Origin of the sequence: Thermococcus sp. (genome assembly GCF_027023865.1) — an archaeon.
GTDB lineage: Archaea > Methanobacteriota_B > Thermococci > Thermococcales > Thermococcaceae > Thermococcus.
The window spans coordinates 66,327-122,309 of the sequence record NZ_JALVUC010000003.1 but is presented as its reverse complement, the minus strand read 5'-3'; the positions used below and the strand labels follow the sequence as shown (position 1 = coordinate 122,309).

Genomic DNA, 55,983 nt, shown 5'->3' with positions numbered 1-55,983 from the left:
CTCACGGACTCCCCCATGAAACCCGCCTCGCGGAAAAGAAAAGCGGGACAGGTTCTGTGTTTTATCTTGTTACGCATTTCTGGGTAATAAGACTTTCGGAAAAGAAAATTCGAAATAAAACTTAAACAAACGAAAACCCACTAAATTCGAAGATTCTTCGCCAACTCAACCAGTTTTCTTGCCCTTTCCAAAGAAACTTCGTGTTCAACCCTGCCGTCCCGCTTGATCCACGTGCCAACTATGAAGCCGTCAGCATGCTTCCAGAGTTCTAAAAGGTTGTCGTAGGTCGTTCCCGAGCCAACTATAACCGGGACGGGAGAAATCCGTTTGGCCAGAGCTAACTTTCCCACATCGACGGGCTTTCCGGTGGATTTCCCGCTGATGACAACAGCATCCGCCAAGCCGCGCTCAACTGTGTCCCTCAGCGAGTCCTCGAAGTCCCCAAAGTGGACGGCGTGCTTGACGTGCACATCGGCAAAGACTTGGACCCTTGAGGGGAGGAGCTTTCTGAGCCTCGCAAGCTCGTGGGCGATGCCCTCTATTATCCCCTGGTCAGTGTATGCAACGCCGCTCAGCACGTTCACCCTCATAAAATCCGCTTTTACAGCGTAGGCAATGGAGTAAGCGGCAATACCATCATTGCGGAGGACGTTTATTCCAAGGGGAAGGCTGGTCTCGTCACGGACGGCCTTCGCCACGGCAGTAAAGGCCGCGACGGTGATCTTGTCAGCGTACTTCGGGAAGGGCACGTCACCAAAGTTCTCAACCATCACCGCGTCGAAGCCCGCTTTTTCCAGGGTTTTCGCATCCTTCAGCGCCGCCTCAACGATACCATCAAGATCGCCGTCGTAGAGGTAAGAGCCTGGGAGAGGTTTGAGGTGGATCATTCCTATGAGGAGCTTTTTCTCAAAGTTCATCGTGCACACCAAGGAACGTTTGTCTATGGACGTACTAAAGACTTCCGGCAGGTTAATATACAATGCTGACCAATTAAAAACGGTGGGAACATGGGTGAAGAAGGTGAGAATCTCCCCAAATCCCTCGAAAAGGCCCTCGAACCCGGCGAAAGGATACTCCACTCTGTAAAGAAAAAGGTAAGCCTAGAGAAGCCGAAGTGGGTCATAGTGACTGACAGAAGGATCATCTACCTTGACGAGAAGATACTAGGGAGGTACGAGATAAAGACCATCCCATATCAAAAGCTCGAGAGAATAACCGTGAAGCTCGGAATCATGAGTTCTGACTTTGTCATCAAACAGGAGGACGAGTTCAGACTTAAACTCGGCTGGATGAACAAAGAGCAGGCCAGGGAAACTATAAACGCGATTAAGGACGCCCTCAACGCGATAGCGGTCGAGCCTGTATCGATAGAGGTGCACAAGGGACTGACGAGTGAGGAGTGGACACTTGAGAAGCCGAAGGAACTCGTAACGCGCTTTGCACCCGCGGGAAAGGTGATAGAGCACGAGCCTGCCGCGAAGGAAGACGCGCTTGAAAAGCTCAAAAAGCTCAAGGAACTCTACGACATGGGGGTGGTAAGCCCGGAGGAATACGAGGAAAAGAGGAAGAAGCTTTTGGAGCAGATTTAACCCTCTCTTCTAAAGCCACAGACAAACCCATCGCCGCTCTCACTGCCGTCGTAAAAGTGGTCGACAGCCATCCGGCGGGTCATTACCCGTTAAGAAACCAGATATACATAAGCGGGAGCTGCGGGAAGCGCCAAAGCAAGTAGCGAAGTAATTAAACCCAAAGCCCCGCCGCAGGCTGTATCATCAAGGTGGTGGAAGATATAAACTTCACGGCAGGGGGATTTTGGCACCCATAAGCCCGTCATCTGCGGCCTTTAGAACCCTGCCCACGTAACCATCTCCAGAGCGCTCGATGGAGAGGAGGGTGGTGGATACCTCCCTGAGCAGGTGGTAGTATCCATAGAAGGAGCCACTCTTAACGGCGTCCACGTTGAGAAAAGTAAACGGCCACGCGATCCCTCTTCCCGACGAAGGTTGAGATGTTCCGGATGAGACGTAAAAGCTCTCGGTTTGGTAGGTTGAGGAAGAACTTGTGAAAGCCAAGGACGGGATTGAGGACGAACTCCCGACCGGTGATCTCAGCATAGGCCCTCTCGTAATACTCGGTGCCTAGGGAGTGCTTGTCCACGTCAACACTCCCCACGACGTTCCCCACCTTCCAATTACCACCTATCTTTATAATCGGTATTGAGGATATCCCCTCCACATTTACTGCCCTAAGCTCAAGCCGCGAGAGGTACTGTGGAAACGTATCGAGAACATCGTCCACGACAACGGGAATGCCCCTGTCCTCAGCCCACACCAGGAGCTTCGAGAAGAGAACCTCCGAGGGGAACTCTGATGGATATTCGACCAAGACAGTCTCGCCCGGGTGGAGGCAAGAGAACAGGCTGAAGACATCTTTTACCACCATTTTCCACCACCCATGAATAATTAAACCCCTTTTGGTATAAAAAATTAGCGAGGGTTAGACAATCCTAGCCAGGGCAAGAACGCGGGGAGAGATGAAGCTTCCGATGCGGGTGGGTTCTCTTTCAACCGCTTTCACTGACTTCAAAAGCTCGAAGATGTTTCCGGAGAGCATGTTGTCCCGGAACGGCCTGACATCGTCGTTCTTGACGACGTAACCGAGTCCGACCGTGAGTGAAAAGTCCCCGCTTATCGGATTGGCAGTGTGTTCGCCGAAGACCTCTTTGACCACGACTCCCTCAAAGTCCCTTAGAGAGTCCTTCCCCGATTCAACAACGAGGTTACTCATCCCTATGTGGGGCTTCGTCCTAAAGTCCCTCGCCGCGTTGCCCGTGCTCTCCATGCCGAGGAAAGAGGCGTAGGTGAAGTCAAGGAGGAAAGACTCGAGAACACCATTCTTAATGAGGACAGTTCTCTGACCCGGAATACCCTCACCATCAAAGGGGTAACTCCCTGAACCGCTGGGAAGTGTGGCATCGTCCGCTATCGTCAAAAGCTCACTCCCCACGGTCTCGCCGGGGGATGAAAACCTGCTCCTCTTGAAGTAAACGCTGTCGCCGAAGACGTTCTCGAGGAATATCGAAAGAACAGACTGGAACGCGATAGGTTCGAGGATAACCTCGCCGGAGTAACTTTCAATCGGCCTCGCCCTCACGCTCAGCTCAGCATCGTGGAGGGACTCTTCTATACCTTTTCCAAGCTCTTCCAGCGACTGGAGCGAGCGGTAAGACTGGTAGTAAGAGCCCGTTCCCCTACCGAGGACGGCGTAAACCGAGACACCCATCCCCGTGGAGCGGCCCTCAAGCTCGAGGCCGTTTGAGTTCAAGACGCCGTAGTGGTTGAATCCAAGCGATATTGACCCGGAGAGGGTGGCATCGCCCTTAAGTTCTGTCATCATCGCCGCGAATTCTCTGGATAGGGAATGGGCATCCTCAAAGGGGATCTCCTCAATCCTCCGGTCGTAGATGTTCTCAACGCTGGCGGGCCTTTTCGATTCAGGGAACCCCCTGAAGGGGACCTCGCTAACTCGGGCGAGCTTGACCGTTTTTCTGACGAAGTCCTCAAGGGTTTTTAGGTCGTGGTTAAGTCCGGTGATGTATGAGAATCCCATCCTGCCCCGGTAACCTATCCTAAGGCCCACACCGGAATAGAACTTTCTCTGGGAGCGCTCAAGATTCTCGCGCTCTATCCTGAAGGAACCACCCCGTCCAGCCTCCCAGTAGACCTCCCACTCAACATCCAATCTCTCCAGTAGTCCAACGAGTTTGTTGAGCATGCTCTCACCGGCCGGAGTTCCCGGGATATCTTAAAAGGCATTCGGAAACTGCAAAAGGCTTTAAGGTTACGCCCCAATCTACCCCGGTGAACTGCATGAGAAAGTATACACTGGCATTTCTGCTCGCCTTCGTGGTTCTAGCGGCGGGCTGTATAGGTTCGGGGGGGAATAAAACGGGAACGTCAACCCCTTCTCCAACAGCAACCCAGACGGGGGTAGGGGGAATGAATTTCAGCACCTACGGAAAGGGAGGGGCCCTTGAGGACTGGGCAAAGCTCGCGAACACCTCACTGGTCTATACCAGCAAAGGCTACGAAAACATTGCCAAGCACTACTTCCCCAGCGCCAAGATACTTCCCGCGAGCGATTACAAGGGCGGTGTGGCAATACTCTCGCCGGCCGACGCGAGACCGCTCCTCCGCGGAAAGCCGATAGTTATAACCGTGCGCGACTACTTCGGCTACATCGTTTACAAGATGGGCTTCGAGTTCGTTGGGGCAGACAAGGGTGTAATGGCGGCCTTCAACAAGGACGGGAAGGCCTACTTCGTCTTCACCGGCCTGAGCAAGGCAGGAGCCGGGGCGGCTCTCGACTACGCTATGAAGCTCAAGGACGGGGCTAAGGTTCCAACCGGGGATGTCGTCCGACGCGGTCAGTTTGAGGGCATCATCCTGAAAGTTATCGGGGACACCAACTGGAACGGGGTTCCGGATAAAGGGGAGTACTGGACGATTGAGCCTTTCGCCACGGTTGAACCCTTCATTTACTACTGGCGCGTCGTCGATGGGGAGAACGTGACAGTTAAGGGCGGCTTCATTAGGCTCGTCAACGGCTCCACCGTTCACATTCACGCCCTCGGTTTCAACATGAGCGTTAAGGTTGAGAATCCGAAGAACGTCCCCATTACTTACGTTCTGGAGAACGTCAACCGTTCTGGTTAGTCGTAACTTGCGTAAAGTTTGTAAGCCTCGTTACGACTAACCTTCCAGCCTCCCTTCTTCATCGGCTGGCTTTCGGGGGGAACGGAAACTCCCCACATCTTCAAGGCTTTTAAACGAATATTCCAACTTCCAACCACATCACGGTCGGCCTCAAAACCACACTTTGAACACTTCAAAACCCTATGCCCATTCGGGCTTAGTTTTCCCCCACATACCGGGCACAGGGAAGAAGTGTAAGCAGGATTCACGAAGACAACCCTAACGCCCTTCAGCTTAGCCTTGTACTCGATGATTGACTGGAGTTTGCGAAAACTCCACCTGTGCAAACGACCATTCATTTCAGCCGAATACCTAATCGAATCCCTGATTTCAGTCAAATCCTCCAGAGCAATACCACCATACTTCTCCGCCAGCTCAACGATTTTATTGGCCAGCTTATGATACAAGTCATTCAGCCTGTTTCTTTCCCTTTGCCCATACTTTTCCAGAAGCTCTTTTCTTCGTTTCCCACTCCTCAACTTCCTCTGAATCTTTCTCCTCTTCACGTAATAACCCGTCCTAATCTCCCGCTCGTGAGTGATGATTTGGACAAACTCCCCGTTAGGAAGGCTAAGCGTTACGTTATTCTCGTTTAAATCCACACCGACAAAGGCCTTAGGCTCCCTAACCTCGACTTCTTTTGAGAATACAACGTTCAGGAAGACTCCTTTTGGAGTTCTCACCAGCCAGGCCTGTCCAACCTTCCAGTCCTTAAACCGCTCGTGATACTTGGTCGGGTAAAACTCCAGTTGAATCCTCCCTTTAGGAGTGGAGAGTTTTATTATTCTCGCCTCAAGGTCGAGTTTGAAGAGGTGGTCGTCCAGCATTATGACTTCTTTTTTGAAGACCGGTTTCCCTTTGGCTTTGCCCTTTTTCCTACGCTTCCTAAAGCTTTTGAATATCGCCGTCGCCATCTGGCAGGCCGTGTAAAGATAATGGCTTGGGAGTTCCAGATACTCCTTCCGCAAACTCTTGTAAGTCTCTTTCTTCAGTCGGTAAAAGCTCGTAACCTTGTTCTCGAAAGCGTAAGCGATTAGAAAATTCACGATTTCACGATAAGTCCGGAAAAGCTCGTCTAACCCTCCGGGTGTTTCTTTCAGCTTGAATTTGGCAGTGAGTTTAATCGTCTCTGAGGGCATTCTTTACCGCCTCGACGAGGCGTTTTTTCTTGTGAGAACGCATGCCATAAAGCTTTCCGGCGAAGGAAGTTACGATGGCCAAAAGGTCTTCGACCAACTCCTTCTCTGGAGTTTTGTCCTCCTCGTCAAAAATTACTTCAATTTCAACGCCGTGAGAGTTGAAGTATTGTTCAAGGTATCTGAAGCCGAAGCGAGTAAGTCTGTCCTTGTAAGTTATCACGACTTTGGTTATCTCTCCGCTCTCGACGAGTTTGAAGAGCTGTTTTAATCCCCTCCGGTTCTCGTTTAAGCCTGATGAAATGTCCGTAAGAATTTTAGCCACTTGATAACCTTTGGAGGAGCAGTAGTTCTTGAGGTATTCTACTTGTCTCTCAAGGTCTTCTTTTTGGTCCCGGCTTGGGACTCTGGCGTAAACCACGACTTTATCGGGGATTTTGCCTTCAAGAATCCTCTTGATTTCGCTTTCCGGAACGCGGTATTCTTTGCCAATCCTGTGGGCTTTGAGTTTTCCCGATTTAATCCAGCGGAGGACTGTCATCTTGGAAACTCCGAGTTTCTTTGCGACTTCACCAGTCCGGTAAAGCCTCACCGCTCTCGCCCAAAAGAAGTTAGTGCCAAAAATATTTAAAAGTTTTGTTTGTTATTATTTATGAAACAGCTCAAATTTATGATCCTCCCTTCAAACGCGAGAGTTGTGGGCAACACCACCGTCGAGTTCACAACCGATAAGACGAGTTTCTCCCTAGTTGCGAAGAACGTGAGCAACTACACCGTTCTGGCCTTCGGGGACCACAGGCCGCCAAGCGGGGTTAAACCGCCGGGGGTATTCCTGAAGATACGCAACGACATCAACGAGGATAAGGGCGCCTTCATCATAGACGGCGGTGACCTCGTTTACTCGGGAACCGTTGAACAGTGGGCGGCCCTTCTCAAGGTCTGGAAGTGGAACAAGCCGATATTCGTCGCCCCCGGCAACCACGAGTACCAGGGTGACGGGATAAGCATATTCCACCGCATCTTTGGCCCAAGCAACTACGCCTTCAGCCTCGGGGGGTACCGTTACATCATCATTAACGACGTCGAGGACAACTACGGACTCAACAACGAGACGTTCAAATGGATTGACGGGCAGATGAAGCTCGCTAATGAGAGCGGCCAGAGACCGGTCCTAGTTCTCCACGCCCCGCCGGTAGACCCACGGTCCAACGGCCACCACTCCATGAATCCAAAGGATGGGAAGAGGCTCCTGACCATGATGAAGGCGTACAACGCCTTTGGAATTTTCAGCCACATCCACATATACTGGTACGGCGAGGAGGACGGTGTCCAGATGCTCATAACCGGTGGCGGCGGTGCACCGCTCTACGCTCCACCTGATCAGGGCGGCTTCTACCACTACGTCAGACTAACGATGGAGGCCAACGGAACCATCTCAGTGAAGCCGATGAAGGTTCAGCCTTGACTTCTCCCAATATTTTCTATAGTGCTATATAGAGATGTCAATCAAACTATATTCTACTGCGGCAAGATATTTATAGATTTTTCGTTACCAGTTCCGGTGAACACGATGGACGCATGGTTGCTGATAACGATAGCCCTTGGTTTCTGGATGGCATGGAACATTGGTGCCAATGATGTCGCGAACTCGATGGGAACTGCGGTGGGTGCGAAGGCCATAACTCCCAAGCAGGCCGCGGTCATAGCCGGTCTGATGAACTTCATTGGGGCGTACTTCTTTGGCAAGAGCGTTACCGAGACAATAAGGAAGGGAATACTCGACATCAACATGATACACAATCCCATGGTCATCGTCTACGGCTCTCTTGCGGCACTCCTTGCGGCAAGTATATGGCTCATCTTCGCGACTTACAACGGACTGCCAGTTTCAACAACCCATTCGATAATCGGTGGTGTCGTTGGCTACGGCCTCGTCTATGCAGGAACGGCCATAGTGGACTGGTGGAAGTTAGGACAGGTTGTCCTCAGTTGGATACTCTCCCCAATACTCGGCGCGATCGTTGCGTTCTTCGTGTTTCTGGCGGTGAAGCGGAGCATACTGGCCCGAGAGGACCCGCTCGGAAGTGCCAGGCGCTGGGCGCCTTTCTGGACCGGGCTGGCGTTCGTCGTTATCGGAACGATGTTCTATATCAAAGTTCTCCACGGTTCCAACCTGCTTAAAGGGATGGTTTTTTACGGAATTCCCGTGGGTTTCGCGATTTTCATCCTCAGCTACGCGCTCATAAAGGTCCGCTTCAGGCCGAAGGACCCTTACCTCGGCGTCGAGAGGATATTCAGAAAAGTGCAAGTTGTTACGTCGGCCTATGTTGCCCTCGCCCACGGCTCCAACGATGTCGCCAATGCCGTCGGACCGATAGCGGCCGCATACGCTGTCCTATCGATGGGTTTAAAAGGCATGGAGGTTCCGGTTCCAAGGTGGATACTGGCCCTCGGGGGCCTTGGCATTGCGATTGGGATATTCACCTACGGTTACAAGGTCATGGAAACCGTGGGGAAGAGGATAACAGAGCTGACGAACACGAGAGGCTTTTCAATAGACTTCTCGGCCGCTACGGTTATTCTCGTAGCCAGTTGGCTCGGAATGCCAATCTCCACAACTCACGTTGTCGTCGGCGCCGTCGTCGGCGTTGGGCTGGCCAGGGGCGTCAAGGCGATAAACACTTCAATACTGAAGGATATAATCATCTCGTGGTTCGTTACCGTTCCGGTTGCCGCCGCGATAAGCGCGGTCATATTCAAGGTCTTCCTGTTGGTGGGGTGATAGCATGCAGGTCTGGATGAAACTCTTTGCAAAAAGCCCGTTTAAACCTCTGATAAAACACTCCGAGGCCGTTCTGGAAACGGTTGAAACCCTTGAAAAGGCAATTAACGCCTGGTACAACGGAAATTACGAGGAGATGAGGGATCTGGCTGTTGAGGTGGACCGCCTTGAGGACGTCGCAGACAGAATAAAGGAGGGGATAAGAGACTCACTAAACTCGAAGCTCATGATGGCGGTCTCTCGCGAGGACGTTCTTATCTACCTCCACATGCAGGACAAGGTGGCCGATGCCGCAGAAGACACAGCGAAGTGGCTCCTCGTGAAGAAGCCCGGTGCGGTTCCGGACGAGTTGAAGGCCCCCATAATCCAGATGGGGGTGGAGAGCATAAAGGCGGCGAAGCTAGTTCACAAGGCGATAGTCCAGATGGACAGGGTCATAGAGAGCGGCTTTGCAGAGAAGGAGATAGCGGAGGAGTACGGAATAATCCATGAGATAGAGAGCGTTGAGAGCAAAATAGACGGCCTCGACACCAAGCTTATGCAAAAGGTCTTCGAGATGGAGGGCAGTCTGAGCTGGGGCGACGGTCTTTACATTCTCAACGTGGCGAGAACACTCAGCAATATCTCAGACAAGGCAAAGGACGCGGCGGAAAGAATAAGGCTCATGATGAACAAGTGAGTAACTCTTTTCTTTAAATAACCAACGGAAGAATGACAAGAGAAGAACAAGAGTCTCAGATGGCTATCATCGTCGAGGTCATCTGGATCTCAGACATTTTCCTTATCTTCTCGGTTATGAACTGGTCAAGGCCCTTCAGCGTGTCGGTTTCGATCTTGACGACGAGGTCGTATTCCCCATAGACCACGTAGGCCTCCTTAACCTCAGGCATGGCAAGAAGCTTTTCCATAACTTCCCTTTCCTTTCCAGCGGCCGTAACCATCAGAATAAAAGCCGTCACCATGGTTATCACCAAAAGTATTTTATCCCGCAGGTATTTAAGTCTATCGAGGGACATGTTCGATCACATCATAAGCGGTTCGCTCCTCGAGGATTTTCTTTCTCACCTCAAATCCCTCGGAATCACCGAGGTTAAACCCTACTCAAAGGGAACCACGGGACTGGTTTTTTTGGGCGAAATGGACGGAAAGCGGGTCGTTATCAAGCTGCAGAGACCTGATTCGCCGAGGCAGAATTTCAAGCGGGAGGCGGAGCTAGTAAGGGTGATTGAACCCTTTGGAGTAACACCGCCCCTCTTTGCCTACGGGAGATTTGAAAACCTCGATTACATCATCAGGGAGTTCGCCAAAGGGGAGATAATACTACAGGCAGACCTTGAGAGACGCCACATCTTCAAGATAGTCGAAAAAACCGCCCTGCTTGACAGGCTCGGCCTTGACCACGGGCAGATACAAGGAGGAAAACACATAATAATCGGGGAGGATGTTTATATAATAGACTTCGAGAAGGCCGGTTGGAGGAAGCCAAAGAACCTGACCTCTGCTATAGCCATGCTTTTCCTAAATGACAACATCATTTCAAAGAGGTTAAGAAAGAAGTTTGGGGTGGATGAAGATTTCCTTTTATCGCTGAGAGGCGAGCTCACTAAATACAAGAGAACGGGAAGACTCTCAAACCTTTTGAGCCTCCTTTCCAGCCTTTAACCTATCCACGTAGAGTGCCAACAGGGGTATGACAACGGCAAGGGCGACAAGCCCCACCCTCGGAGCCCAGAGGCGGTTGAAGCCGAGTAAGATGGTTGCCGTTATCCCTATCATAAGAAAGAGGTCCCTATCGTAGAGCCGGGACTTTGCCAGAATGTTCTGATCGCGGGCTATGTACGTCAGGTAGAGGGGTATCACCACAGCGGCAAAGGCTATACCTAAGTACGTCCTAAAGAGCAGTGAGATAGCGATTCCGACCGTGAGAAGGATTCCAACCGCGTATTCTTCTTTCATAAACCCACCTGGCCTGGGGTTAGCCTTATATACTTTTAAACCTCTCTCATAGATAGGTGATACCGTTATGAGCAATATCGAATGGGATGAGAAGACATTTTCTAGATTTGCCTACCTTGGCGACCCAAGGATAAACGGCAGCCTCGCTGTTTATACCTTGACCAAGGCCAACATGGAGGACAACAAGTACGAGAGCACCATTGTCATTGAAAACCTTAAAACCGGTTCAAGGCGCTTCGTTGATAACGCATCAATGCCCAGGATTTCTCCAAATGGACGGAAGCTTGCCTTTATGAGATCAAACGAGGAGAAAAAGGCGAGTGAGATATGGGTCGCCGACCTTCAGACACTCAGTGCCAAGCGCGTTTTGACCGCCAAGAACATCCGCTCCATCCAGTGGAATGATGATTCAAGGCGACTTTTGGTGGTCGGCTTCAAGAGACGCGACGACGATGACTTCGTCTTTGAGGACGACATTCCAGCTTGGTTCGACGGTATGGGATTCTTGGACGGTGAAAAAACTACTTTCTGGGTGCTTGACACTGAGAGTGAGGAGATAATCGAAGAGTTCGAGAAGCCCCGCTTCTCCAGTGGAATCTGGCACGGCGATGCGATAGCTGTGAACATCCCGCACCGGGAGGACTCAAAGCCAGCTCTCTTCAAGTTCTGGGATATTCTCCTGTGGAATGAAGGTGAAGAAAAGAAACTCTTTGAAAGGGTCTCCTTCGAGGCTGTCGATTCCGACGGGAAAAGCCTACTCCTCCATGGGAAGAAAGAAAAGCGTTTCATGAGCGAGCATGACTGGCTCTACATCTGGGACGGGGGACTCAAGTCGGTCTATGAAGGGCCACTCAGCGCGGGGCAGGCTAGGCTCGACGGCGGAAAGGCCTACTTCACGCTCGCGGATGCAGGAAGGGTGAACCTCTACCTCTGGGACGGCGAGGTGAAACCGATAACAGTCGGTGACCACTGGGTGATGGGCTTCGACGCCCACGAAGGAAAGGTCGCAGCCCTCATTGATACCGCGACGAGGCTGAGAGAGCTTTATATCTACGACGGCAAGCTTAAGCAACTAACGGACTACAACGGGCCGATATTCTCAAAGCTGAAAACCTTCGAGCCAAGACACTTCAGGTTCAAGAGAGGGGATCTTGAGATAGACGGCTGGTATCTCAAGCCCGAGCTGAAGGAAGAAGAGAAGGCACCGGTCATTGTTTTCGCCCACGGCGGACCAAAGGGGATGTACGGCCACTACTTCAAGTACGAAATGCAGCTGATGGCAAGCAAGGGCTACTACGTCGCTTTCGTGAACCCACGCGGCAGCGACGGCTACACCGAGGACTTTGCGCTTAGAGTCCTTGAGAGAACGGGCCTGGAAGACTTCCAGGATATTATGAACGGTATCAAGGAGTTCTTTAAGCTTGAGCCGCAAGCCGACAGGGAGCGCGTTGGAATAACGGGCATAAGCTACGGCGGTTTCATGACGAACTGGGCTTTAACTCAGAGCGATCTTTTTAAGGCAGGAATAAGCGAGAACGGAATAAGCTACTGGCTGACGAGCCACGCCTTCTCCGACGTAGGCCTCTGGTACGACGTTGAAGTCATCGGGCCGAACCCGCTGGAGAACGAGAACTACAGGAAGCTAAGCCCTCTCTTCTACGCGAAGAACGTTAAGGTGCCGCTCCTGCTCATCCATAGCCTTGAAGACTACCGCTGTCCGCTCGACCAGAGTCTGATGTTTTACCACGTGCTAAAAGACCTCGGCAAGGAAGCTTACATCGCGATATTCAAGAAGGGCCCACACGGTCACAGCATGAGGGGAAGCCCGAGACACCGCTCCAAGCGCTACAAGCTCTTCATCGAGTTCTTTGAGAGGAAGTTAAAGGAGTACAAGGAGGGCTTCGACGCCGAGAAGATTCTGAAATCAGGGGGGACTGACTTTACTTTCCCCTTTTTGGCTTTTCTGCGACTACTCCAAGTGCTTCCTCCACCTTTCTAACGTCCACAAATCCGACCCTTCTCAGGCGCTCCATTACCCCCCGAGGGAGGTCTTTTTTTCTGTATTTTCTCCCAGGGTTACCTACGTAATGGAAGAGCCTCCCTCCCGGCTTCAAAACCCTGAACAGCTCGCGGTAGAACTCCTTCGAGTAAAGCTGACCGGCCAAAGAAAAGCGTGGTGGGTCGTGGATTACGACATCAAAGCTCTCGTCCTTAAAGCGCTTCGCCACATCGAACGCATCTCCCTGAACTACCTGGATCCTCCCACCGGTGAACAGTTCCCTGCTCCAGGGATTTATCCTGGCGAGTTCAATCACGTTGGGATCCTTCTCAATCGTTATGACGTACGCCCCCCGCTTTGAGGCCTCTATGGCAGTGTAACCGAGCCCCATGCAGGTGTCAAGGACAGTCTCACCCTCCCCAGGCTTCACCGCGTTCACCTTGTCCCTCGTATCTTGGAGGGGGTTGGTTTCCTTCGTCCTGTGCATTCTTATGCCGTTTATCTCTATCGTCGGTGGAATCGTTGGGACAAGCTTGTAATAACCTTCACAAGCTATCGCCGCCTTATAAACTCCGCTTTTGACGAAGTAAACGGTATCGTCATCTCTTGCGATCCTCTCGATTACTCCCATTTCAACCCTAGTCCCATCTGGAAAGACGAACTCCCCGCCTTTTAGGAGAATTTCAAATGTCCTGTTCGTTTTCCTGAGGTCTAAGTTGAGTTTCACCCTCCCCTTGGAGAGGATTAACCTCCTCGCGTCCTTGGGGGTGAGGAAGTACACTTCATCCACCGTTTCCACCGGAGCATTACGTCGTGAAAACCCTTTTATATCTGCTGGTTGAAGTCTTAATACGGTGCCGGGGTGAGGTGCATGGATCTGCTGCCTGAACGGATGCCAACGGGCATAATAGGCTTTGACGAACTCGTCGAGGGCGGTCTGTTAGCAGGGAAGACCTACCTGCTTGTGGGACCCCCGGGAAGCGGGAAGACAACATTTGCAATGCAGTTTCTCCTAGAAGGCGCGAGGAGGGGAGAGAACACCGCCTACATCTCGCTCATCCACGACCCTAACGAGGCGGTTAAAGACGTTGCCCGTTTTGACCCTTCCATATGGAGCTACGTGAAGTCTGGGAGGATAGTTCTTCACGACTATGGAAAAACGCTCTGGAAGGGAGCCGGAAAACCCCCAACCTGGGGAAGCGTTCTGATGAGCATCAAAGAGCTGGCTGGATTTCAAAAGGTAAACCGCCTGGTGATAGACCCCCTCAGCGCGATAGAATTCCACAACACAAACCCTGCCGAAAAGAGGGCACAGCTCGCGAATTTTATAAGGGCAATAGAGGAAATGGGCATAACCGCCATCCTCGTTACTGAGCTGATGGACATGGACAAGTACACCGACGAACACTACCTCGCGGACGGTGTTATACTGCTCCACTACTTTATGGACGACTCATCCGGGAGAATGGTTCGAGGGATACAGGTTCTCAAGATGCGCAGGACAAAACACGATACGGGGATACTCCCACTCAGGTTTTCCTCCCGCGGGCTTAAGGTCGTGGGGGAGGAAGGAGAATGAAAAAGCCGCCGCGGATTGAAGAAGTGAAGCTGGAGGAGGATCCGGTTAGGAAGGCTTTCCTAGCGGGCTACTGGATAGGGTACACTGGAAGCTCCGAGTGGGTCGGGAGGGGAAACGAGCTTAAGAGACTTGTCCTCAACTGGGCCGAGCACTCTGGAAAGCTGGGTGAGGCACTCAAGGCCTACCGCGCAGGGAAGAACAAAGGCAGGGCTCTTAAGGAAGGAGAGATCCTGAGAAGACTCTCATATAAGATTAATGGGGAGAAGGGTGGAAGGGCGAGAACCCCCGTAGTCCTCGTCAGCGGGAGAAGGAGCAGGAAAAGCAGGGAAAAAATACTGAACCGTGTCAGTGTCCTCAACATACCCGGGGTACTCAAGAGGAGAAAAATGCTCAGGAGCCCGGGGTTCCTGTGGAGGGGCCTCTGAGTACCTTCTTTAGAGTCAGTGTCCCAGATGAGAGATCCACAACCGATGTGGCTGCATCCTCAAGAAGCGCCAAGAATCCCCGGTCGGACAGTTCCCGGTTGATGAAGCATATGATGCGCTTATTCCTGTCAGAGAGAGGCGGACACATAGTCAAACATCCCCAGAACCACGCGCGGGGAACCACCGTGTATCCGTGGAAGGTGCTCGATTCCAAACATCAATATCGTGCCCTCAAATTGGTCGAGCTTCCGTGAGATTTTTTCAATTATCACTGCTGGGTCGCTCCTTGGGTCAAGCTTTAGGATTACAACACCCCACTCGGTCCTACCTCCAATCTTTATTACCCGCATGTTGTCGAATAGGTTCTTAAGCTCCACTGAACCCATACCAGCCACCTTCCAGAAGGTAACCCCTATGTCAACGATATCAACTGCGACCACCCCACCGTCCACGGTCCTAAGTATCTCAAGAAGAGTGGAACCCTTAGGAATCGTTGGGGTATACTCAAAGACCGCAAGACCATCACCGGTTATGCCCTCTGAGAGCCTGATAAACGGGGCCTCGGTTTTAATCAGTGCAGTCTCAGGTGTTACCTCAACGACGTGCTGTTTATCAGCCTCTAGGCTCTTGAGAACCTCCCTACGCACCACACCCTTGTTGAGGAAGAGGAACGTGAGCTTGCTCTCCGGTGCAATCAGCGGGCGCTCAATGACTTCAAAATAGCGTTCAAGGGAAGTAGCATCGTCCTGGAAGGGATAGATAAACTTCTCAAGCCCCAAGACGATGACGACCCTGGGTAAGCCAGCGTTCCTCATGAAGAAGTCCCTGACCGCTTTGGAGTACCTGGCAATGTGGTACTCAAAGTCAATACTGGGTGGAACCTCACCGAGTATGTTGCCAACCCTTACCCTCCCACCCTCTTTGACGACGCTGAACGCATCTAGTGGGATGGAGAAGCCGCGAACGCGGAGGTGCTCCATAAAGAGGTGGAGCGTGTCGAGTATATCAACCACCAGGATTGGATAGCCAAGGGAGGAGTACCTCTCAACTATCTCACGGAACGCTAACTCCGGGCTTGAGAGGGGATCGTACTCGATCAGGGCAGTTTCACCAGGTCTGATAGCATCTAACAGGAATTCAAGCATGGTATCACCCCACCACTCGTTCAAAGACCCTTCTGAAGTTTCCAAAGGTGATTGCATCGACCTCCTTTCCACTGAACCTCTCATTGAGCATCTCGATTAAACGCGGTATCCTAGACTCGTCCTCGAAGCCCTCAACGCTCCTACCACTCCAGCCGGGAAGGTAGTAGACGAAGTCGAAGCCGAGGCCAACGTGTTCATAACCGATAAGGTCAACCATGTAGGTGATGTGCTCGACATAGCGCTCAATGGTGGGCTTCTCAGGATCGACAAAGCTTGGGACTGCAACGGCACCGACAACACCATCGCGCTCCGCTATGGCCTTCAACTGCTCGTCCGTCAGGTTCCGCAGGTGGTCGCAGAGTGCCCTCGCGTTGGAGTGAGAGGCTATAACCGGAAAGGAGGTGACATCAAGCGCATCCCAGAAGCCGGCCTCGTTTATGTGACTCAGATCGATGATTATTCCAAGCTCCTCTGCCTTCCCCACAACTTCAACGCCAAAGTTGGTAAGCCCGCCGCGGGTCCTCTCAAAGACGCCGTCGCCTATGGCGTTTCTCAGGCTCCACGTCAGGGTTAAAACCCTAAGTCCAAGCCGGTGGAAGACCTTCAGGAGGTCAAGGTTCGTCCCTATTGGCTCTCCCCCCTCGAGTCCAAGCCACAGGGCCACTCTCCCGTGTTCTATGGCGGAATCCATCCCATCAACATTCGTAACGAGTTCAAAGTGCCTGCTCTCAGCAATGTCGTTCAAGAGAGCGTTAACCACGCTGAGTCCGTATTCAACCGCGTCCTTCCGTCTCCTCGGAGGCGTCCAGACGGCCATCACCCTCGCGGAAACGTTTCTAAAGAAGCGGTCGAAGTTCTCCTCGAGGACACCGGAGTGACCCTTGGAGCGCTCAGCGTAGACGAGGGTTGGTATGTCCGAGTGGGCATCAAATATCACCGTTCTCCCCTCACGGCGTTTATCTCTATCATAGCCTCATCCCTGACGGCGGGGTCAGGGATGCTCTCAACGATCTTAAGGGCGGCCTCGTAGTCGCCCCTGGTGAGGAGCTCAAAGGCTATGACTTTCAGGGCCTCGCTCTTCTTACGGAGGTCCACAATTCCAGCGGCGAATTTCAGGGCCTCTTTAAGGTTTCCAAGCTCGGTGAGGAGCCTGACTATAATCCGAACATTTGAGTCAGTAAAGCGCGAGGAGGTGCACTTCTTAAAAGCCTCGCTCACTATATCAAGATACTCAGGATTGTTAACCCGTTTCAACCAGAGGGAGACCTCAAGGTAGCCTATAAACCTAGCAACTCCACTGTACATCTTGTCTATCAGTGCGAGGGCATAGCGGTTTCTGCCCTCAAGAACTGCTGACCTGATGAAAGGCAGCCCGACGTCGTAAACGGTCTTTGCAAGCTCTATCTTCTTCTCGACCATAGCCGCTCTCTGGTTGACACTGAGCTTGTCGAATATATCGAAAGCGGCCCTGTAAAACTCCAGCGCGTCCTTGGAAGGCAGTCCATCACCGGCCTTCTCCATAAGCTCGGCTATCCTCATCATCCCATCGACCTTGAGCCTGTAGGCTGCCTCGGCACCCACGAGGGCATCAAAGGCGGCGTTGAACGTTTCCAGCGCCTGCTCGGAATAACCTGAGATCGCGAGGTAATATGCGAGTATCGACGTTGAGACCGCTCTGTCAACGGGGTTATCTATGGAGTCTGCCTCGGCAACGGCGAGATCAAAGAAGTCCACAACCTCGTCGGTGTAACCAATAGCGGCCAGGGTCGAAGCAAGGAGTGCGTACCCTGCAACCCTATCCGAGGGATCATCGGCCCCTTCAATTACGTAAGCGGCGTCATCAACAAGCTCTGGTATCCACTCCAAAGGTCCGTTGTTGTAAACCCCGCGTATGATGCGGGTGATAGCGTCAATCCGGTCAAGAGGGTCATCAAGCTCCGCTATTCTCTCAAGGGCTTCTTCATACTGTCCCCTTTCAATCAGAGGTACCACATCATCAAGCGTTGTCATATCAAGCTAAAAATCCGCGCCAAATCCTTATAAATCTTTGTCGGCCATTCCATGTGGTAGCCATGCTGACTCTCGCGCTTTACAACACGTACGACAAGAAGAAACTCCACGAAGCCCATTTAAGGGCCATAGCGAGGGCCGGGCCTATCGCCTACGCCTACGGCTTCCACCTAGCCTTGATAGGATTTCCGTTAAAGGGAAGGCCACCAGACGTTGCGGAGGAGATAAGGAAGCACACAACGGTGGGGGAAAGGGGAGAATACCTCATAGATCTGGCTGGGAAAAACGCCTTTCACCTGCTCGAATTCCCCGAGAAAGGATTCTCACCCCAGTTCGGGACGGTAGTTGCCACGACAAGGAAACCCTCTGCCGATAAGTCTATAACTCCGTTTGAAGTGGCGGAGCGGGCACTGAGGGGCGAGAGCTTTCTTCTACTGGTGGGGCTCGGAAGGCACGGACTTCCAAAGGAAACCTTTAAGTTGGCTCGCCACCACATGGACGTGACCGGGAGGGGCGTCAGCCTCGAGACCTGCACCGCAATAGGTGCCATCCCTGTGAGAATAAGCACATTTATGGAGGCCCTAAGATGGAAGACGGATGGAAGAAGGAACTCGCATGGGTTTTGATAGTTATAGTGGCGGTTTTCGCCTTTGAATACGGCCTCAAATTTGCCCTCCACACGGATTCTCCGCTCGTTATAGTCGTCAGCGGCTCGATGGAACCCGTTTTCTATCGCGGCGACGTCGTTCTGCTTGAGGGGATTAATATGAACAACATAAACAGCATCCACGTCAACGACGTCGTAGTTTACAAGCGCCCCGGCTACGAGTACCCGATAATCCATAGAGTTAGGGAGATAAGCGAGGTAAACCTCGGGGGGAAGACAGAGAAGTGCTTCCTAACATGGGGGGACAACAATCCCGTTCCTGACCCGCCGTATCCAACGAAATACGGCGAAATACCCTGCGTTCCAGCCTATGCCGTCGAGGACAAGGCCCTCTTCGTCTTCCCGAAGATAGGTCTCATATCCCTCTGGATAAGGGACGCCCTCGGCCTGGGGGGCTAATCAACCTGATCCCCACCTGAGGGCTTTTTCCCAACTATAAGACGAACGATTCCATGGTAGTAGCTCTCCTTATGCTCAACCTCGAAGTATCGCCTGACGAGAAGGTGGGTATCCCTGAGGGTGTCGTCGTCGAGAAGGGGTTTGAGGATAAGCTTCATCGGCCAGAGGAAGAGACAATCGACCAGCTTCGAATCGCTCCTTGTGTGCTCGAGGAAGATCGCCCGCCCACCGGGTTTCAGAACGCGGAAGATTTCATTCATGCCACTCTCCGGGTCGGGAACGGTGCAGAAGACAAAGGAGCTGATGACAGTATTGAAGATTTCATCGGGGAAGGGCAGGTTCTCGACGTCGGCCCCCCTGAAGCAGGCATTGAGACCGAGTTCTCCCACCTTTTTCCTGGCAATCTCAAGCGCCTCCGGAACGGCATCGATTCCACACAGTTCCACCTCCTTTGGGTAATACTGCAGAGTCTTGCCTACCCCAATGCCCACCTCAAGAACGCGCTTTCTCCTGATGAACGAGATTGCCCTCTGTCTCAGGGGACAAAAAACCCGTCAAGGGGCTTTTCAAGCGAATCATAATAGTTAGCAATTCTTGCATACTTCTCGCGGAACGGCATAACTGGAAAAACCGCAGGGCTTTTAAAAAAGGTTTCCAATGGGAAACGGTGGGAGCATGCCATACCTGATAATCGAGCACCTCGAGGATATAAGCGAGTGGCTTTGGCTGGAGTACAGTCACGTGGCTGAGTGGTGGAAGGATAAGCTCGTCTTCACGAACGTCCGCGGAGACGAGAGGAAAAGGCTGGCGAAGCTGGGGAGTGTCGTAACGGAGAGCGTTACCCGCTTCCCATTCAACCGCTCAAAGCTCATAGTCCTTGACCTTCAGGCGGGGGAGAAGCTTAAGCCCGAAGATGTAGAAGAGGATACGATGATAGTCGTTGGTGGAATACTCGGCGATGCGGTTCCGAGGGGCAGAACGAAGAAGTTCATAACGTCGAGGATGAAGGGCGTTAAGGTGAGACATATAGGAAAACCCCAGTACTCAATAGACGGGGCTTCGATAGTGGCGAGGCTCATAGCGGACGGCAAAAGGCTGGAGGAGATTGAATACGAGGAGAACCCGACGATAAGGCTCGATGAGTTCAGCGAGATAACCCTCCACTACGCGGTGCCCAAACTGGACGGAAGGCTTTTGCTTACTCCAGGCCTGATAGAACTCCAAAGGGGAGAACTCGGCTACACAGGTGCAGACGATGAGATAAGCGATGAGGAATTAGTGGAGTTCTTTGAGGGGAGGAGGGAGCTTTAAACCCGACCTTATATAAACCTCTATCCCGTCTCTTGAGTAAACGCGAACGTATTCGGCCTTTACCATTTCCTTCAGTCTCTTAAGGTACACACGACCCCGATACGTTTTCATATCCACCAACACCAAATCAGGCACGGTTTTAGCGGGATAGACGTATACATTCTGCTTGGAGGTTAAAGCGGGATAAAAAGCTGGTTGAGTGTAGACGGAAAGGTTAGTCTCAAGGAGGGCACCAACAACTTTCCAGGCCGTTTTGTAGCCGGGAATCGGTTCAAAGACAGAGTAGTAAACCATAGAGAACTGCCCCTTCGGCGGTTTTCCAGTAACAGGCATCGTCGCCCACGACGTCATGAACCCAAGGACGAACAAAACCGAAAGGATCTTTCTGATATCAACCTCTCTAAGTGCAAAGACGGCCCCAACAAAGGAAAGAGGAACAAGCATGTAAGGATAGTGAAAGCCAAAGGTGTACTGGCTTGCCCGCGAGGCCAGGAGGCTTTCAAGCCAGGGAAGAGCCAGGAGAAGCCAATTACGTGGGAGAAAGAGTGGTAAAAGTCCAAAGCTCAAATTGAAAAGAAGGAAGTAGGTGAGCTTTCTTCCGGTTATGTGAACGTGTTGGTAGAGATTACTGTAGATGTAGCCCCTTCCAAAGTAGGGAACCACGAGCTTGATAACGATGATACCATACAGGACGGCAAGAGCCGCGAGGATAACAAAGCGTGAATTTTTCTTTAGTCCCTCAAAGGAGAGACCGTCACGGATTGCCCACCACATGGCCAGTGAGGCAACTCCAAGAAACGCATCTTCCTTCACCAAGAGGATCAGAAAGGACGTCATGATGAAGGCGCACTCCCTTTTATCGACGAGAAAGATGGAAGCGAGTAGAAACAGCGGAACCGCAAGAGAAACGGGATGGAACTCGAATAGGTTTATTCCAACAAGCGAGGAATTAGAGGCGTAAAGAACCGTTAATGGGAGGGCCAATTTCTCTCCGAGGACTTTCTTTGCTAGAGCATATGCGAGGATAACCGAGAAGCCCAGGGCCAGACTTTGAACTACGAGAAGTGTAACCGCCGAGGGATGAATCCAGAAAATCGGAACCAACAGAAAAAGAACGGGCTGGAAGTGAACCCCGAAATGAGTCGAAACATCATGGAACTGCCACTCAAGAGTGTTGAAAAAGAACCCCCCATGGAGGGCCGAATAAAGCGACTGGGTGAATATGCCCAAGTCAAAACTAGAGTAGCGGAAGTATTTAAACTTAAGAAAGCTTAGATGAACCATGATGAGCGAGTAAAATACCCCAACGGTAACCGCAGTTAAGTCGTAAGTGGATAACCTGAATTTTAAATTAAATCTCACCACGGTGAGAGTTAAAAACTGGAATTAAAAAAGTTTCGGTCGTCAGAACATACTGGATACAGCCTCCCGCACGGCTTCACGGTCCTCCTTATCCACAACCAGGAAAACCTCCTGGACGGAGCCATCACTCTTGGCTATGAGTTTTAACCCCGTTTTCGTCTCGCGGGAAACCTTTATCTCGAAGCCCCGTGAATCGCTGGCGTATATCCTGCCCGGGATAACCTTTTTAACTCCCGGAATTCGGGCTATCTCCTCAAGCGGTTTCTCAAGATCCTTGAGAAAGTGGTGCTCCCTCTTGACTCCCCTGCGAAAGTGCTTAGGCATGGTGGGAGGAGGGAAGAGAGGTTTTTAGGCGTTACGCTCTCTTCCTTACCTTGACAGCGACGCCCTTTTTAGAGCGAACCATCTCCTCTCCAGATAGAACGGCCTTCCCAACGGCCACAACGGTACCATCGCGAACTATGCCAACGATGTCGTTGGGCCTTATCCTCTCGTCCGCCTCATCAACGCCAACCGCGAAGACGTCTCCCCTGAGATCGAAGTCAACTTTCACCCAGTAGGCCTTGAGCCTATCGTAGATGCGCCCCATTCCAAAGGGTGTGACACTTATAACGCCGTCCTTGAAGGTCCCGGTCTGCTGGTTACCAACGAAGAGGCGGAGCATCTTTGAGCCTTTGACCTTTCCTGTCTCAGGGAGAACGGCCTCTCCTGCTCCAGAGCCAAAGTGAAAGTCGAAGACCTTCCTTATGTTCTCAAAGTAGCGATAGGTTCTGTCTTCCTTGGTTCCTTCAATCTCAAACTCCTTCAGCGTCTCGGCGAGGGATTTCAAACTTTCGTTACTCGTCGTGCCGTTCTTCACTTCCGTGAAGATTATCTCCTTTCCGGTCATTTTGGAGGCGAGCCTCGCGATTTCGACGTATGCTTCGTCGAGGTGAGCTATAACCGGGACATCCTTAGGGTACTTCTCAAGGATCTTGGCCAGAAGCTCTGCCGCCGGCTTTATCTCCTCCTCGCTCCAGTGGCCGGTAACGACTATGTCGTACTTGGCCAGCCACTCCCACTCGCGCGGGACGACGCCGAACGGGGAAGTTAAGATCAACTCGTGAACCCTGAAAATTCCAGAGCCGAGGGCGTCTTTAACCGCCTTCCTGTAGAGGATGTGTGAGCGGGAGAATGAGTAGGGTTTTTTGGCAGAGCAGGGAAAGAGGAGTACAAGCTCGGTGTTCTTCGGTGGGGTAAAACGCTCTTCAACGCGCTCGTGCCACCTCCTCACTTCCGGCCTCCTTATCGAGGCGTCACTTATGAAGTAGAGGGTCTCTTTCTGAATTGGAGTGTACTTTTCGAGGTAATCCCCGTGCTCCAGGTCAGCTATTCTCAAAGTTCCTGCGTGGTACTGGGTCGGGAAGTAGTTCTCCACCAGGTAGCGGAGCTTCCCGCTTTCTAGGGCCTTCCGCACTTCAGTAATGGTCTCCCTGGCGAAGTCGAAGGAATTCGGAGTATCACTCCAGATGAACGGGCTGAACCCGGTGAATCCTTTGCCCTCGAAGTCGTAGAGCCTGAGCGAGCGGGTGTCGAATGCATCTATCCCGAGATAGACAGAGAGGGGGTAGAAGAAAGGTTCCAGATCGGCTATTATCATGACGTTCGGGAACCTCTCGCGCAGTTCCCTTAGAATTCTCACGAAGTAGCGGTACTCCTTGGCGAGGGTTTTGGAGTTTCCAAGGTAGATGGCCTCGAAGCTGTATCGTTCCATTATCTTGAAGAACTCCCCCAGGTACTCGGTTCTCCTCAAAGCCGGGAAGTAGAAGGCGTTGAAGCCCCCGTAGTCCACGCTCCAGAGCCTTCCGAGGGCCTTCTCAATAACCTCGCCCGGCGTGTAGAAACCAAGGGGGATGGAAGGGGCGAGGTTGAAGTCATAGCTACCCGGCCCGTCCGGGTGGAAGAAGGAGTTGAACGGGGAGAGGGTGAAGTCTATCCCAACTAAGGCGGGAGTTTCAAAGGAGCGCTCCCCCAACTTAACCAGGCCCAGCCTTCCAGGCCCCTCGTGCCTAAGGACCTCCATAGTCAGGCCTCAAACTAGGTTGTACCTCTGGAGGAGCAGCAGCTCGTCGAGAGTGAGCTTCTCGCCCTTCTTGAACTTCTCAAGGGCCTCAACGGCCTTCTCAAAGCTGACATCCTTCCTTGCATGCATCCTAGCGACGAGGCGATAGGCTATAAGCTCCTTGTGTTTCTCGTCGTACTCGCGTATCTTCTTCTCAAGAGCACGGAGTTCCTTCCTAACATCCCTCATCTTGTCGCGAAGCTCGACAACCTTGGCGTGGTATTCGTCGGCCTCTTTCTTGACCTCGTCGGCCTTGTTGAATGCCCCTATCATCTGCTCGTGGAACTGCTGGCTCTGGTTTGCCAGCTTCTGTATCTCGAGGCTGATATTCCTCCTAGCCTTCTTGAGCTGGTCGACCTTCTTCCTGCTCTCAACGAGCTTCTTGTGGAAGCGGTCGGCCTGCTGGATTATCTCAAGCTCCGTTGCAAGAACCTGTATCTGGTCTACTATCTGCTTCTCCCTGTCGGGAGTGATGTTCGGGTTGGTTTGCAATTCCCACTCAAGTTTCTCTATCTTCTCCTGGATCTTCTCAGGTGGCATTTTGAGCCTGCGGAGCTGGTTGTACTCGTCCCTCTTCGTCCGGTACTCCAGTATCTCCTGATAGAGGAGATCGAGCTTCGCGTTTATCTCCTCTCGGTTCTTTTTAAGCTCCTGTATCTGCTTGTTGATCTCATCACGCTTAGCCTTGTATTCCCTGCCTTTCTGGCGGAGTTGCTGAACCTCCTTGTTCTTCTCGTCCCTCTTCTGAATCCATCCCTGGAGCTCCTTTTCAAGCTCGTCAAGTTTGGCCCTTATCTCGTTTCTCTCCTTTTCAAGGGCCTCCATCTCCCTCTTGATCCTCTTAATTTCCGCTGGGTCAACTTTCGTCTGCATCGCTCTTACCCCTCTCCCTTTTTAGAACAGCTGTCCTGCTCAAACATTCTGAACCCAGAAAGGGAACAGTAAATAAAAACTTTTTGGCCGGGTGACCACCAACGGGATGAAAAGAAGAAACGCAACCACTCATCCAACGACCTGCGTGCCTGTTTTCCCTTCGAGGGCTTCAACTGCCCTGTCAAGGACCGCTATAACCGCCCGCTCCCCACCCCACTCAACGAAGCGCATCGCGGCGAGAACCTTGGGCCCCATGCTACCCCTCTTGAAGTGGCCCTCATCGTAATAGCGTTTCAGTTCATTCACCGTAACCCTTTCGAGCCAGCGCTCGTTTTCCTTGCCGTAGTTCACCGCGGCACCATTGACGTCTGTGAGGATCATGAAGATGTCCGCTTTGACCTCCTCCGCCAGCCTCTCACCGGCGAGATCCTTGTCTATGACGGCTTCGACGCCCTTGAGCTGACCATCTTCCTCGATTACTGGAACGCCGCCACCGCCACTCGCTATGACGATGAAACCCTTCTCAACGAGGTTGACTAGGACTGGCGCTTCAACGTGACACCTTGGGTCTGGACTCGGTACGACGCGCCTCCAGCCCCTTCCAGCATCCTCCACAACAGTCCAACCCTTCTCCTCCGCGAGCTTCTTTGCCGTTTCCTCGTCGTAGAACGGGCCAACCGGCTTGCTTGGGTGCTGAAAGGCGGGGTCGTCCTTATCAACAACTGTCTGGGTGACTATCGTTGCAACGGGCCTCTCGATCCCACGCTTCCTCAGCTCGTTGATCAGGGCTTGCTGAATCATGTAACCTATCTGCCCCTGCGTCATGGCTCCGGCAACGTCCATCGGCTGGGCGGGAATGTCGTAGAGCTGCTGGCCGGCGTCCATGTGAAGGAGGAGAGCACCGACCTGCGGGCCGTTTCCGTGGGTGATGACGACCTCGTAACCCCTCTCAATCATATCGACTATCTGTCCGGCAGTTTCCATGACGTTTTCCCTTTGCTCCTCGTAAGTACCTCTTTGGCCCCTCTGGAGAATGGCGTTGCCCCCTAGGGCTATGACTACCCTCTTCATTCTCTCACCTCCGGGAAGGATAAGTACGTTTGCGAGCATAAAAACGTTCGTTAGGTGCCAAGACTGTTCACTGGAAAAAGGTTCGACTGGTGCGGGGATAAGTTGACAAAGGTAAAGGCAAATAGAAGCGGGAGATTCAAAGGTACCACTCCGAGAAGCTGCCCATACCAAGCCTCTCAATGGTTCTCATCACACCCAGCGCGATGCCTTCAACCTCTATCCCGCCGGGAAGCTTGTAGGCGTCGCCAACGATGTAGACATCCCGAATCGGGAAGTTCTCAACCGTCTGCCCGCTGGCGACCCTGTTGACGGGGTTCCCGTCAAGGTAGGTCTGGACGAGGAGGATTTCACCCTCTTTATCAAGGTTCGGAAAGATTTTATAGATATCCTCGATCCCCTTCTCCTGCTCGGCCTTGACGTTCCTTGACTGAAGAGCGTGATGGAGCATAATCAGTGTATAACCCTCTTTAGCCAGCTCAGGGCTGAGCGATGAGGGTTCATTGTAGCCATTTATCCTCCCAGTGTCAAGGGTGAAGACGACGGTATTACCTATCCTCGGTTCTCCCTTCAGGGCAACGTTGTATTTGATGCCTTCGCTCGGTTTGAGGGCATCTACACGCTTGAGATAATCACGGTCGAAGTTGTCTCTACCGATGAGTTCAACGGTCTCCTTTATTCCAGCGTTGGAGATCAGTACGTCGTAGGCGAACTCTTCGCCATCGGCGGTGATGACCTTCTTTTCCTCGGGATCAATCCCAACGACCCTCTTCCTCGTTAGGACTCTTCCGCCGCTTTCCTCAGTTATCCTCACCAGCTCGCCGGTTATGACCTTACAGCCACCTTTTATCAGCCCCGGCCCGCCCCATCTCAGCACCGCCTTTATTTCCTTCGCCAGCTCCCCGGCTGGAACATCCAGAACGCTGTCCGCCCAGCCGAGGAAGCTTTTAATGAAGAGGTCAACGAACTCATTGTCGCCAATTTTCTCCCCTATCCACTCCCTCCCGCTCATCTCGGCTTCTTCGCCCGTGGGGGGTCTGTTCCTTTTTATGTCTACCAGAAGTTTCATTGCCTTAACTCTCTCCATCCAGCCGAGGTATTTCCAGCCGTCGCGGTAGTGAAAGGTCTTTCCCCCGTAGAATATCCTGCCCTTTGGCTTTGAGTTAACTATCTTGACGTTTGCACCGAGGAGGTTAAGGAGGTATGCCAGAGGACCGTCTTCGCCGTGGGGGAGCATGTGGAACGCCCCTGTAGAGAGGCCGAAGCCCCTGTAATCTAAATTCGTGAAGCGGCCGCCAACGTAGGGAGCCTTCTCAAGGACGGTAACTTCATAGCCCCTCTTTGCAAGGAACGATGACATCAAGAGCCCACCGATTCCAGAGCCTATCACCACTGCCCTCATTCTATCACCTGAAGAGATGAGGTGACAGGGGACTATAAGAGTTTGGCCGTTGCACGGTCATGCAACTCTTTTACTTAAGTTTCTTTTGACTCGTTCTAAGATTAAAATTTGTGTTAGAATAAATTTATACTCGAAAAAAAAAGGAAGAATTTTTACTTAAAGTAAAAGGAAAAACTTATAAGATGAAGTTGGTCAAAATATAATGCAAAAACTTCCGGAGGTGAACTCTATGCGGTGGAAGCTACTTGTAGGGGCCTTATTAATAGCTTCCATCTTCCTAGCTGTAACAGCCAGTGCCACACCAATCGGCAAGATTGATGTAAAAGTTTCCACGCCACAGGGTTTACGGGGAGCCAAAGTGTACTACGACGTATGGACATTCACCAAAAATGGAAGCATTGTAGTCATAAAGAGAGGCACGCTCGGTGGTCATCTCTTCTTTAAAAACAGTATTTATCTGTCTAAAGGTGAACTTCAGGAGATTAAAAATAGTGCGGATACTATTGGCTCAAAAACTTCCTTCATAGGGGTGGATCTGTGGATAGAAAAGGATGGTAAAGTGTACAGTTTGATTGACGGGGTTGATAAGCCCCTGAGTGCCTTGAGTGGATGGGGATTTGAGAAAAGCATAGAACTCACGCCAAACTTCAAAGATGCTTCCGCAGTACCCATCCCTCATGAGAGGATAAAAACTCTATCAAAAGAGATCACACCAGAGAGCCCAACAGAGCACTGGTACGAATGGAGAACGGTCGATGAACGGTATTTCACCGACGTTAAAATACCTCTATTGATAGTTCACAAAACCTCAAAGACTAAAATCAGCGCTACAGTTCAACTCGGAGCAGAACACGGGTCGTACATGGGGCCTGATATTGTAGTTGCCATTGGAGATAAGATCTCAGATAAAACATCTTTTGATCCGAGTTCGATAAAACTGAAGGTTCTGGGTAGGTCTTTTACAGATTGGTATCGTGGTGGAAGCATAATGAACATGGGGGCAGACAACACGTGGGGGTACATCTGGGTAAGAGGCACAGTTCATTATATACATCAAAAGGAGTACTACTGTTATAAAAGTGCTTATCATTCCCAGCCAACGTGCATATTCACCGGAAATGAGAGGTACTTCGCAAAGATCGATCACTTCGATACCTCATCGCAACACGGTTCGGTTAAGGACATAAAATCGGGGGTAAGCTTTGAGAGGCCGCAATTTTATACTGAGGGTATACCGGTTGAATACGTGACTCTAAGTGGTTCCAAGGGCAGGGACATTTACCTTGCAGATTTCTTTAACAGGATATACACTGGAACAAAAGGTTATTCCTTTGGGGTAGGAGTTCCAGTGGGAGCGCTAATAAACTACCTCACCAGGGAAAGCTTACCGGCATGGTTCGATGCACTCCTCGTGGGCTTCAGTGTTGAGGGTTACTCCACATATGCGGTAATGGGTGAAATTAGGAACGACGGTCCAATCAACAATGTGGTATTCTCAGCAGAGAAATCAGCATACAAAATGTCAATTCCCATCAACAAACCGTGGTGGGAGCTATGGGGGTCAGATCACGTGGATACCAACGTTCCAGTAGGGTTTTATGTTGAGGTATTCAATTGAAGTATCCGAATACAGGGAACTTCTGGAGGGTTAAAAATGAACGTGATAGAAATCAACAACCTCACTAAGATATATCCCGACGGCACAAAGGCCAACGATGGAATCTCAATCCGCATTGGAAAGAACGAAATCGTTGGGATCATAGGTCCCAACGGCGCTGGAAAAACTACACTAATACGACAGCTTTTGGGACTTTTGAAGCCAACAAGCGGCTCAATTAAAGTAATGAGCGAAGACATTGAAGACAACGCCGATATCATAAAGAAAACCCTCGCCTACGTGCCCCAGTATCCCCTCAGCTTTCCCTCTTTGAGGGTTGAGGAGGTGCTGGAATACGTCCTTAGGATGAGGGGCAAAAACATTTCAGAAGATGAAATAAGAGAACGAATATCTAATGTTTTGAACCTCGTGGGCCTCAGTGGAGCAGCAAAGTTCTTCGGGTATCAGCTGTCGGGAGGCATGAAGAAGTCCCTACTGTTGGCAATGGCCCTCGTTCAGGAGCTTCCCGTTCTCGTGCTCGACGAACCAACGAGCATGGTAGACATCGTTACAAAGCACCGGCTGTGGGAGGTGATAAGGGACTCCAACCGTGAAGGGACCCTCCTCGCCAGCCACGACATGAACGAGGTAAAAGCCCTGTGCGACAGGGTATACCTTCTCCTCCACGGGAAAATAGTGGCCTCTGGCACTCCAGCGGATATGGTCTCAATGATTAAGATGCCCACTGAAGTTCGTCTTATACCGCAGAGGGAGATACCCTCAAGCGTCCTTCCAAAGGAGCACAGAAAGCGTGGACACCTCTATGAGCTGGCGTTTGAGACGCTTGAAGATGCCCTGGATACTGTAGAGACGGTCCTCAAGACTGCAGGCGTGTCTTACCTCGAAATCGAGTCCCCCTCATTTGAGAACCTTGTGATAAACCTCATAGGGAGGGATGGCGAATGATTCGCCCTCTAATCGGAATGGAGCTAAGGGGTATGAGGATCTACAAAACGTTTCTCTTCGTCAATCTCCTACTTATGCCGCTGGCCCTGCTCTTCATGATGATCATGGACTCCACCTCAAGAACGCCTGAGGATATCTCGTACCTCGTGAGTGGCTTTATCGTTGTTTCGCTGGTAAGCTCTTTTCTTGGGACACTGACGAGCAGGGTCAGCAACGTCTTCGAACCCAGCGTTCTTGAGCTGTATTCAACGCTACCCCCGAGGATATCGACAGTAGTCTTCGCCCAGTTCCTCACATATTCTCTCCTGGTTCTCCCCCAAGTGCTTATCGGTCTCGCAGTTATTGTTTACTACCAAGGAGCAGGTAGGATAAACATCTTTCTCCTGATCCTGGCCCTTTTGATCACTTTTAGTGAGCTGGGGACACTTGCCGTCTCCATAGGTGCGAAGATTGGAAACCCCTACAAGGCGATGGCCGTTACCGGGATACTGCCCTGGCTTCTTGTAGTGTTCTCTCCGGCCTACTACCGCTCCAGCTTTCCGGCGCTCTATCTGAATCCCGTTACCTACCTACTATCCTGCATCCGCTCGGCCATTGGACTGCAGAGTGTAAGCTCCATACCCTGGCTGGTCTCAGCGGGCTTAACAGGAATTTTCTTGCTCTTTGCACTCAGAAGTCTACGTTCCGGCTATATGCTTGAGAAGCCGTTTTAACCCTTCTCATTAATTTTTCGTTAGTAAGGAAGAGGAATGGATAAAACACCGGTCAGAGCCTCCACTCCACTCCAAGCTCCTCGCTATAAGCATCCAGAACCTTCTCTAGGTATTCCTTGGCGGTGCCGACCTTGTCCAGCTGGAACTTCCCCGCCCAGTGCTCGTTTCCGAACTCCTTGCTCCCTCTCGCGATGAGATCTATGACCCTCATTGAGTCCCAGAAGACCGGCGTGTAGCCTGCTCTCCTCGCGAACTCTATCATGCGCTTGAGCTGTCTCTTGGAGTGCTCTTCCATGTCGACGTTCTCGCCGTAAGCGTCCATGAAGAGGGCTTTGAGAACGGGCTTCATCCACTTGCGGTGGAAGCGACACCAGCCGACGTTATCATACCAGAACTCCCAGATGGTACTAGCTATTATTTTGCCAGCTAACTCTTCAGGCTCAAGAAAGACGCCGAACTGATAGAACGTCCAGTAGCGACCCTGTATTGGAAGCGGTATGTAGTTGCCAATGGCCCAGTACATTGTAGGAGTTATTTCACCAGCCTCACCGAGCGGAGTGAAAACGGCGTAGTCCTTGAAGCTCTCCCCATACTTGAGCCTGTCCTTGAACTTCTCATCGAGGATGACGCTTGCCTTCCTCTTGCCGAGGCCGATTATCTTGGCTATCTCGTTCTCGGCAAAGGAGACGCGGTGGGCTAATTCTGCAACGAGCTTCGCGTTCCTCTCGCTCGCTTCAACTGGCCTCGTGAGGAGAGCCTCCTTCGTGAAGTCAGGTTTGTCGCTCAGTCCTACTTCTTCCGGCTTGAGAAGGCCTCTGTGGACGAGCTCGAGAACCCAGGCGGCAGTTCCACCGAACTCTATCGCATCAAAACCCATTGCATCCACCGCTGGGACGCTTATGTCGCTTGCACGAAGGGTTATAACGCCACTGAGCGGGCCGTTCGCCTCCCTCGGCTCGTACTCTATGTGGTGACCGTTGGCATACTTCTTGCAGACGACAGGGCACGGCTCGCCGCAGTTCGTCCAGTTCTTTGGTTCAATAGCCTCTTTGTTGAAGGGCTCCCAATAGTGCTTCATTATGGCCTCATGAACCTTTATGCGTTCCTCCTTTTCGATGTAGGGCATGCTCCAGTTGAGTATCGGAACGAAGTCGCCTTCTGCTGGGTAGTTGCCGCCAAAGGTTCCGCCTGTTTTCAGCTTGGGATTGTACTTGTACTTAACGGTCTTTTCCGCTATGGCGTCGTTATAAGGCTTCTTGTGCACCCCCTCGACGATGCCTTTGACAGTTCTAAACGATGAGATGTCCTCCCCCGGGAATGTCCTCTTCCTCGGCTTTCCACCGAAGAGGATTCCAACGACGTTGTGAGCCCTCAGGAGAACGCTTCCGGAGCCGCCGCGGGCCGCCCAGTCCTCGCTTCCCTCAACACGCTTGCCCTTTCTCAGGGTCTGGGAGAAGATCCCACCGTAGTTGGTGTTCAGTGAAGCAGGTCCGACGACCGCTATCCTGTATTCGAAATCAAAGCGGTTTCCAAAGGTATCCATGATGTACTGTGTGAGGGCATAGACACCCTCCTCACCCTTGTAATTCCGCCATATCTCTGTGACCTTTTCCAGCTCTATCTCGTGGAGCTCAACCCTCACGTTCTCTCCGTCGTTGTAGAGAACAACAACAACGGGCTTCTTAGCTTTTCCCTTAAAGGTGACAAAGTCCACTCCCACGTTCTTGAAGGCATAAGCGGCTCCACCCATGGCCGATGGAAAGAGCGTTCCGTAGAGAGGCGAGCGGAAGAAGAACATGAGCCTGTGCGCTCCCGGGAGGATTGAGCCTGCGAAGGGGCCCCTACCCATCACGACGATGTTCTTGGGATCGTATGGGTCAACACCATGAGTTTTGAGCTTTTCGTGAAGCTCAAGGCCGTAGTCTATGACCCCGTAGATACCCTCCTCCTCGATCTCCCCGCTTTCGACGCTTCCATCACTCAGGTTGAGTCTGAGAACCGTGAACCTCATGATCCCACCCCTTTGTATCACTCTAAGTGTTGGTTTCTTCCCGGAGCATATTTAAGGCTTCCGATAACTGGCACGAAGGTTGGACTGTCCAGTATAAAAACCTTAACCCCTCAGAAGGAACGGCATCAAAAAAGCGGAAGGGAAAGAGGAGAAGGATCACTCAATTTTCTCAAAGCGCTCCTCAAGCCTCTTGAGGACGCCCGGAAGAGTAGTGTACTCCATGTCCTCCATCGGGAGTCTGTGCGGCTCGAAGGGGCCGTGCCTGCGCATGTAATCCGCGATCTCGACTGCCTTCTGCCTCGCGCCGTCGAAGGCCGGATCGTCGAAGAGGTCAACCGGACCGACAAGCTTCCCTTCTGGGTTTATCTGCCAGCCGAGGGCGACAACCCTCGGTGGACCGTCAAAGCGGGTTGGGTTGGCTTGGTGCATCGAGACTGGCATTATCGGGCCGTTGTGAGAGCCACGCATCCAGCCGCTGACGAGGTGTGGAAAGGCAAAGGGCTCGAGGACTTCACCGAGGGCGGGAAGACCGCTCTGCGCCCTGACGATGGCAACAGGGTCGTCCTTTCCAACGTACTCTCCTGCTATCTGGTAGAGCTTCTCGGTGCTGACCACCGCAACGGGCTCGTCCTTGCTTATCCTGTGGCCTTCCTTGGGGAAGACACGCTTGATGACATAGCGGCTCTTAGCACCTATAAGCGCCAGCAGGTCATAAAGCTCTTCTGGAGTGTTGAGAACCACACGCTTGTGCTCCTTGATGTCCCAGACTTCAAAGCGGAAGCCCATGTGCATGTTCGGGTCGATGACGAGACCAGCGGTGTTGAACGGGTCCGCGAACATTCTGAATACTGGCAGGTTGAAGGCTCCAGGCTCGGTCTTATCCATGTGGAAGGTAACTATAGGCTCGCTCTTCCTTAGGGTTATCTCCATCTCCGCAACGCCCGGTCCCATTCCGCGGACGTTTCCACTAAATGCATCCTTAAGGAGGTCCTGGCCGGCACCGTAGAGACCGAGTCCCTTTGCAACACTAGTGGCCTCCTCAAAGGCATTCCAGGCGAGACCGTGAACCTCAGAGCTGTCAACACCCTTCTTGTGGGTCATGATAAGCTGAAGGTCGTCGCCGCAGGTCGCAACGTAGAAGTCAATTATGGTTCCATCCTCGACTGCTTTTGAGAGGACTTTCTCGGCGGTCTCAACGAGCTGCGGATGCACTCTGGAGTGCCCCGGCCAGCCGCCGATGTCCGCCTTGATAACGCTAACGGTTATTTTTTCACCAGCTGCCATAGCAACCACCAGTATCCTTAACACTTTTATGTTTATAAAACGTTAATATCACCGTCGATGATACACATAGGGATGGCAAAAAGTGTCCATCCTGAAGAAAAGAAGGGTCGGTCGCAGATGTTGCCCCCACAGCGACAAGCTCCCCATGGGGCCCCCACCGTAAGGTTTTGTTATGGTTAATAAAACCTGTCCCTCCACAAAACTTATAAACCCCGCACTGTTAAGCTAAAGCCGGATGGGGGCATGGTGTAGCCTGGTCCATCATCGCGGGCTCCAGAGGTATGAGGACTTGCGGGTTTGCTGAGTGGGGATGAGCCTTTGGAGCTCTGACCCGGAGAAACCCGCGGACCGGGGTTCAAATCCCCGTGCCCCCACCATTTAGCCCTTTGCCTCGCAAAACGCTGGCGGGATAAGGTGTGCTTCTTTTGAAGGTTCAATTTTAATTGGGTTTCTCACCAATTTGGTCCTTTGCAAGTGTTTCACCCAAGGGGACCAATGATGAAGTTGAAACGATTTTAAAGGCCCTTTTTCATGGAAACCCCTGAGAATTATGTCTCGGGCAGTGCACGACTGACCTCTTGCTCTTTTGTGAGAAGGTATTCTTTTGGTCAAGCCTTCTAAAAGCTTGTTTGCCTGCGCGACGTTGGAGCATTGCCCCAACACACGGGACGGTAATCCCGTTGAGTTTGATCAAGTTGGTGATTGTCGCCTAAAGGGGCATTACAGTTGGATTTCCCTTTAAAGTTGCTTTTTGAGAGTGGATTCCTTGTCAAGAGCATTTTTCATACGGGTTCAGCGTTTTAACACCCCAAGGAGCGCGGGTGAGTGAACCCTTCCAAAAGGGTTCCCCCTAGCGAATCCACTTATCAATGCTGTGAATTCAGCTTGAAATCCTTAGGGAGGGAAGTATTAACGAGAATCACAAACTTCTGGTGGAGCTTTTTCTAAAAGCCTCTTTGTAGAACAAAGCCTGCTTGCCCCACAGGGCCAACTCCCACATCCCTTAGGGGGCTTAACATTATCATCGCTGGGCTTAAAAACATTCGAGAGCTTTTAACCCCGGTGATTCAAACGATGCGCTTCATACCGCTCATAGTTGCAAGGCCCGAGGTTCAAATGGCCATAGATGAGGCCATAATGCACGCTAGGATAGAGGGCAAAGCCCCCAACACGGTTCGCTTATACGCCTTCTCACCAAGTTCAGTCACGATAGGCCGCTTTCAGAGCGTCGTCCACGACGTGAACCTCGACGAGGCAAGGAAGCTCGACATCCCGGTCGTCAGGCGCATCACCGGCGGCGGCTCCGTCTTCCATGACGAGTTTGGTGAGGTAACCTACTCGGTCGTTATCGGCGAGGACTTTCATCTTGCCCTAAAGAATGTCGAGAGCAGCTACCGCTATCTGGCCGGCCCGCTTGTCGATGCATTGAAGGAGCTCAGTCTTGATGCCGACTTTTCCGGCCTGAACGACGTCACCGTGAACGGAAAGAAGATCAGCGGCTCCGCCCAGACGAGGAAGAAGGGCGTTATACTGCAGCACGGCACCTTCATGTACTCCACGCGCGTTGAGGTTCTCGGAAGAGTTCTCCGCGTTTCCAAGCTCAAGCTCCAGGACAAGGGCGTTTCCTCGATATGGGAGCGCGTTACAACGCTGGAGCGCGAGGGGGTAAAGCTCAACCGCTGGGAGGCCTACGAGCTACTCAGGCAGAGCTTCTTCAACGCGTTCCCGCTGGAGGAAGGAGAACTCACAGATTACGAGCTTGATCTGGCCGAAAAGCTTGTGGAAGAGAGGTATGGAAACCCGAAGTGGAACAAGATGAGGTAATCAAAAAGTTAATAAGTTTGGACACCAATTGCATATTGAAGAATGAGGGTGGGGGTCGCCCGTCTGGGGACTAGCCACCCGACTTGATCCTTCCTCTTAGAATCTCTTTTTCGGTGATAAACCGCTTGAAGATGATTTTATCTTTGATAACCCCAAGTAGCTCTTTGTTTTTGTGCTGGTAATGAAGGTACACCGTGTTGGCAACCGCGTCGGCAAGCTGAAGACCCGGCCGTATGAGGGAATCATCGGCAGTAACTTTGATCCCCTCGCGTGCCAGCCATTTGGACAGCTCCTTTGAATAGTGACTCCTGTCAAGGATAACCTCTGGGAACCCTAGTCCCAAGATCAAAGCGGAATGAAGGGCTTTAGCCGCCAGGAGTTTGTTTCTCTTTGATCTGTCGAGCCACCTATTCAGGGTTTCATCATTTTTTGAGAGGACGGTGTACACTATGCCAAAATCAAGGGCTGCGAGCTTGGAAAGAACAACCTTCTTTTCCTCGTAGGAGAGCCTGCTGAATTTCAACTCAGGAAGACTTAACTCTCTGAGAAGCGGCTTTATGGTATGTGAAACCTTCTCCTCCTCACATACCACCCCCGCAACTACGAAGTATCTTTTATTGCTTTTAATGCCTCCCAAGTCCCCGCTCTCGTCTATGAATAATTCCATTGAGATTCACCCAACTGAAATTCCGAACTTCTCCGCGAGCTCGTAGAACAGTTCGTCTTTGCCAAGCTCTCCCCTCAGATTTCTGAAGTTCTCTTGAAGGCGTGGAAGCCTGTCTTTCGAGCGCCTCAGCATTGAGTTGCCAATCTCAATCGCGAAGCGGAGGTAGTCGTCATCGACTAAAACCCTCCCGTCCTTCCCGAGGGGGGCCGTCAGGTACTCTGTGGCGTTTATCTCGACGAGGTGGCGGGTTGAGACCACCTTGAACGTCGTGTACTTGAAGCCGCTGGCCAATCCAAGCTCGTGGAGCCGTTTTGCCCTTTCCATGTCCTCCGCGACAACGTGGAAAATCGGCGGCTGGCTCTTGAGGAATATGAGGCCTTCCCTCGCGTTTTTAAGTGCATCTCTGGCCTCACCGAACTCGATGGGCCTGTGAACCTTTATCAACCACCTCGACAGGGGCTTCGCCCCGAGGGCCGGCTCCTCGATGATTCCGATCCTGCCGGAGCATGAGGAGGTCGTATAGACCCCCTTGATAGAGTTGATGAGCAGGAGCAGTTCTATTATGTCCTCGTCCACCTTTCCCCCTCTCATGGCGGTGAAGAGGCTGGTCAGGGCCTCACGCTTGGCTTTCATCTCGAAACCTCCGGACGGTTTTGAATTATTCCGAAAGTGCCTTCAGAGACGGCTTGCGGTAAGTAACAGGCATTTCCTCCCTCTTTCAGCCCGTTGTGTCGAAAACTTTATAAAGCTAACCCAAAAGGTTTAGCTGGACGTGGCCAGGGTGGTGTAGCCTGGTCAGCACAGGGGACTGTGGATCCCCTAGCCCGGGTTCAAATCCCGGCCCTGGCCCCATAACAGCAAACTTTTCTGGCGAAAAGTTTGATCAAAAGAAACGTTGCTGGGTAAAGTTTCACCAAAGTTTGTACGTGCTTTTCAAGTGCTGTAATTCTGGGGGCTTTCACACTCGAACTGAGGTTTTAGGTAGGGTTTACTTTTAGTAGCGCCCGAAGGGCGCGAGGGGGATAAACCCAGCAGATGTCGGTTATTCTACCCAAGAAAGCCAACTAAATTCTCTCTATTACAAAGCACGTACGAACTGCTCCAAGGCGATTAAATGGAGTCAGAACCATTTGGTCAAGCTTTGCGCAAGCAAAGGTTGATAACAACCATCAAAAAATTCGCGGTTGTTATTCAAAATGAAAAGTCAAAGCAGGCCTTCAACCAGCTTGTAATCCTTTTCTGGCAGTTCTCTCATGGCTTTGCCCATCAGGTGGCCGCTCCACTTCTTCTTGTTCGTGATGAACTTCAGCTTTGGAATGAGCGGCTTGAACTCGAGCTCACCGAGCTTTATGGGCTTGATCTTTATCCTCAACGGGTAAGTCTCATTCAGGTGTGGGGGACTCTTGAAAATCTTGCCCGAGTCCGTGTAAGGCTCGCTCACGACTTCAAAGATGCCGACAATCTTTGGTTCAAGAATTTCCTTGTCCTTACGCTCCTGCTTGACGTAAAAGATGAGCCTGTCGCCGGGCTTAACCTTGGCAATGGTGTTTTTGTGCCTCTTCGCGACTCCCCAGACGTTCTTCTTTTTGACAACCTCCCAGTTGTCGCGGTTGGTTATACAGAGCCAGTAGGTCATGAGGATCACCTACTCTTAATCTCTGTCCTTGTGCAAATAAACCTTTTAGTTGGTGTTAGTGTTTTATCCACTTATCTAGAGGTCTCGTTCCTACACTTTCTATTTTCAGTCTGATGTTAGTGTAAAACAAGTCTTTCTGAGTATGTAGGATGTTGTATCCCTCCTCGGAGGTTTCTAAAAAATTGTCCAAGCGTTTCTGAATTGTGACAAAGTTAGACCTGCTTGTGATTCTTTCTTTGGGAAAGAACATTATCTGTTGCCGTTTGTAGTAGTTGAATGAACTATTGCGGTTTTTGGGATTTAGAATAAGCCTTGAGACTAACGGATACATGAGCTTGGCTAGGTTGTGCTTGGCTTTTCCTTTTTTTGACGTGATATCGTATGGAGTATGGATATTTCCATACACCGTTCCTAAAATCAGGTCTATGAACTGTAACAAGTTAGATGCCTCGTATAGATCATTATCATTTCTGTATGAATGATGGTTAGAGTCCACAAAAATGACTTTGGTGTTCCTTATAGCTAAACCTTTTCTCATCATCAGAGGTACTTGCCGTTTGAAATTAGGATTTTTAGATTGGGTTCCATTGTCATGGTACATTTTTCTAATAACGACGTCCTTTCCAAAAAAGAACTTTGCTCCTCCCAAGATAGTCGTACGGAAAAATCTGGAATATATTGGCAATAAGCTTCGTTTTCCACCGAATTTTTTATGATCAATGTTGTCCAGATTGATGCCGAGTATATTGAAATACACTAAATCCAAACCCTTTTTGTTGTTCTCCTCCACAAGAAATCTTATCCAGCTTTCTGCAATTTCATATTTACGAGAACCAATCTTACCCATGTCTGTGTAGTGTATTCTGTCGTCACTTCTCCAGTGGAGTCTTTTACATTCAGGAAATTTGTTAAACTCAGGACATTTCTTTGGATTAACATACCAAGTTTTTAAGATTGCACATCTCCTCTGGAGAAGATGACCAACGAGAGAGCTCCTTTTGTCCACCGGGACAAACAATGCTCCGATGTACATGAAATTTATCTTTTTACTTGGATTTGGCTGAATCTCATCAACAAAAACATCAACTTCTACCTGAGGCAAAATTTCACCTCCAACTTAGATAGTGGGTAGCAACACTTTTGACTCTTGTAATTATAAGTGTGCCCCTGAATGATGCTATACGACTGCCAGAAATCACTGACCAATATTATCATTTGATCCATAAAATATCGCTTAGCTGATTTTAATTCAGGTTTCTCGCAGTTGTTCTGGTTTGGAAGTTAATTGGACAATAGAACCATCGTTCAGATTGTAGCCCAAAATGTAGATGCTTTTGCTTTCCGATATCTCGCGAATTTTATTAAGTCTACTTTCCAAGTTCTTTTTGTTCCCAAATAGTATCAGTACAGGGGTTATGTATCCTAGCTTCTCCCTGAAACACTTCAACTTCTCTATATCCTTCAAAATGTCTTTAAATGATCTTGACGCCAGCTTAAGTTCGATCACGGCATAGTTTCTTGGCTTTCCTGGGACATGAATGAGAAAATCTGGCATTTTTCTAGCACAGTCTGGATAGTAGTGCTGGAACCTCTTATCAAATTCCCCGTGGAGCACAATTTCTTTTTCTCTAGTCATTTCTTCCAAGATCTGCCGTAGTTGATGATAGAATTCATAGGCTATTGGCCGTTCTTGATATTTGACTTTGCCAGTTTTGTCTCGTAGGGTGTAATACTTTCTCTCCATTCTGCGAAGGGCAGCTAGTATCAACTCAAGATACTCCTCATCTCTCATAACTACAACCCCCTCCTAAGGTTCTCAAGGGAAAAAGAAAGATATGTGGTTTCTAAAATAGACTAAAGCTTAACAATAGTCAGCTCTATTCCCTCGTCTTCCTTGTATTGCTGCATTTCGTAAATCTCAACCGCACTTATCTCCATCACGATCCCACAGAACTCTACATGGGTACCGAGCTCGGTTATTCTTGGCACTTCGAGAACCTTCATGCAGTTGACCTTTGTTAGGGCTGTTTTGAGCGTTGAGAGAGCCAGGTTTAAATCCACAAACTCATCGTTAAGGAACTTGCAGACATCCTCGATTATGATGCATTTCAGCCCGGAGGAGTTCACTTTCCCCTGCTGTGCCTTTCTTATGAACTCCAACGGCTTCATTAACTCAACTTCGTAGCCTAGGTTCTTCATGAATGTCTTGAACTTTGAAAGATGTTTGGAAGGTAGAAAGTAGAGCTTCGAAGCGCTTGTCATTCCTTCCTCACCTTTATGAATTCGTCTAACCTCTTCTGCTCCTTGGCTTCCTCTATCTTTTCAATCGCGATCTCGTGTAGGCCAACGTTGCATATTCCCACAAGGATGTCCTTAAGCCTGAGTTTCTCCCTCTGGAGGTTCTTGTTCTTTGTTTCCTCCGGAATGACCTCGTACAGTGCCTTTGCGACCTCGCAGATGTAATGGCCGCCTTTTGCCAAAATGGCCGCCACTTTGTCTATACTTTCACCATCCTCAAGGGCCCTTACTGCCCTGTGGAGGACGTTGATCATCAGATCCTCTTCTAATGACTTTTCATCCCTTTCAAAGGCATTGTAGAGCTTGACGGCTTTGGTTTTCTTTCCATCTACGTCAACTTTCTGGAACTTTCCAATGTTGTGTTTGATCACGATCTCCTCCACCGGATCCCCTTCCGTCGTACCCAAGGCCAATGCTATTCTTCTCGCATCGTCGTAGTCGATTATATCTCCGTAGCCCAGGCTGTATGCCAGTGCGTAGAACTTCGTGGGGGCATCAACGTTAGTGATGTGTGGTGCGACTTTCCTGAGGGTGTGGTTGATGACTATACCAACTGCCCTGTTTAGTGCTTCATCCAGTATTTGCTCAGGTGTTCTCTCGCCGCTTGGATCTTTTACTGGCCACCCTCCGCTGACTATTCTTAACGCTTCCGCCTGTGTCCCCATGACTAAATCTGGCCCGAATAAGCCGTAGCCTTCCAACTCCTCAATTCTCTTGAGAATCTTTTCGTCGAAGTCTCTCATGACATCGGGAAGCCATGCCCCTTCTCCTTGCCTCTTTCTGCATACGAAGAGAATTGAGGTTCTTAGGGCGGCTTTTCCTGCTATGTGTAGCCCATGCTCATATTCGCTCCTGACACTCCACATGGCGGAGATCGAGTAACCCGCATCCAATAGTGCCTTGACAGTCTTAATCCAAGCCTCTCCAGCTTTGTGGGCGAACCAGATCAATAGCAGTCCATCGTCTGCCAGAGAATATCTCATGTTTTTGAAGATTCTTTTTAACTTCTCTTCGTATCTCTTTTCTGCTAATCTCTTCCATCTAACTTCGTTGTAAACTGCCTCCTCACTCTTTGGAACCTCAAGGAACTGATAGGCCTCTGGATAGATATCCTTAAGGATCAGCCTGAACCATACGTAGAAGTAGTCGGAGAGTTCTCCATGCTGGACTGCTCCATAATATGGAGGATCAATGAAGATGATGTCTAAATCCCTGTATCTTTGGGTGGTTTTTTCAGCGTCTCCGTAGATTATCTCAACTTGGGAATTCGAGTCTTTAATGCGTTTAACAATGCCTTTAAGTGCTTTTAGCATGTTTACAAGAGCCCAGTCTGCCCCACCTTTTTTTGGTATCATATCAAATTCTCCGTAATCCCATATCCATCTATATGCATGTAAGTCGAACGTATGAGCAATCGTGCCCTTTGGTTTATTCCATCTAGTAAATGCAGAATTGTATCCAATAACTTTTCCTAAAAACAATGTCAGGTATGTACTTATGGCCTTTGCATATTCAGTGGCCTCTTTCCTGTCTTTTCCTTTGTCGAGTTCTTCCTTAAGGACCTCGTTGTATGTTTCTCTAATCAGTTCAACAAGCTTCGCATGAACTAAAAGCTGCCTTGCATTAAAGAGTTGGTAGAAATGAGTAATCCCTTTAAGCATTGGCTCTTTTGTTTTCTCTCCAAGGGGAATCTGTTGAATTGGGACTAGTTCCTTGGCAACTAATTCATCCCATTGATCCCTCAAATCTTCCTCAGCTTTTTTATAAGCTTCTATCATCTCCTGTGTGGGCTCGTAGTATTTTCTATTTTTACCACTTCCCATAACAACGGCTACCATTCTATGAAGGTGCATCCCCTTATAGCCTTGAGCTTCTTTTTCCCCTATGAACTCTTTGTATTGTTCCTTCACTTCTTCGGACTTGATGACATACCCGCAGCCGAGACATTTAACCGCCCCCTTGCTTGATTCCCTTCAGTTTCGAATCGGGTTCCTTTAAACGATCCATCTGTTACCTCAACTAGATCAATTGTTGTGTTCCCTTTTTTACGGGAGCTAATTTTCCTAACTTTAACGACGTGAAGTTTGATGTTATCTGCTTTATCTTCAGGGTATAGTGCAAACCCCCTTTCTTTATCGAGCCATTTGCTCATCAAAACGGGGGTCTCTCTTCCACAGTGAGGACATTTAACGACCCTGACCCATACGTAATCTTCTGGCTGTCCTCCAATGGGGTGCTCAGGGTAGTACTCTTTAACCTCTTCTTTCAGTTTCCTAATGAGCTTTTTACCGTATTTTTCAACATCGACGACTAATTTATCACCGTATTTAACTGGATACTCTAAGGATGCTTTTAGAATCGTAAATGCGATGGGGTTGTACTCACCGGCAATTACTTTTTTATAATCACTTCTAGTCATTTCAAAAGGTATGGAGCCTCCTCCGGCCATGAAGTCTGCTCCAGTGGGGATTTTGATTGGTTTGATCTCGATGTCCCCTGCTTTAATGTTAAATTTTGATAATGGGGTGGGGTTTTGTCTCTCAGCCATTGGATAATCGAATTTTTTTCCAACGACCTTCAGGGGATCTCCCTTTATGCCCAGGTGATACAAGATTTGTTTTCTAATCTCATCATTTACTTCGATTTCAGGAAGGACAGCAAGATAAGAGGCTATTCTTGAGGGGGTCAATGGTTTTCTTGTCCAATATAATTGTAAGAAGAATAAGGGTGGTAACATGTTAGCTCCAGCTCTCTCCCTTCTGGCTTCACTACTTGCCTCTACAACAGGGAACCATTTCTCAATTAAACGCCTCATATTCTTCACCGTCCTGAGATATTTTATAACAACCCTTATAAGTTTGCATCGTGGAGAGTTATAAGAGTATTGCTGAAATAGGTGGTTATTATGAAGCGGGTATGGGAAGTTCTCGTTCCTCATGATGAAGTCCTCCAGGGAAAGCTCACCGAGAACAGTTTTGTTGGGAACCTTGGAAGCGTTTGGGAGAAAAGGAAGCTCGGGAAGGATGTAAACGTTGAGGAGAGGTACTACAACCCGAGAATGTTCATTGAGAGGACGTATCTTACCTCTAAAATGAGAGAAGTTGTGACAGAGATATTCCGTCGCCTAAACGGGGCCGACGGAAGGCCCGTTTATCACCTAAGGGTTGGGCTCGGTGGGGGTAAAACTCACACATTGCTCCTGCTCTATCACTTAACGGAAAACTGGAATGAAATTGGGCCAATTTTTGCCTCGAAATTTGGATTGAACGTTGGATTGCCGCCCAAGGTTAGAACTGTCGTCGTAGACGGAACAAAGCTCGAAATATTTGGCTATCCATTCCCCGATGGCACTAAGGTAAAAACGATATGGGGTATGATACTGAAGCAGCTTGATAAATACGATGAGAGATATGATTCTTGGGATTATGTTCCATCCACAACGGTACTAAAAGAGGCTTTCAACGAGGCTCCAACGCTCATCCTTATAGATGAGCTGACCCTGTACATTGAGAGACTCGACGAGGAAAAGCAGGAGAAAGTTAAGGCTTTCCTCCAAAACCTGACGACTGCAGTTGAAGAAACGTACACAACGGCGTTACTTATTGCCACTCCAGAGGGAGAATTTGAAAAGGCGTTTAGGAAGATAAAGAACATCCTCGAAAGGTACAGCTCAATTAAGATAGTGACTTCTCCAGACGAGTCGAAGCAGATCCGGAGGATCGCCCTCTTTAAAGGCAATCATTTCCTGGAAACTGCAAAGGAAGTCGCCCAAGCTTACAAAGACGCATACATAAGGAACAAAATGATGCTCTCTACTGACATAGCTGAGATCATAGTCAAAAGTTACCCATTCCATCCTGCCGTTGATATGCTCCTCGAAAGGCTCAAAGGCAGCAAGGAGTTCCAGCTGGTCAGGGACGAGTTGAGGTTCCTGGCGAGTTTGGTTTACTCGGTGTATAAAAACAACCCCAAGGATGCCTATCTGATAACCCCTGCCCATATTGATATTACTGACGATTATGTATTGGCAGGGACTATAGCGAAGATTGGAGATCTTCCCCTTGCCACTAGGCTAAAAGGGGATTGGAACCGACTTGATTCCATTAATGATACGGAAATCAGAGACCTTGCCAAGAAAGTTCTCGGATTCATAGTGCTAAATTCTTTGGTTGAAACAGTTCCTGGTGAGAGTGGAACTGGTAGAAACGCGATATACTTTGCCCTTACATCCCCCACTATTAGCAAAAATCTATTGGACTCGGCCATTAACGAAGTCCTCAAACGTACATGGTTTGTTTCAGTAGACCCCCACACAGGAAGGTTCCTCTACGGAAAACCGAACATCAACAAGATCATCAGCGATTACACTGAGACCATCAAAAACAAGAACCCTGAGATCTGGAAAGATGTGATAAAAGAGACGTTGGACAAATGGCTGGACAGTAGGTATAAGGAGTACAATAGGCAGTCCAGAGAAAGGATATTCCAGAAGAGCAAGATCATAATGTGGGCGTCTTCTTCTGATATGATACCTGATTCTCCGGACTATGCTCTAAAACTTGCCTTCGTGAGTTGGGACAGGAGTGCCAGCAGTAAAGCGGAGGCAGTATCTCAGGTAAGAGAGTTCTTTGAGTACTACGGCTCCAGACCCAGAGAATACAAAAACACAGTGGTGTTTTTAGTTCCCGATGCCGAAACAACTGAGAGGGCAAAAGACGTCGCATATAGACTTAAGGCGATCGAACTCATCGAAGAGGAAAAGGAAAAAAACCCCGATTTGAAGACGAAGACCATAGAAAAGTCCCTTGAACTGGAGAAGCACAGAAACATCACACACTTGAGCCAGCTGGCGATATTGAGCTACAGATACCTTGTCTATCCCTATGAAGAATTGAAAGCAGAAGAACTCGAAACTACTGGGTTACTGCACCAAAACATACTCCTGAAAGTCGAAGAGAAGCTTCTGAACCTTGGAAAGGTCATAAATAACGTATCTCCTGCGGCACTTGTGGAAAGATACTGGCCTCAAAACAAGAAAAAACTAGAAGTGCGGGAGTTGAAGGAATATTTCTACAAAGTTCCGAGCTTTGAATACATTTCCAGACCTGAGAAAATTGAGAATGCAATAACTGAGGCCGTGAAGGCTGGGCTACTTGCGTACATCGATGAAAGTGGACGGGCACACACAAAGACTTCCGTTTTCAGGCTTTCGGACAGGGGTGTTCTCACGAAGGATGTGAAAATGGTAAAATTAACAATAACTGTAAAGGGCAAAGAGGGAAAAATGGTAAGCGATATTGCAGTGTACGTTGACGGAGAGAGAATTCGCTTAGGGGAGCCTCTTGAAGACCTCCCCGGCTCCAAACATGTCGTCAAAATAGACCTCCCTGCGGACTATGAGTTCTTAGGATGGAGTGACGGAACTAAAGATCTTGTCAAAGAGATTACACTAGAAAAAGACATCCATTTGGAAGCCCTGGTGAAGAAACGTGAACAGAAACCTAAAATAAAGATAGTTGTGAAAACGCGGGACATTGATGGAAATCCGATCAATGCTCCGATAATAGTAGAATCCGAGGAAATCGGAGAGGAAAGTGGATTCGGACAATTAGCAGTCTCGATTTCCGAGGGAAGTTCACTTAGAATCAGGGTACACTCAACTGAGGAATATAGGTTCATCTCGTGGCAGGGGGGAGGTGGCGACGAAGAAATCACTATACGTCCACGTAGCAATCTTGAATTAGTTGCACTGTTCAAAAAAGTGGGCAGGTCACCTGGGGGATCCGGACTTGGAAGAGAACGGTGGATACTACTCAGAGAGTCGGGAACCCTTGAGAAAGTCATAGGCACTATTCGCTCAAACTTGGAAAAGGAAGTTAAGTACATTAAAATGAGCATGAAGCTTCCGCTAAAAGATTTCATCGAGAACATAACAATCTTAACATCCTTGGTAAAGGAAGGAAAATGTACGGTGTCATTACAATCTCGGATGGATTACCTAGGCTTTGAAAAGTTACTCATTGAAGCTGAGGGAGATCTGAGCAAGATAACTAACCTGAGACAATTACTCACACAGGCAGGCTTTTTCTTCAAGGATGTCACTTTGAGGATAGAGAGGGAATTAGAGACGCCTGAGACAATGGCAGAAGTAATCGATGTAGATGTCTTAGAGATTCTTCCTGCCTCCTCGGAGATGACCGTTGAAATGGAGGTGAAAACATGATCACAGAAGCACTTCTGGAAAGGATCATCACAATGGAAAATCCGACAAGGGAAATCGGAAGATTCGTAGTGGAAAATTTCTCTAAAGTTCTCTCTTCTCCAGATTTATCTTATTATTCAGAATTCGAGGAGAAGGTATCCCTATTTGAGCAGTGGCTATACGAGACTTGGGGCAGGGAGTTTTACCAGTTATTGATGCCACAGCACAAAGAAGAGGTAAGTATTAACAAGGCTTTCCAAAAGGCTGCTGAAGCTAATGCTAACGTTCTAATTGCAGACGGATTTAGCATAAGGGAGCTCATTCTTTTAATAAACGAGTTGGGGAAAGAGAGGATTGTGTATGAGTTTTCATATGCGGCACCTCCTACAATAACGTCCAAAGCGGCCATGATGGCTTTTGGCACTCCTATCATGAAGGAGCACTTCAATAACAAAGAGCTTATTATGGCAGGAAAACCGTGGAAAACGCGCCTTATTGAGAACCCAGCGAATCCTCCAAGAATAGGTCATGAAACGGGATTTGCATTCTATTCATATTATCCTGATGCACCCCTCCATAACGCTCAGATCCATCATACTACTCTGCAGGATATCAACGAGGTCATAGGAAAATTAATCACAATAATACAGAGCCTCTCTAGGCATGCTGACTTAGTAATAACAGGGGATCATGGATACTTGTTTCTGGGGGATAATCCCAATCTGTATCTGTGGAAGCACACAAAAAGCCCAAGATTTGGGGAAAACCTCATAATCCCCCCTTACGAGACTGTTGGAAATTACAAGGTCGCTATTGGTAGATTCCATGCTGTCAAAAGTAGGGACTCATTTATAACTCATGGGGGGATAAGTCTCATGGAGTCATTGATTCCGGTTGTAATTGTGAGGAGGGAGTCCCATGACAAACTTTAAACTGAGTCTTTCACCAAAACCTTCACTGAGGGTATATCGCAAGTCTGATAGTGGAGAGAGGTCATATTACACTAAGTTAAAGGGGTGGAAGGTCACAATCCTTAAAGAAACCCTCCTAAGTAAGATACCCGCAAAGGAAATGAAGCAATATAAAAACGGGATCATCTTCTTGAAAATAAGTGAAGAAGACGCCCTGAGGGTTATCTTAGCTGCTCAAACAGTTAAGACCGTTATAAACCGAGAAAAAGTCAGGAAGATTGCCAATGGTATTGCAGAGCTTCCTTCGGATGAGGTCTACTGGTGGTACCGGCTATATTTGAAATATGAAAGAAAAGCGTTGAATGCATTGAAGTGCGTTCTTCTTTAGAGCTCTGCATATTTTCTGAAGTCAAAATGACCACTGGATACTGTCTCTTCGTATATTACCTCAATTCCTGCTTCGGCATATTTCTCTAATTCTTCAAGCCTTTCTTCGGGACTTAGATCTGGGTACTTAATTCTCATCAGCAGCTCTAGGGTTCCATCTTTGTCGATTGAATATGTATTAACTAATTCTTCTCTCTTTGTTAGCTCTTTCTTTTGATCAAGTACTATTCCAACAGCAGCTGCTATCTGGAATAGAACGCTATATGTGGGAAAATATTCCTTGTAATCCTTAACAAGCTCTTCATATTTGTCTTTTGATCCAGTGTAAATTTTTGGTTTGCTCCCTGCCCAGGGCATTTTAATCACCCACCAGAACCTTACCTTCAAAAATCGAGGACTCTCTATTAATCTGATTTCTCTGAATAATGAATTCCTTACAGATCTTGTGCTTGAATATTGGGGCTATTGAATCAATTTCGGTTTTGCCTCCGGGTCTCTCATCTTTTAGGACAAGGAGAATTATCTGGTTATCCATTTCTGAGAAAAGTTCAGCAATGTTCTCCTGGACATATGGACTTAGTCGTCCAAACAATGTATCAGTAATAATTGGGGCTTTGATCTGGGAATACTTATTAAGGCCGAGTATAAAACTTAACGCGACGACTTCCATCTCCCCATAGGAAATTGTGTCCATGTCAGGTCTAGACCCATCTTTGCACACAATTTGAAACTTGTAGTCATTTTGACTGCTAAATTCAAATCCAACATATTCCTCTTTTTTGTTTGTCAGCTTGAGGAATATTTCTGAAGACGTTTCTATAATTTCCTTCCTTCTCTTTTCGATCATATACTCTAAATATTCTTCTAATGCAGCTTTGATGTTATCCACAAACTCAATTTTAGCTTCGACTTCAGATAATTCAGAGCCCTTGGACATGTATAGTTTCAACTTCTTTTCTAGCCTTTTCTTTTCATTTTCTAATTTTTCGATATCGCCTGAGAGTCTGCCGGCCTCCCCTTCAAGCTTGCCTATCTCATACTGCAGCTCTGAAATCTTGTTTTCTGTTTGGGATACAAGAGAGATACCAGCATTTTTCAGGGTTTCACTTATTCTCCTTATCTGCTTTTGCAGATTAGTGATTTCCTCTTCTTTTTCGTGCAATTTTATACGGAGTTCATAAATATTTCCAGTGGAAAGGCGCTCAATCTCTTTCAGCTTTTGTAAAATCTGAGAGTGCAGGTTGTGATATTTATAGTACTTATCCTCAATATTCTTCAATTTCTCGGATATTTGAGGGTACTCACTCCTTAGTCTCCCCAGTTCGACCTCTATTGAAGGAGTGTCCAGTTCCGATATCATTTTTCCACATACTGGGCACTTCGACTCTTCTAAAAGTTCTTCCAAGAGCTGCATTTTGAGATTTAACTCTCTTAATCCGGCCCGCTTTTTTTGCAGTTTTCTTAATTCCTTTTCAATTTCCTGAGCAGCTTCAGTTAGCTCGGATTTGAGAATTAAAAGATGAATGTTAGCACTGAGTTCTTCAATTTCTCTCATGATCTCCTCTTTTTTTTTCTGTTAGACTCTTTAGTTTTAGTTCTAGGGCATCTCTTTTTTCTGCTAGCTTTTTGATTTCCTCGTACCCGAATTCAGCGAGGTCTTTCCTTAGTTGTGATAGTTTCTCCTTTTTACTCTTTAACTCTGCTTTAACATTCTCATATCTCTTCTTGTATAGTTCCAGTTTTTCAGATACCTCGTTTAGTTTCCGTCCAATTTCTTGAAGCTTGCCCTCCTCTTTTAGATACTTTTTTCTTTGTTTTTCTAGATCTTGTCGTACATTATCCATATCTTCAATTGATTCCCTAATAGCCTTCAGTCCTAGGAGCAATTCAACAGAATCCTTAACGGTGTCGCCACCTTGCTCTCTAGCAAGGGTTTTCACGTCTTCTGCATCAAAAAAGAAAAATCTGCTGATCTCATATGGCATTATATATTGTTCAATATACTCCTGCTTAAGAAGTGGGTCACCAACGATGGCTTCTCCGTTAACTATTACTTCTAGAGTCTCATGAATAGAGGTAGCTGTTTTTGTTGCCTTTCTAAATATAACATATGTTCTGTCCAGAACTTCATCATAAAAGGTCAGTTCAACAAACATTTCAGTCTTCTTCCTTTTCGCTTCTTTATCATTAAACAGTAACTGTGTTTTACGTGCTTTCTGTCCAAAGAGCCCCCAGTAAATTGCATCTAGTAATGAAGTTTTTCCGAATCCATTACCCCCATAAATTACGAATATGTGTTTGTTTGCTTGGGTGCAATCGCGGTTCAAGGTTATCTCGATCTGTTCTCGATACGGTTTGAAATTCTTCATGACGATCTTTTGTAGCCGCATATCTTATCCCCCTCAACCAATATTACGATTGAAGTAGTTGGTTATAATTCTCATCAGATCTTTTCTGACTCCTCTCTTTTTCCCGATTTTCACAGCTTTTTCTTCTCGTATTATGATCTCGAATAGCACTTCAACAGGGATAGAACGCTTATCAGCGATCTGTTTCAATATTTCGTAGTCTTCCTTTGGAATTACAAGCTCTAACTCAGAGTCATAGATACGAACAATTTCTTTAAATTCCTCAATATCAACTGACATTGAAATCCCCCCTACTTAACGATGCTAATTTGCGGTATAATCTCAAAAGCTTAATTAAGGTACCCTCAGAATTTACGGCACTTTCTAGAAATATCAAGCTCCTGTTAAGTTCTCTCTCAAAGATCTCAATCTCAGTCGGTTCGATGTCATAATTGTATGTTTCATCATATGGAAAAACGAAAAGATCGTAGATAATTGCTTTTTCTTTATTTGGGGCCTTTCTAAGCACTCTTCCTCTCCGTTGGATAAATTCCCGGGGATTCTTGCTGCTAGCCAGGATTATTGCTGAGTCACTGGCTGGAATATCGACGCCTTCATCTAAACATCTAATAGACAAAAGAAACTTGACAATACCTTCTTCAAAAAGGCGCAGGTGTTCGGCTTTCTTTTCTTTTTCCTGCACTCCTAAGTATTTTAGAAACTTGTATCCTCTTCTTGACATCTCTTTTGCCAGAAGCTCTAACTGCTCGGTGTCTTGACAGTAGATGAGACACCGGCCTAGTTTATCACCCTCTTTCTCGAGGATCTCTATTGTTTTTTGAATCTTATTCTCTGCTTTTTTGATAATGTTTGCTCGCTTTAATAGCAAGCTCTGAATCGTTTTGACTTCTGTTTTATCCTCTAATCTGACTAAGATTTCCTTGAGAGGTGTGTTTTCTGGTAGCTTGTACTTAGTTAGAATACTTTTATACTTCCGGTAGATCCCCCGTGAGATATCTTTGTATTCATACAGCTCTTCTTCTGTTAGCGGCACGATTTCAATATAGTACTCGTATGGGACTATCCTCCCGTCTCTGATGGCATCTCTTAATGAGTATTCATAGATTATACCCCCAAAATATTTCATGATCATGTCAGTTCCAACATCATCCCAGATTCTTGTGGGCGTAGCACTTAATCCCAGTCGTCCTAATGCTGGTTCGAGATCTTTCATGATTCTCCTACTTTTTTTAGCCCCAAGCCTGTGAACTTCGTCCGCTATAAGAACGTATTTTTCTCCAAGTTTTTGATTGATAATCTCTATAAATGTATCCGAGCTTGCAGAACGAATTGTTGATATTATGAATTTTTTATTTCTTTTCTGTTGGTATGCCAATATGAACTCCTTTAGGGTACTTTTCCAGCCCGGATTTTGGCTTGAGCAAATTATTATCGGTGATTCTGGGAAAACTCTTTTGATTTCCTTTATCCACTGTGTTACAAGCTCTTTTGAGGGGACTAGTAATATCACAAACGCATCTTTGGGTAATCTCTTGATGGCAAACAATGCCGCTAGAGTCTTTCCACTTCCGGTAGCCATGGATAGAATTCCTTTTCTTCCATTATTATACCACGCCTGGATGGCCTCTTCTTGGTGAGGCCAGAGTTTAATAAGTTTCTTCGAAGAGCTTCTTTTTCTCAGAACTTCCTCTGGATCCACGATCTCCTTGATATCTTTGGGGGCAATTCTCACCAGTTTTTGTTTCACTGCATCGGGGATTGTGTAAGTACGCACCTTTGGATTGATATTATTCCATGTTGCCCAAAACTCCTCCTCTGCTGATAGTATGTACCCTCTCTCGCCCTCTATCCAACTTCTATGAACCGAGAATGATTCTGCGTTGTCAATCCATCCTTTTGCAGTCTCGTTTATTGAACCCTCTATATGCAATTTATTGCCGTAAAAATCTTCGAAAATTGCGAATTTGCTATGCCAGATTGCTTCTCCTGTTGGAGAAGATTTTATTTTGTCATTTTCAAAGGGTATAGCTAGTTTGATTTCCAATTTTCCCTGCGAGACTAGCCATGCCAGGACTTCTAGTCGCCTTTTTATGATCACATCTTCGAAATCTGTTTCCTCAAGTTCTTTTAGGAGCTTTTGCTCGATAATTTCAGGTGGAGTTGCTAATCCGTTATTAATGGCTTCAACGTCTTTTTGTGACAATAAGACCCCTGTTATTAGGTACATTTTCTCTCCCTTTTTTATGAAGTGAACGAGTCCTCTCGCGGCAGCGGCAAGAATTGAGGAGGAGAAATATCCACTCGCACGGTAATAATATTTTGAGTTAGCAATAACGGGAATGAAAAACTCATTTAGTGTATCATCTTGGGAGGTATATCTCTGTCTTAGAGGTAACTTTATGAAACTTCGTGGCACTTTGTCATTTAACTTGTCCATTAGACATCCCCATCGGTTAAAATATCTAACTATTTTACCACTCATACGGTTTTTAAAGTTTGGCTTCTTGAAGTCTGGAATATACAAACCCCTAAAAACCCCGGCGATTATATCCATCCGGTGGAACCCATGTCATGGAAGGATAAACTCGGTCTTGTGCACGTCTACACCGGCAACGGGAAGGGAAAGACGACCGCCGCCTTTGGATTAGCCGTCAGGATGCTCGGCTCCGGCGGGAGGGTGATAATCATACAGTTCATGAAAGCCCCCGACGTCTACGGCGAGCAGAAGAAGATAAGGGAGTGCGGAGCTTTTATAGAGTCCTTCGGCCTGCCGAAGTTCGTCCACGGAAAGCCCGAACCGGACGACATAGAGGCCGCCAGGAAGGCTTTAGAACGCGCCAGGGAGGTCGTTTCGAGCGGCGAGTGGGACCTGGTGATCCTCGATGAAATATGCGTCGCCCTCGGCTTCAAGATGCTGGGCGTCGAGGAGGTAAAGGGGCTCATTGAAAACAAAGCTGAGAACACGGAGCTCGTCCTCACCGGCCGCTACTGCCCGGAGGAGCTCTTTGAGCTCGCAGACTACGTGACGGAGATGAAAGAAATAAAGCACCCCTACCAGAGGGGGACCCTGGCGAGGCAGGGGGTGGAGTTCTAGACCTCCGGGATCTCAGCGCTTTATCGTCGTAACGCCCGGTATGTGGAGCCGCAGCTCTACCCTCCTCATCGCCTGGATTATCAGCGTCGCGAAGACCAGGTAGATGCCGGCAACGAGGAGGTATATCTGGGCGTATAGGAACGTCTCTGAGGCGACCACGCTGGCCTTGTACATGAGCTCCGGGACTGCCAGGAGCATCGCCAGCGAGGAGTACTTCAGCAGGTAGACCATCTCGTTCGTCCAGCTCGGCAGCATTATCCTGAAGGCCTGGGGGAACGTGACGTGGCGGATTATCTTCCATTTTGACATCCCGAGCGAGAGCGCCGCTTCAATCTGCCCGTAGTCTATCGAGTTGAACGCGCCCCTGATGTACTCGGCCTGATAGGCGGCGCTGTTGAGCACCATCCCCAGGGAGGCCGCGAGTAGGGGGCTCATAACGAAGCTCGGGTGGTACCTCCTTATGAAGAGGGGGAGGCCAAAACCTATTATGTAGAGCTGGAGGAGCATTGGGGTTCCCCTTATCAGCTCTATGTAAGCGGTTGAGAGCAGCCTTGAGAGCCGGCCCCCGTAGGTTCGCCCGACAGCGAGAAGGAACCCGAAGGCAAAGCCGCCGATGAAGCCCACAACGGTGAGCTCGAGGGTTACCCCCAGACCCCCCAGGAGGTGGTGTGCTATCAACCCTGCGTAGCCCATCTCATTCCCCCCCGAACATGGAGAGGTCGGCTATCCTCCTTAGGAATTCCCTTGTTTCCTGCTTCTGCGGGTGATAGAGCAGCTCCTTGGGCCGCCCCTTCTCCCAGATGACCCCATCGTAGAAGAAGAGGACTTCATCGGCCGCGTTGAGGGCGAAGCCTATCTCGTGGGTGACTACGAGCATCGTGACCTTTCTCTTCGCCAGATCCCTCATGACGTCCAGAACCTCCCCGGCCAGCTGCGGGTCGAGGGCCGAGGTTGGCTCGTCGAAGAGGATGATCTCCGGCTCCATTGCAAGGGCCCTCGCTATTGCAACGCGCTGCTGCTGGCCGCCGCTGAGCTCCGCGGGGTACTTGTCGTAGGCGTCGTCCTCGAGGTGGACGGCTTTGAGGGCTTTTCTTGCCTTGTCCTCGGCCTCTGTATTGTCCAGCCCCCTTATCACCTTGAGGCCTATCTTGACGTTCTCAAGGGCCGTCAGGTGCTTGAAGAGGTTGAAGTGCTGGAAGACGAAGCCTATTCTCGCCCGGATCTTCCGTATATCCACCTCCCCCGACAGAATGTTGACGCCGTTGAAGATTATCTCCCCCGAGTTGGGCTCCACGAGTCTGTTGATGCAACGCAGAAGGGTGCTCTTGCCCGCGCCGCTGGGGCCGATTATCACCTTGGTCTCTCCCCTCTCCACGTTGAAGGAGACCCCCCTCAGGACGGGCTTTTCCCCGAACTTCTTCGTGAGGTTCCGGATCACCAGAACATTGTTAGATTCTGACATTCGCGGCACCTCCCGTGCCCTTTATTCCATATTTCCGCCCCACGTGTCCGGCCAGGTACGTGAGCGGCAGAACCATCGCGAGATAGAAGAGCGCCGCTATTCCGTAGTATTTGAAGGGCTCGGCCGTTATCGAGACGAGGTAGGTTGCCTGCCTCGTTAGCTCCACTATCCCTATGGCCAGTGCTATCGAGGTGTCCTTGAGGACGATAATGTATTCGTTCATCCACGCCGGTATCGCCATTCTGAGGGCCTGCGGGAGTACCACGTACCTTATCATCTGCATCCTGGACATTCCTAGGGATAAAGCCGCCTCTATCTGCCCCCCACCGACCGCTTGGATGCCGCTCCTGAAGATCTGGGACTGGTAGGCCGAGGACCTTATGCCGAGCCCAACAACAGCGGCCCAGAAGGCGGGGAGTCCCACCCCAACGAGCAGCGGCATCGAGAAGAATATGATGAAGTAGATGGCCAGCAGGGGAATCCCCCTCAGCGTGCCCTCGTAGACCATCGCGATGTACCTCAGCGTCTTGTTCCCGTACGTCTCCATGAGGGCAACCGGAAGCCCGATGATCAGGCCCAGAAGTATGGAGAGCACTGAGAGCTCGATGGTCATCTTGGCGCCTTTTAGCAGCATATCCACTGCAATGTTCCACGGAACGCTGGTTGCGGATATCAAAGCCTACACCCCCGATTTTAAAAATGGTGAGAAAAGGGTCACCCACCGAAGTACTTGGCCACGAGTTTGTTCCATTCCGGTGAGTTCATTATCTCCTTAAGGGCACTGTTTATCTTGTTCAGGAGCTCCTTGTTGCCCTTCCTAACGGCTATGCCGTAGTGCTCGTTCGTCTGGATCACGTAGGCAATTTCAAGGGACGGGTACTTGTGTATGAACATATTGGCAACCGGGGAGTCAATCACGAGTACATTAACCTGCCCGTTTAGGAGGGCCTGCAGCGCGGCAACGTATGTGCTGTACTCCTTCATAGTGACGCTGTTTCCCAGCTTGTCTTTGACGTACAGTGCCCCCGTGGTGCCGGTCTCAACGCCTATGGTCTTCCCCTTCAAATCCTCCGGGGAGCTGATTTTTATACCTGAGCCCTTCCGCACCACGACCGCCTGGTCAGCTTTCCAGTATGGGATGCTGAAGTCAACAACCTGCTCGCGTTTGGGCGTTATCGTCATCCCCGCTATCACGACGTCGACCTTGCCAGTCTGAAGGGCTGGGATCAGGGAGTCAAAGCTCATGTCTTTTATCTCGACCTTATCGTACCCGATTTTCTTGGCCACCATTTTTATCAGGTCCATGTCAAAGCCGGTTATGTTCCCAGTCTTTGGGTTTTTATATTCAAATGGAGGGAAATCGGCGCTGGTTCCCACCACGAGAACCTTTTCCTTGGGAGTGCCGGTAGTTATACAGCCGCTGGCGGCAACGGCAAATATCAAAACCGACACCACAACGCCTGCAATTTGATATCATACCATTGACCAGTGCTTTAATGTTCGCGTTTATATCATTTTCTATTAATATGTTGTCACCCTGATAACCTCATTCCCTTAGGAGCTTTCCAGAGGTTTCGATGTTGACCGAAAAGT

58 protein-coding genes and 2 tRNA genes are annotated in these 55,983 nt (G+C 49.3%); 22 read left to right on the top strand and 38 right to left on the bottom strand.

Going from position 1 to position 55,983, the window contains the following annotated elements; genetic code table 11:
• Nucleotides 1-140 precede the first annotated feature (140 nt).
• Nucleotides 141-917 (bottom strand): BtpA/SgcQ family protein, encoded by a 777-nt coding sequence (locus MV421_RS01110; RefSeq protein ID WP_297417973.1) that lies wholly within the window; start codon nt 915-917, stop codon nt 141-143.
• A gap of 90 nt (nt 918-1,007) precedes the next feature.
• On the opposite strand from MV421_RS01110, the gene MV421_RS01105 reads away from it, so the two are divergent.
• Entirely contained in the window at nt 1,008-1,589 is a 582-nt protein-coding gene (locus tag MV421_RS01105) for a PH domain-containing protein (RefSeq protein WP_297503212.1), read from the top strand.
• A gap of 207 nt (nt 1,590-1,796) precedes the next feature.
• Here the strand turns inward: MV421_RS01105 and MV421_RS01100 are convergent, their stop codons facing one another.
• Genes MV421_RS01100 through MV421_RS01090 form a run of 3 tightly spaced genes read right to left on the bottom strand, consistent with a single transcriptional unit; the run spans nt 1,797 to nt 3,774 of the window.
• Nucleotides 1,797-1,958: a hypothetical protein gene (locus MV421_RS01100; RefSeq protein WP_297517695.1), complete on the bottom strand. Its 162-nt coding sequence runs from the start codon at nt 1,956-1,958 to the stop codon at nt 1,797-1,799.
• Nucleotides 1,945-2,442 (bottom strand): DUF257 family protein, encoded by a 498-nt coding sequence (locus tag MV421_RS01095; protein ID WP_297517692.1) that lies wholly within the window; start codon nt 2,440-2,442, stop codon nt 1,945-1,947. The genes MV421_RS01100 and MV421_RS01095 overlap by 14 nt, the downstream gene beginning before the upstream one ends.
• A 54-nt stretch (nt 2,443-2,496) precedes the next feature.
• A complete protein-coding gene (locus tag MV421_RS01090) occupies nt 2,497-3,774 on the bottom strand; it encodes a TldD/PmbA family protein (RefSeq protein ID WP_297517689.1) in 1,278 nt (425 codons plus the stop codon).
• Between the two features lie 86 nt (nt 3,775-3,860).
• Between MV421_RS01090 and MV421_RS01085 the strand changes: the two genes are divergently transcribed.
• Nucleotides 3,861-4,715, top strand: a complete 855-nt coding sequence (locus tag MV421_RS01085) for a hypothetical protein (protein ID WP_297417983.1) — start codon at nt 3,861-3,863, stop codon at nt 4,713-4,715.
• Here the strand turns inward: MV421_RS01085 and MV421_RS01080 are convergent.
• Both MV421_RS01080 and MV421_RS01075 read right to left on the bottom strand, forming a co-directional pair.
• A complete protein-coding gene (locus tag MV421_RS01080; protein WP_297503209.1) occupies nt 4,712-5,893 on the bottom strand; it encodes a transposase in 1,182 nt (393 codons plus the stop codon). The genes MV421_RS01085 and MV421_RS01080 overlap by 4 nt on opposite strands.
• Nucleotides 5,874-6,482: an IS607 family transposase gene (locus MV421_RS01075; protein ID WP_297503207.1), complete on the bottom strand. Its 609-nt coding sequence runs from the start codon at nt 6,480-6,482 to the stop codon at nt 5,874-5,876. The genes MV421_RS01080 and MV421_RS01075 overlap by 20 nt, the downstream gene beginning before the upstream one ends.
• 60 nt (nt 6,483-6,542) lie before the next feature.
• Here MV421_RS01075 and MV421_RS01070 point away from each other — a divergent pair, with 60 nt between their 5' ends.
• From MV421_RS01070 to MV421_RS01060, 3 genes are all read left to right on the top strand, one after another.
• Nucleotides 6,543-7,355, top strand: a complete 813-nt coding sequence (locus MV421_RS01070; protein ID WP_297503205.1) for a metallophosphoesterase — start codon at nt 6,543-6,545, stop codon at nt 7,353-7,355.
• 105 nt (nt 7,356-7,460) lie between these two features.
• A complete protein-coding gene (locus tag MV421_RS01065; RefSeq protein ID WP_297421858.1) occupies nt 7,461-8,672 on the top strand; it encodes an inorganic phosphate transporter in 1,212 nt (403 codons plus the stop codon).
• Nucleotides 8,673-8,676: 4 nt separating this feature from the next.
• Nucleotides 8,677-9,351 (top strand): TIGR00153 family protein, encoded by a 675-nt coding sequence (locus MV421_RS01060; RefSeq protein ID WP_297421845.1) that lies wholly within the window; start codon nt 8,677-8,679, stop codon nt 9,349-9,351.
• A 55-nt stretch (nt 9,352-9,406) separates the two neighbouring features.
• On the opposite strand, the gene MV421_RS01055 is transcribed toward MV421_RS01060, so the two are convergent.
• Nucleotides 9,407-9,634 carry an Lrp/AsnC ligand binding domain-containing protein gene (locus tag MV421_RS01055; RefSeq protein ID WP_297503239.1) on the bottom strand — a complete coding sequence of 76 codons (228 nt, stop codon included), beginning with the start codon at nt 9,632-9,634 and terminating at the stop codon, nt 9,407-9,409.
• 52 nt (nt 9,635-9,686) lie between these two features.
• On the opposite strand from MV421_RS01055, the gene MV421_RS01050 reads away from it, so the two are divergent.
• Nucleotides 9,687-10,334, top strand: a complete 648-nt coding sequence (locus MV421_RS01050) for a serine/threonine protein kinase (RefSeq protein ID WP_297421847.1) — start codon at nt 9,687-9,689, stop codon at nt 10,332-10,334.
• Here the strand turns inward: MV421_RS01050 and MV421_RS01045 are convergent.
• The gene (locus MV421_RS01045) at nt 10,302-10,628 is read right to left on the bottom strand and encodes a hypothetical protein (protein ID WP_297421849.1); all 327 of its coding nucleotides are present in this window, start codon (nt 10,626-10,628) and stop codon (nt 10,302-10,304) included. The genes MV421_RS01050 and MV421_RS01045 overlap by 33 nt on opposite strands.
• A 67-nt stretch (nt 10,629-10,695) precedes the next feature.
• On the opposite strand from MV421_RS01045, the gene MV421_RS01040 reads away from it, so the two are divergent.
• On the top strand, nt 10,696-12,627 hold the full coding sequence (locus MV421_RS01040) for a S9 family peptidase (RefSeq protein ID WP_297503203.1): 1,932 nt from the start codon (nt 10,696-10,698) through the stop codon (nt 12,625-12,627).
• Here MV421_RS01040 and MV421_RS01035 read toward each other — a convergent pair.
• Nucleotides 12,569-13,417, bottom strand: a complete 849-nt coding sequence (locus MV421_RS01035) for a methyltransferase domain-containing protein (protein ID WP_297421852.1) — start codon at nt 13,415-13,417, stop codon at nt 12,569-12,571. The two genes, MV421_RS01040 and MV421_RS01035, sit on opposite strands and share 59 nt — an antisense overlap.
• Before the next feature lie 81 nt (nt 13,418-13,498).
• On the opposite strand from MV421_RS01035, the gene MV421_RS01030 reads away from it, so the two are divergent.
• Together MV421_RS01030 and MV421_RS01025 are read left to right on the top strand one after the other, a co-directional pair.
• Nucleotides 13,499-14,206, top strand: coding sequence for an RAD55 family ATPase (locus MV421_RS01030; RefSeq protein ID WP_297421862.1), 708 nt, complete (start codon nt 13,499-13,501; stop codon nt 14,204-14,206).
• Nucleotides 14,203-14,631 carry a hypothetical protein gene (locus tag MV421_RS01025; RefSeq protein WP_297421854.1) on the top strand — a complete coding sequence of 143 codons (429 nt, stop codon included), beginning with the start codon at nt 14,203-14,205 and terminating at the stop codon, nt 14,629-14,631. The genes MV421_RS01030 and MV421_RS01025 overlap by 4 nt, the downstream gene beginning before the upstream one ends.
• Before the next feature lie 128 nt (nt 14,632-14,759).
• Here MV421_RS01025 and MV421_RS01020 read toward each other — a convergent pair whose 3' ends face one another.
• Genes MV421_RS01020 through MV421_RS01010 form a run of 3 tightly spaced genes read right to left on the bottom strand, consistent with a single transcriptional unit; the run spans nt 14,760 to nt 17,786 of the window.
• Nucleotides 14,760-15,776, bottom strand: coding sequence for a DUF257 family protein (locus MV421_RS01020; protein ID WP_297517686.1), 1,017 nt, complete (start codon nt 15,774-15,776; stop codon nt 14,760-14,762).
• A gap of 4 nt (nt 15,777-15,780) precedes the next feature.
• On the bottom strand, nt 15,781-16,713 hold the full coding sequence (locus tag MV421_RS01015; protein ID WP_297420710.1) for a dipeptidase: 933 nt from the start codon (nt 16,711-16,713) through the stop codon (nt 15,781-15,783).
• On the bottom strand, nt 16,710-17,786 hold the full coding sequence (locus MV421_RS01010) for a hypothetical protein (RefSeq protein WP_297503199.1): 1,077 nt from the start codon (nt 17,784-17,786) through the stop codon (nt 16,710-16,712). Before MV421_RS01010 ends, MV421_RS01015 begins: the two co-directional genes overlap by 4 nt.
• A 62-nt stretch (nt 17,787-17,848) precedes the next feature.
• Between MV421_RS01010 and MV421_RS01005 the strand changes: the two genes are divergently transcribed.
• Both MV421_RS01005 and MV421_RS01000 read left to right on the top strand, forming a co-directional pair.
• On the top strand, nt 17,849-18,412 hold the full coding sequence (locus MV421_RS01005) for a DUF531 domain-containing protein (protein ID WP_297420782.1): 564 nt from the start codon (nt 17,849-17,851) through the stop codon (nt 18,410-18,412).
• Complete coding sequence (locus MV421_RS01000; RefSeq protein WP_297517683.1) at nt 18,373-18,852, top strand: signal peptidase I; 480 nt, start codon at nt 18,373-18,375, stop codon at nt 18,850-18,852. The genes MV421_RS01005 and MV421_RS01000 overlap by 40 nt, the downstream gene beginning before the upstream one ends.
• On the opposite strand, the gene MV421_RS00995 is transcribed toward MV421_RS01000, so the two are convergent.
• Complete coding sequence (locus MV421_RS00995; RefSeq protein WP_297517679.1) at nt 18,849-19,343, bottom strand: class I SAM-dependent methyltransferase; 495 nt, start codon at nt 19,341-19,343, stop codon at nt 18,849-18,851. The genes MV421_RS01000 and MV421_RS00995 overlap by 4 nt on opposite strands.
• Nucleotides 19,344-19,527: 184 nt before the next feature.
• On the opposite strand from MV421_RS00995, the gene MV421_RS00990 reads away from it, so the two are divergent.
• Complete coding sequence (locus tag MV421_RS00990; protein ID WP_297420784.1) at nt 19,528-20,163, top strand: hypothetical protein; 636 nt, start codon at nt 19,528-19,530, stop codon at nt 20,161-20,163.
• Here MV421_RS00990 and MV421_RS00985 read toward each other — a convergent pair.
• The 6 genes from MV421_RS00985 to MV421_RS00960 all read right to left on the bottom strand — a co-directional run bounded on the left by MV421_RS00985 (nt 20,128) and on the right by MV421_RS00960 (nt 26,969).
• Nucleotides 20,128-21,528, bottom strand: a complete 1,401-nt coding sequence (locus tag MV421_RS00985) for a DUF2079 domain-containing protein (protein WP_297420718.1) — start codon at nt 21,526-21,528, stop codon at nt 20,128-20,130. The two genes, MV421_RS00990 and MV421_RS00985, sit on opposite strands and share 36 nt — an antisense overlap.
• A 39-nt stretch (nt 21,529-21,567) precedes the next feature.
• The gene (locus tag MV421_RS00980; protein WP_297420720.1) at nt 21,568-21,849 is read right to left on the bottom strand and encodes a DUF2103 domain-containing protein; all 282 of its coding nucleotides are present in this window, start codon (nt 21,847-21,849) and stop codon (nt 21,568-21,570) included.
• A 31-nt stretch (nt 21,850-21,880) separates the two neighbouring features.
• Nucleotides 21,881-23,587: an archaeosine synthase subunit alpha gene (gene arcS, locus MV421_RS00975; protein ID WP_297420722.1), complete on the bottom strand. Its 1,707-nt coding sequence runs from the start codon at nt 23,585-23,587 to the stop codon at nt 21,881-21,883.
• A gap of 9 nt (nt 23,588-23,596) precedes the next feature.
• Complete coding sequence (locus MV421_RS00970; protein ID WP_297420724.1) at nt 23,597-24,499, bottom strand: coiled-coil protein; 903 nt, start codon at nt 24,497-24,499, stop codon at nt 23,597-23,599.
• 129 nt (nt 24,500-24,628) lie between these two features.
• The gene (gene arcC / locus MV421_RS00965) at nt 24,629-25,570 is read right to left on the bottom strand and encodes a carbamate kinase (RefSeq protein ID WP_297420726.1); all 942 of its coding nucleotides are present in this window, start codon (nt 25,568-25,570) and stop codon (nt 24,629-24,631) included.
• A 136-nt stretch (nt 25,571-25,706) separates the two neighbouring features.
• A complete protein-coding gene (locus MV421_RS00960) occupies nt 25,707-26,969 on the bottom strand; it encodes an NAD(P)-binding protein (protein ID WP_297420728.1) in 1,263 nt (420 codons plus the stop codon).
• Between the two features lie 229 nt (nt 26,970-27,198).
• Between MV421_RS00960 and MV421_RS00955 the strand changes: the two genes are divergently transcribed.
• Genes MV421_RS00955 through MV421_RS00945 form a run of 3 tightly spaced genes read left to right on the top strand, consistent with a single transcriptional unit; the run spans nt 27,199 to nt 30,245 of the window.
• A complete protein-coding gene (locus MV421_RS00955; protein WP_297420730.1) occupies nt 27,199-28,587 on the top strand; it encodes a hypothetical protein in 1,389 nt (462 codons plus the stop codon).
• Between the two features lie 36 nt (nt 28,588-28,623).
• Nucleotides 28,624-29,532, top strand: coding sequence for an ABC transporter ATP-binding protein (locus tag MV421_RS00950; protein WP_297420732.1), 909 nt, complete (start codon nt 28,624-28,626; stop codon nt 29,530-29,532).
• The gene (locus tag MV421_RS00945; RefSeq protein ID WP_297420734.1) at nt 29,529-30,245 is read left to right on the top strand and encodes a hypothetical protein; all 717 of its coding nucleotides are present in this window, start codon (nt 29,529-29,531) and stop codon (nt 30,243-30,245) included. The genes MV421_RS00950 and MV421_RS00945 overlap by 4 nt, the downstream gene beginning before the upstream one ends.
• A 52-nt stretch (nt 30,246-30,297) precedes the next feature.
• Here MV421_RS00945 and gor read toward each other — a convergent pair whose 3' ends face one another.
• Together gor and fbp are read right to left on the bottom strand one after the other, a co-directional pair.
• Nucleotides 30,298-32,256 carry a glyceraldehyde-3-phosphate:ferredoxin oxidoreductase gene (gene gor, locus MV421_RS00940; RefSeq protein ID WP_297420736.1) on the bottom strand — a complete coding sequence of 653 codons (1,959 nt, stop codon included), beginning with the start codon at nt 32,254-32,256 and terminating at the stop codon, nt 30,298-30,300.
• Nucleotides 32,257-32,412: 156 nt separating this feature from the next.
• Nucleotides 32,413-33,540 (bottom strand): fructose-1,6-bisphosphate aldolase/phosphatase, encoded by a 1,128-nt coding sequence (gene fbp / locus MV421_RS00935; protein WP_297420786.1) that lies wholly within the window; start codon nt 33,538-33,540, stop codon nt 32,413-32,415.
• Nucleotides 33,541-33,777: 237 nt separating this feature from the next.
• Here fbp and MV421_RS00930 point away from each other — a divergent pair.
• Nucleotides 33,778-33,917: transfer RNA gene (locus MV421_RS00930), tRNA-Trp, on the top strand.
• A 697-nt stretch (nt 33,918-34,614) separates the two neighbouring features.
• Nucleotides 34,615-35,364: a biotin/lipoate A/B protein ligase family protein gene (locus MV421_RS00925; RefSeq protein ID WP_297420788.1), complete on the top strand. Its 750-nt coding sequence runs from the start codon at nt 34,615-34,617 to the stop codon at nt 35,362-35,364.
• Between the two features lie 70 nt (nt 35,365-35,434).
• Here the strand turns inward: MV421_RS00925 and MV421_RS00920 are convergent, their stop codons facing one another.
• Nucleotides 35,435-36,031, bottom strand: coding sequence for a DUF3800 domain-containing protein (locus MV421_RS00920; protein ID WP_297420738.1), 597 nt, complete (start codon nt 36,029-36,031; stop codon nt 35,435-35,437).
• 6 nt (nt 36,032-36,037) lie between these two features.
• Nucleotides 36,038-36,664: a hypothetical protein gene (locus MV421_RS00915; RefSeq protein ID WP_297420740.1), complete on the bottom strand. Its 627-nt coding sequence runs from the start codon at nt 36,662-36,664 to the stop codon at nt 36,038-36,040.
• A gap of 142 nt (nt 36,665-36,806) precedes the next feature.
• Here MV421_RS00915 and MV421_RS00910 point away from each other — a divergent pair.
• Nucleotides 36,807-36,883, top strand: a tRNA-His gene (locus MV421_RS00910).
• Between the two features lie 352 nt (nt 36,884-37,235).
• Here MV421_RS00910 and MV421_RS00905 read toward each other — a convergent pair.
• The 6 genes from MV421_RS00905 to MV421_RS00880 form a co-directional block, all read right to left on the bottom strand.
• Nucleotides 37,236-37,667 (bottom strand): EVE domain-containing protein, encoded by a 432-nt coding sequence (locus MV421_RS00905; protein WP_297420790.1) that lies wholly within the window; start codon nt 37,665-37,667, stop codon nt 37,236-37,238.
• 55 nt (nt 37,668-37,722) lie between these two features.
• The gene (locus MV421_RS00900) at nt 37,723-38,769 is read right to left on the bottom strand and encodes a hypothetical protein (protein WP_297420742.1); all 1,047 of its coding nucleotides are present in this window, start codon (nt 38,767-38,769) and stop codon (nt 37,723-37,725) included.
• Between the two features lie 147 nt (nt 38,770-38,916).
• A complete protein-coding gene (locus MV421_RS00895) occupies nt 38,917-39,459 on the bottom strand; it encodes a hypothetical protein (RefSeq protein WP_297420743.1) in 543 nt (180 codons plus the stop codon).
• Nucleotides 39,460-39,521: 62 nt separating this feature from the next.
• Nucleotides 39,522-39,929, bottom strand: a complete 408-nt coding sequence (locus MV421_RS00890) for a hypothetical protein (protein WP_297420744.1) — start codon at nt 39,927-39,929, stop codon at nt 39,522-39,524.
• Nucleotides 39,926-41,875, bottom strand: coding sequence for a hypothetical protein (locus MV421_RS00885; RefSeq protein ID WP_297420746.1), 1,950 nt, complete (start codon nt 41,873-41,875; stop codon nt 39,926-39,928). The genes MV421_RS00890 and MV421_RS00885 overlap by 4 nt, the downstream gene beginning before the upstream one ends.
• On the bottom strand, nt 41,872-42,789 hold the full coding sequence (locus MV421_RS00880; RefSeq protein ID WP_366938882.1) for a hypothetical protein: 918 nt from the start codon (nt 42,787-42,789) through the stop codon (nt 41,872-41,874). Before MV421_RS00880 ends, MV421_RS00885 begins: the two co-directional genes overlap by 4 nt.
• Nucleotides 42,790-42,870: 81 nt before the next feature.
• Here MV421_RS00880 and MV421_RS00875 point away from each other — a divergent pair, with 81 nt between their 5' ends.
• The 3 genes from MV421_RS00875 to MV421_RS00865 are packed head-to-tail and all read left to right on the top strand — an operon-like array spanning nt 42,871 to nt 47,466.
• Nucleotides 42,871-46,188 (top strand): DUF499 domain-containing protein, encoded by a 3,318-nt coding sequence (locus MV421_RS00875; RefSeq protein WP_297420748.1) that lies wholly within the window; start codon nt 42,871-42,873, stop codon nt 46,186-46,188.
• Nucleotides 46,185-47,099, top strand: coding sequence for a hypothetical protein (locus MV421_RS00870; protein ID WP_297420750.1), 915 nt, complete (start codon nt 46,185-46,187; stop codon nt 47,097-47,099). Before MV421_RS00875 ends, MV421_RS00870 begins: the two co-directional genes overlap by 4 nt.
• On the top strand, nt 47,086-47,466 hold the full coding sequence (locus tag MV421_RS00865) for a hypothetical protein (protein WP_297420752.1): 381 nt from the start codon (nt 47,086-47,088) through the stop codon (nt 47,464-47,466). The genes MV421_RS00870 and MV421_RS00865 overlap by 14 nt, the downstream gene beginning before the upstream one ends.
• On the opposite strand, the gene MV421_RS00860 is transcribed toward MV421_RS00865, so the two are convergent.
• From MV421_RS00860 to MV421_RS00840, 5 genes are read right to left on the bottom strand one after another with little or no spacing between them, the layout of a single operon-like run.
• On the bottom strand, nt 47,463-47,822 hold the full coding sequence (locus MV421_RS00860; protein WP_297420754.1) for a hypothetical protein: 360 nt from the start codon (nt 47,820-47,822) through the stop codon (nt 47,463-47,465). The genes MV421_RS00865 and MV421_RS00860 overlap by 4 nt on opposite strands.
• Before the next feature lies 1 nt (nt 47,823).
• Nucleotides 47,824-49,020 carry a hypothetical protein gene (locus MV421_RS00855; protein ID WP_297503949.1) on the bottom strand — a complete coding sequence of 399 codons (1,197 nt, stop codon included), beginning with the start codon at nt 49,018-49,020 and terminating at the stop codon, nt 47,824-47,826.
• Nucleotides 49,007-49,855, bottom strand: a complete 849-nt coding sequence (locus tag MV421_RS00850; protein ID WP_297517676.1) for an AAA family ATPase — start codon at nt 49,853-49,855, stop codon at nt 49,007-49,009. The genes MV421_RS00855 and MV421_RS00850 overlap by 14 nt, the downstream gene beginning before the upstream one ends.
• Before the next feature lie 12 nt (nt 49,856-49,867).
• Nucleotides 49,868-50,113, bottom strand: a complete 246-nt coding sequence (locus MV421_RS00845) for a hypothetical protein (protein ID WP_297420759.1) — start codon at nt 50,111-50,113, stop codon at nt 49,868-49,870.
• Nucleotides 50,103-52,388: a DEAD/DEAH box helicase family protein gene (locus MV421_RS00840; protein ID WP_297420761.1), complete on the bottom strand. Its 2,286-nt coding sequence runs from the start codon at nt 52,386-52,388 to the stop codon at nt 50,103-50,105. The genes MV421_RS00845 and MV421_RS00840 overlap by 11 nt, the downstream gene beginning before the upstream one ends.
• Nucleotides 52,389-52,400: 12 nt before the next feature.
• On the opposite strand from MV421_RS00840, the gene cobO reads away from it, so the two are divergent.
• Nucleotides 52,401-52,928 carry a cob(I)yrinic acid a,c-diamide adenosyltransferase gene (gene cobO, locus MV421_RS00835; RefSeq protein ID WP_297420794.1) on the top strand — a complete coding sequence of 176 codons (528 nt, stop codon included), beginning with the start codon at nt 52,401-52,403 and terminating at the stop codon, nt 52,926-52,928.
• A 12-nt stretch (nt 52,929-52,940) separates the two neighbouring features.
• Here cobO and MV421_RS00830 read toward each other — a convergent pair whose 3' ends face one another.
• The 4 genes from MV421_RS00830 to MV421_RS00815 are packed head-to-tail and all read right to left on the bottom strand — an operon-like array spanning nt 52,941 to nt 55,842.
• Complete coding sequence (locus tag MV421_RS00830) at nt 52,941-53,621, bottom strand: amino acid ABC transporter permease (RefSeq protein WP_297420763.1); 681 nt, start codon at nt 53,619-53,621, stop codon at nt 52,941-52,943.
• A gap of 1 nt (nt 53,622) precedes the next feature.
• Complete coding sequence (locus MV421_RS00825; RefSeq protein WP_297420765.1) at nt 53,623-54,390, bottom strand: amino acid ABC transporter ATP-binding protein; 768 nt, start codon at nt 54,388-54,390, stop codon at nt 53,623-53,625.
• Nucleotides 54,377-55,066: an amino acid ABC transporter permease gene (locus MV421_RS00820; RefSeq protein WP_297420767.1), complete on the bottom strand. Its 690-nt coding sequence runs from the start codon at nt 55,064-55,066 to the stop codon at nt 54,377-54,379. Before MV421_RS00820 ends, MV421_RS00825 begins: the two co-directional genes overlap by 14 nt.
• Before the next feature lie 38 nt (nt 55,067-55,104).
• On the bottom strand, nt 55,105-55,842 hold the full coding sequence (locus MV421_RS00815) for a basic amino acid ABC transporter substrate-binding protein (RefSeq protein ID WP_297517673.1): 738 nt from the start codon (nt 55,840-55,842) through the stop codon (nt 55,105-55,107).
• Nucleotides 55,843-55,983 lie beyond the last annotated feature (141 nt).

Coding starts and splice junctions, on each gene's coding strand:
- gor (WP_297420736.1), bottom strand. CDS start 32,256: ATGAGGTTCACGGTTCTCAGACTCAACCTGAGTGATGGAAGCGTCGAA.
- MV421_RS00890 (WP_297420744.1), bottom strand. CDS start 39,929: ATGACAAGCGCTTCGAAGCTCTACTTTCTACCTTCCAAACATCTTTCA.
- MV421_RS00925 (WP_297420788.1), top strand. CDS start 34,615: ATGCGCTTCATACCGCTCATAGTTGCAAGGCCCGAGGTTCAAATGGCC.
- MV421_RS00905 (WP_297420790.1), bottom strand. CDS start 37,667: ATGACCTACTGGCTCTGTATAACCAACCGCGACAACTGGGAGGTTGTC.
- MV421_RS01080 (WP_297503209.1), bottom strand. CDS start 5,893: ATGCCCTCAGAGACGATTAAACTCACTGCCAAATTCAAGCTGAAAGAA.
- MV421_RS00850 (WP_297517676.1), bottom strand. CDS start 49,855: ATGCGGCTACAAAAGATCGTCATGAAGAATTTCAAACCGTATCGAGAA.
- MV421_RS01025 (WP_297421854.1), top strand. CDS start 14,203: ATGAAAAAGCCGCCGCGGATTGAAGAAGTGAAGCTGGAGGAGGATCCG.
- MV421_RS01065 (WP_297421858.1), top strand. CDS start 7,461: ATGGACGCATGGTTGCTGATAACGATAGCCCTTGGTTTCTGGATGGCA.
- MV421_RS01060 (WP_297421845.1), top strand. CDS start 8,677: ATGCAGGTCTGGATGAAACTCTTTGCAAAAAGCCCGTTTAAACCTCTG.
- MV421_RS01110 (WP_297417973.1), bottom strand. CDS start 917: ATGAACTTTGAGAAAAAGCTCCTCATAGGAATGATCCACCTCAAACCT.
- arcS (WP_297420722.1), bottom strand. CDS start 23,587: ATGGAGGTCCTTAGGCACGAGGGGCCTGGAAGGCTGGGCCTGGTTAAG.
- MV421_RS00840 (WP_297420761.1), bottom strand. CDS start 52,388: ATGGATATAATCGCCGGGGTTTTTAGGGGTTTGTATATTCCAGACTTC.
- MV421_RS00960 (WP_297420728.1), bottom strand. CDS start 26,969: ATGAGGGCAGTGGTGATAGGCTCTGGAATCGGTGGGCTCTTGATGTCA.
- MV421_RS01030 (WP_297421862.1), top strand. CDS start 13,499: ATGGATCTGCTGCCTGAACGGATGCCAACGGGCATAATAGGCTTTGAC.
- cobO (WP_297420794.1), top strand. CDS start 52,401: ATGTCATGGAAGGATAAACTCGGTCTTGTGCACGTCTACACCGGCAAC.
- MV421_RS01050 (WP_297421847.1), top strand. CDS start 9,687: ATGTTCGATCACATCATAAGCGGTTCGCTCCTCGAGGATTTTCTTTCT.
- MV421_RS01045 (WP_297421849.1), bottom strand. CDS start 10,628: ATGAAAGAAGAATACGCGGTTGGAATCCTTCTCACGGTCGGAATCGCT.
- MV421_RS00955 (WP_297420730.1), top strand. CDS start 27,199: ATGCGGTGGAAGCTACTTGTAGGGGCCTTATTAATAGCTTCCATCTTC.
- MV421_RS01105 (WP_297503212.1), top strand. CDS start 1,008: ATGGGTGAAGAAGGTGAGAATCTCCCCAAATCCCTCGAAAAGGCCCTC.
- MV421_RS01090 (WP_297517689.1), bottom strand. CDS start 3,774: ATGCTCAACAAACTCGTTGGACTACTGGAGAGATTGGATGTTGAGTGG.
- fbp (WP_297420786.1), bottom strand. CDS start 33,540: ATGGCAGCTGGTGAAAAAATAACCGTTAGCGTTATCAAGGCGGACATC.
- MV421_RS00860 (WP_297420754.1), bottom strand. CDS start 47,822: ATGCCCTGGGCAGGGAGCAAACCAAAAATTTACACTGGATCAAAAGAC.
- MV421_RS01070 (WP_297503205.1), top strand. CDS start 6,543: ATGAAACAGCTCAAATTTATGATCCTCCCTTCAAACGCGAGAGTTGTG.
- MV421_RS00845 (WP_297420759.1), bottom strand. CDS start 50,113: ATGTCAGTTGATATTGAGGAATTTAAAGAAATTGTTCGTATCTATGAC.
- MV421_RS00915 (WP_297420740.1), bottom strand. CDS start 36,664: ATGAAAGCCAAGCGTGAGGCCCTGACCAGCCTCTTCACCGCCATGAGA.
- MV421_RS01095 (WP_297517692.1), bottom strand. CDS start 2,442: ATGGTGGTAAAAGATGTCTTCAGCCTGTTCTCTTGCCTCCACCCGGGC.
- MV421_RS00980 (WP_297420720.1), bottom strand. CDS start 21,849: ATGCCTAAGCACTTTCGCAGGGGAGTCAAGAGGGAGCACCACTTTCTC.
- MV421_RS01010 (WP_297503199.1), bottom strand. CDS start 17,786: ATGACAACGCTTGATGATGTGGTACCTCTGATTGAAAGGGGACAGTAT.
- MV421_RS01055 (WP_297503239.1), bottom strand. CDS start 9,634: ATGGTGACGGCTTTTATTCTGATGGTTACGGCCGCTGGAAAGGAAAGG.
- MV421_RS01040 (WP_297503203.1), top strand. CDS start 10,696: ATGAGCAATATCGAATGGGATGAGAAGACATTTTCTAGATTTGCCTAC.
- MV421_RS00945 (WP_297420734.1), top strand. CDS start 29,529: ATGATTCGCCCTCTAATCGGAATGGAGCTAAGGGGTATGAGGATCTAC.
- MV421_RS00920 (WP_297420738.1), bottom strand. CDS start 36,031: ATGGAATTATTCATAGACGAGAGCGGGGACTTGGGAGGCATTAAAAGC.
- MV421_RS01020 (WP_297517686.1), bottom strand. CDS start 15,776: ATGCTTGAATTCCTGTTAGATGCTATCAGACCTGGTGAAACTGCCCTG.
- MV421_RS00855 (WP_297503949.1), bottom strand. CDS start 49,020: ATGAGAGAAATTGAAGAACTCAGTGCTAACATTCATCTTTTAATTCTC.
- MV421_RS00870 (WP_297420750.1), top strand. CDS start 46,185: ATGATCACAGAAGCACTTCTGGAAAGGATCATCACAATGGAAAATCCG.
- MV421_RS00830 (WP_297420763.1), bottom strand. CDS start 53,621: ATGGGCTACGCAGGGTTGATAGCACACCACCTCCTGGGGGGTCTGGGG.
- MV421_RS00825 (WP_297420765.1), bottom strand. CDS start 54,390: ATGTCAGAATCTAACAATGTTCTGGTGATCCGGAACCTCACGAAGAAG.
- MV421_RS00990 (WP_297420784.1), top strand. CDS start 19,528: ATGCCATACCTGATAATCGAGCACCTCGAGGATATAAGCGAGTGGCTT.
- MV421_RS00865 (WP_297420752.1), top strand. CDS start 47,086: ATGACAAACTTTAAACTGAGTCTTTCACCAAAACCTTCACTGAGGGTA.
- MV421_RS01005 (WP_297420782.1), top strand. CDS start 17,849: ATGCTGACTCTCGCGCTTTACAACACGTACGACAAGAAGAAACTCCAC.
- MV421_RS00895 (WP_297420743.1), bottom strand. CDS start 39,459: ATGAGAGATGAGGAGTATCTTGAGTTGATACTAGCTGCCCTTCGCAGA.
- MV421_RS00875 (WP_297420748.1), top strand. CDS start 42,871: ATGAAGCGGGTATGGGAAGTTCTCGTTCCTCATGATGAAGTCCTCCAG.
- MV421_RS00950 (WP_297420732.1), top strand. CDS start 28,624: ATGAACGTGATAGAAATCAACAACCTCACTAAGATATATCCCGACGGC.
- MV421_RS00970 (WP_297420724.1), bottom strand. CDS start 24,499: ATGCAGACGAAAGTTGACCCAGCGGAAATTAAGAGGATCAAGAGGGAG.
- MV421_RS01000 (WP_297517683.1), top strand. CDS start 18,373: ATGGAAGACGGATGGAAGAAGGAACTCGCATGGGTTTTGATAGTTATA.
- arcC (WP_297420726.1), bottom strand. CDS start 25,570: ATGAAGAGGGTAGTCATAGCCCTAGGGGGCAACGCCATTCTCCAGAGG.